15 protein-coding genes and 1 pseudogene (1 of these 16 running past the window's edge) are annotated in these 57,671 nt (G+C 72.0%); 13 read left to right on the top strand and 3 right to left on the bottom strand.

The window, feature by feature from the left end; genetic code table 11:
* On the bottom strand, positions 1-843 hold the 5' portion of the coding sequence (locus ACIQNG_RS20935) for an alpha/beta hydrolase (protein WP_401486795.1). The gene continues 225 nt to the left of window position 1, outside the view; only the first 843 of its 1,068 coding nucleotides appear in the window; its start codon is at positions 841-843; its stop codon lies beyond the left edge, outside the window.
* Positions 844-1,221: 378 nt separating this feature from the next.
* Between ACIQNG_RS20935 and ACIQNG_RS20930 the strand changes: the two genes are divergently transcribed.
* The 5 genes from ACIQNG_RS20930 (at position 1,222) to ACIQNG_RS20910 (ending at position 11,020) form a co-directional block, all read left to right on the top strand.
* Positions 1,222-7,743, top strand: coding sequence for an SDR family NAD(P)-dependent oxidoreductase (locus ACIQNG_RS20930; RefSeq protein ID WP_401486793.1), 6,522 nt, complete (start codon positions 1,222-1,224; stop codon positions 7,741-7,743).
* Positions 7,740-7,943: a DUF5988 family protein gene (locus tag ACIQNG_RS20925; protein WP_401435053.1), complete on the top strand. Its 204-nt coding sequence runs from the start codon at positions 7,740-7,742 to the stop codon at positions 7,941-7,943. The genes ACIQNG_RS20930 and ACIQNG_RS20925 overlap by 4 nt, the downstream gene beginning before the upstream one ends.
* A gap of 121 nt (positions 7,944-8,064) precedes the next feature.
* Positions 8,065-8,934 carry an alpha/beta fold hydrolase gene (locus ACIQNG_RS20920; protein ID WP_401486792.1) on the top strand — a complete coding sequence of 290 codons (870 nt, stop codon included), beginning with the start codon at positions 8,065-8,067 and terminating at the stop codon, positions 8,932-8,934.
* Positions 8,935-9,012: 78 nt separating this feature from the next.
* Complete coding sequence (locus tag ACIQNG_RS20915; RefSeq protein WP_401435057.1) at positions 9,013-9,441, top strand: nuclear transport factor 2 family protein; 429 nt, start codon at positions 9,013-9,015, stop codon at positions 9,439-9,441.
* Positions 9,442-9,760: 319 nt separating this feature from the next.
* Positions 9,761-11,020: a cytochrome P450 gene (locus ACIQNG_RS20910; protein WP_401486789.1), complete on the top strand. Its 1,260-nt coding sequence runs from the start codon at positions 9,761-9,763 to the stop codon at positions 11,018-11,020.
* 16 nt (positions 11,021-11,036) lie between these two features.
* On the opposite strand, the pseudogene ACIQNG_RS20905 reads toward ACIQNG_RS20910, so the two are convergent.
* Positions 11,037-11,609 (bottom strand): annotated as a pseudogene (locus tag ACIQNG_RS20905) (phosphotransferase family protein); the annotation flags it as partial.
* Positions 11,610-12,037: 428 nt separating this feature from the next.
* On the opposite strand from ACIQNG_RS20905, the gene ACIQNG_RS20900 reads away from it, so the two are divergent.
* The 3 genes from ACIQNG_RS20900 to ACIQNG_RS20890 all read left to right on the top strand — a co-directional run bounded on the left by ACIQNG_RS20900 (position 12,038) and on the right by ACIQNG_RS20890 (position 16,413).
* Entirely contained in the window at positions 12,038-12,295 is a 258-nt protein-coding gene (locus ACIQNG_RS20900) for a DUF5988 family protein (RefSeq protein ID WP_401486788.1), read from the top strand.
* A 455-nt stretch (positions 12,296-12,750) separates the two neighbouring features.
* On the top strand, positions 12,751-15,516 hold the full coding sequence (locus tag ACIQNG_RS20895) for a LuxR C-terminal-related transcriptional regulator (RefSeq protein ID WP_401486786.1): 2,766 nt from the start codon (positions 12,751-12,753) through the stop codon (positions 15,514-15,516).
* Between the two features lie 204 nt (positions 15,517-15,720).
* Complete coding sequence (locus ACIQNG_RS20890; protein WP_401486785.1) at positions 15,721-16,413, top strand: haloacid dehalogenase type II; 693 nt, start codon at positions 15,721-15,723, stop codon at positions 16,411-16,413.
* 154 nt (positions 16,414-16,567) lie between these two features.
* Here ACIQNG_RS20890 and ACIQNG_RS20885 read toward each other — a convergent pair whose 3' ends face one another.
* Positions 16,568-17,524 (bottom strand): glutathione S-transferase C-terminal domain-containing protein, encoded by a 957-nt coding sequence (locus tag ACIQNG_RS20885; protein ID WP_401486783.1) that lies wholly within the window; start codon positions 17,522-17,524, stop codon positions 16,568-16,570.
* Positions 17,525-17,786: 262 nt separating this feature from the next.
* Here ACIQNG_RS20885 and ACIQNG_RS20880 point away from each other — a divergent pair, with 262 nt between their 5' ends.
* The 5 genes from ACIQNG_RS20880 to ACIQNG_RS20860 all read left to right on the top strand — a co-directional run.
* The gene (locus tag ACIQNG_RS20880; protein ID WP_401486781.1) at positions 17,787-19,418 is read left to right on the top strand and encodes a carbamoyltransferase C-terminal domain-containing protein; all 1,632 of its coding nucleotides are present in this window, start codon (positions 17,787-17,789) and stop codon (positions 19,416-19,418) included.
* A 195-nt stretch (positions 19,419-19,613) separates the two neighbouring features.
* Positions 19,614-20,624: a TerC family protein gene (locus ACIQNG_RS20875; protein WP_401486779.1), complete on the top strand. Its 1,011-nt coding sequence runs from the start codon at positions 19,614-19,616 to the stop codon at positions 20,622-20,624.
* 582 nt (positions 20,625-21,206) lie between these two features.
* Positions 21,207-21,986 carry a thioesterase II family protein gene (locus ACIQNG_RS20870; RefSeq protein WP_401486778.1) on the top strand — a complete coding sequence of 260 codons (780 nt, stop codon included), beginning with the start codon at positions 21,207-21,209 and terminating at the stop codon, positions 21,984-21,986.
* A gap of 206 nt (positions 21,987-22,192) precedes the next feature.
* A complete protein-coding gene (locus tag ACIQNG_RS20865) occupies positions 22,193-46,390 on the top strand; it encodes an SDR family NAD(P)-dependent oxidoreductase (RefSeq protein WP_401487149.1) in 24,198 nt (8,065 codons plus the stop codon).
* Positions 46,387-57,671 (top strand): type I polyketide synthase (locus ACIQNG_RS20860; protein WP_401486776.1); only part of this gene is annotated, 11,285 nt, incomplete at its 3' end. The genes ACIQNG_RS20865 and ACIQNG_RS20860, both read left to right, overlap by 4 nt.

Genomic DNA, 57,671 nt, shown 5'->3' with positions numbered 1-57,671 from the left:
ACCCGAGCCCTGTCCCTCACCCGAGCCCCGCCCCTCACCGGCGCTCTCTCCCTCACCGGTGTGCGCGGACCGGGCCGGCAGACGGGCGTGGATCCTCTCGACCACATGGTCGAGCGCGCGTTCACTGCCCGGCAGCAGTCCGATCATTGTGAAGAAGCCGTGCATCTGGCCTTCGAAGCGGCGCAGCCCCACCGGAACCCCGGCCTCGCGCAGCCGCTCGGCGTACGCCTCCCCCTCATCGCGGAGGACGTCGTGCTCGGCGGTGATGATCTCGGCGGGGGCCAGGCCGGAGAGGTCCGCGGCACGCAGGGGGGAAGCGGCCGGGGTCCGGCGCACTGAGGCGTCGGGGACGTAGCAGTCCCAGAAGCGGATCATCAGGTCGCGGCTCAGCAGGAGCTGGTTCTCCGGGTCGCGGTAGGACGGGGTCTCCGGATCGCAGTCCATGGCCGGGTAGACCAGGATCTGCAGCGCGAGGGCCGGACCGCCGTCGTCGCGGGCGCGCTGCGCCACCACGGCGGCGAGGTTCCCGCCCGCGCTGTCCCCCGCGACGACAAGCGGCACCGGCCCTCCCGCGATCTCCGTGCGGTGGGCGTCGGCCCAGCGCAGGGCCGCTACGCAGTCGTCGACCGCGGCGGGGTGGGGGTGTTCGGGCGCGAGCCGGTAGCCGGCCAGGACCACGGCACAGCCGCTTCGCCTGGCCAGCGCCCGGCCCAGCGGTTCGACGTCCGCCGGCTCACCCATGATCCAGCCGCCGCCGTGGAAATAGACGATCACGGCCCGCGGATCTTCGTGCGGAATCAGGATCCTGAGCCGCAGACGGCTCCCGGCAGGGCCCGCTTCCATGTCCCGCGTCTGTGCCATCGGAGGGCCGGCGGGCTGCTGCATTTCTTTCCGTAGAAGGACGCTCTGGCGCCTGGCCGCTACGGGAGTACATTCATCCAGGGCCCTTCCCCCGATCCGGGCCATCATTCCAAGAAATTGTGCTGTTGCTTGGTCGAGAGCCATGAACACCTCGCTGTGATCGGCATACGATCTTTCTCTTTGGACGCTAGGAGAGGTTCCGCTTCCGGTCAATGCAACCCCATGCTGATTCGGGCGCATGAATGCCGTACTGAATTCCTGCGGTGTACCAGAAATATGCGCCTCAATAGCGCCGCCATGCGCCTCTTGCATTGATGTTCCGGGCTTCGGTTTCATGTAGGGATAGGGCCGTTCAGCGCGATGGATCCCCGCCGCATCCCGCTGGGCGGTCGGCCTCCGGATCGTATTCGGACCGCCCTCGTCGCTCACATACGTCAAATACCGGGAGAAGTCATGTCGCATTTGGTCAAGGAACACGAATCCGCTCGTTCGGATTCCCTCACGGCGTCCCCCGTGGCCGTGGTCGGCGCGGGTTGCCGACTTCCCGGCGGCGTGGATTCGCTCGATTCGCTATGGCGATTACTGCTCGAAGAGAGGGACACGGTCGGTGAGGTCCCGCCGGACCGGTGGGGGCCCGACGCCGTGGCGGGAGTGACTCCTGATGTGGCCGAGCGGATGCGGTGGGGCTGTTTCCTCGACCGCGGACTGGCTGATTTTGACCCCTCGTTCTTCGGGATAAGTCCGGAGGAAGCCCCCTGGGTCGCACCCGAGTACCGGCTCTTCCTCGAAGTGGTGTGGGAAGCCTGTGAGAACGCAGGGTTCCCCGTGCAGGACCTGCGGGGGACGAGGACCGGCCTGTTCGCCGGTGTGTACGGCGTCGACTACGTGCTGCGCGCGCTGCGCCCGGTGGACGAGATCAACACCTACTACGGTCTGACGGGCGCGCACGGCACCATGGCCGGACGGACCGCGTTCCTCCTCGACCTGCGGGGCCCCGCCCTGGCGGTGGACACGGCCTGCTCCTCCGGCCTGGTGGCGCTGCACCTGGCCTGTCAGAGTCTGCGCACCGGGGAGTGCGATCTCGCGCTGGCCGGCGGGTCCCAGATACTCAGTGCCCCCGAGACCATGCTGACCCAGGTGGGTTGGGGCATGCTCTCGCCGACCGGGCACTGTCACTCCTTCGCGGCGGACGCCGACGGCTTCGTCCGGGGTGAGGGAAGCGGGGTCGTCGTCCTCAAACGGCTCGCCGACGCGGAGGCCGACGGGGACCGGATCCTCGCCGTGCTGCGCGGGTCGGCCGTCAATCAGAACGGCCGCGGGACCCGGCTGACGACCCCCTCGCAGCGAGCCCAGGAGGACGTGTTCCGGCAGGCCCTGCGGCAGGCCGGGGTGGACGCCGCCGATGTGGGCATGGTGGAGGGGCACGGCCCCGGCACCCCGGCCGGCGATCCGGTGGAGTTCGCCTCCACGGCCGCCGTCTACGGACAGGGCCGGGGACGGTGCGCGCTGGGCTCGATCAAGTCGAACATCGGGCACCTGGAGCCGATGTCCGGGGTCGCGGCGCTGCTCAAGGCGATCGTGAGTCTCCGCCACGGCACGGTGCCCGCCTCCTTGCACTTCACCGGGTGGAACCCCCAGATCGAGGCCGCCGGGACGCGGCTCTTCGTACCGACGCGGGCGACCGGATGGCCGGTGGAGGGGAACACCCGGCTGGCCGCCGTCTCCGCGTACGGACTGGGCGGCACCAACGCCCATGTCATCGTGGAGCAGCCACCGACCCCGGCGGACCTCCCGCCCGTTCACGTACCCCCGGGCGAGCCCGCCGAGCAGCGGACGGGAACCACGGCCGGCGACGGATCCCGGCCGTACGTGGTGCCGCTGTCCGCCGGATCCCAGGAGGCCCTGCGGACCGCGGCCGGACGGCTGGCGTCCTGGCTGGACGGCGACGGAGCCCGGGTCCCGCTCTCGGACGTCGGACACACACTGGCCGTACGCCGCTCGCACGCCCCGGCCCGGCTGGCGGCGGTCGCCACCTCGCGCGCCGAACTGACCGCGGCCCTGGCCTCCTGCGCCGCCGGCGATCCGGCACCCGGCGTCCGGACGGGGCAGGCCGCACGCGAGGCGGGCCCAGGGGCGGTGTGGGTGTTTTCCGGCCAGGGCTCGCAGTGGGCCCGTATGGGCCGCGGACTGTGGGGGCACGACGCTGCCTTCACCCGCGCGATCGAGGAACTGGAACCCCTCATCCTCAAGGAGTCCGGACTGCTGGTCTCCGAGGTACTGGCCGCCCCCGAGGTCGTCACCGGCATCGCACAGGTGCAGCCGGTGCTCTACGCGGTACAGGTCGGGCTGGCCGCGATGTGGCGCGGGCTCGGACTGGAACCCGCCGCGGTCATCGGCCACTCCCTCGGCGAGGTCGCGGCAGCCGTCGCCGCCGGGGTGCTCACCGCCGAGGACGGCGCGCGGGTGGTGTGCCGCCGCTCCCGGCTGATGGCCCGTATCTCCGGACGAGGCGCGATGGCCTCCGTGCAACTGGGCCCCGGTGAAACCGAGGCGGAGCTGACCGCGGCGGGCGCGGCGGCCTCGGAGGTGGGTGTGGCGGTCGACGCCTCACCGTCGTCCACCGTCGTCGCCGGAGACACGGAGCAGATCGAGGCGCTGCTGGCACGCTGGGAGACGGCAGGGGTCAGCGCCGCACGAGTGGCCGTCGACGTGGCCGCGCACTCCCCGCAGATCGATGCCATCCTCGGCGACATCCGCACCGCCCTCGCCGACCTGGAGCCCCGACCGGCCACGATCCCCTTCTACAGCACCGTCCACGAATCGCCCCGCACCGAGGTGACCGGCGACGCCGCGTACTGGACAGCCAATCTGCGGCAGCCGGTCCGGTTCGCCGGCGCGGTCGCGGCAGCGGCGGCGGACGGATTCCGCATGTTCGTCGAGATCTCCCCCCACCCCCTGCTGGCCACCCCCCTGCAGCAGAACCTGGAGGCGGCGGGCGCCACCAACCCCCTCGTGCTGCCCACCCTGCTGCGCGAGCGGGACGAACTGCACACGGTCGCCCTGCACTTGGCCGAGGCACACTGCGCGGGATGCCCGGTCGACTGGAGCCGCCTCCACGGCGACGGGGCCCTGGCCGACGTCCCGGCCACCGTGTGGGAACACGGCCAGTACCTGCTGGAACGGCCCGTCGTGCACAGCCCCGGCAGCGAGGGAAGGAGCGGTCACCCCCTGCTGGGCGCCCCGGTGCACGGACTCGACCCGGGAGACGACCGGCACTGGTGGCAGCCGCGCCCCACCGTGGCGACCCTGCCCTGGCTCGCCGACCACCGGGTCGAGGACGTACCGGTCCTGCCCGGGGCGGCGTTCTGCGAGATGGCGTACGCCGCCGCCCGCGACCTATGGGAGGCCGAGCCCACCGAGGTACGCGCCGCCGATGTGGAGCTGCTGCGGCTGCTGCCGGTGGCCACCGAGAGCGAGCTGATCGCCACGGCCGACCCCACCGAGACGGGCGCGGTCCGCTGGGAGCTGGCCGGCCTGGACCCGGAGGGCAACCGCACCCCCTACGCCACCGCACTCCTCCACCACCGGCCCGACGACGACCCCCCGCCCCGCCACGACCCGACCGCACTCGCCTCCGCCCATCCGCGCACCGCCGACGTCACCGCCTTCTACGCCGGTCTGCGCGAACAGCACCGCATCGAACACGGCGACGCCTTCGCCGGACTGACGGCTCTGCGGCTGGCGGCGGAAGGCGCCGAGCCGAGCGCCCTGGCCCGTATCGAACTCAACGACTCGGCCTTCACCAGGGCCCACGGACTGAACTGGCATCCGGCCCTGCTCGACAGCTGTCTGCAGACCCTCGCCGCCCTCTGGGCGGACACCGTGGACCTGGGCGAGGCCCTGTCACTGCCCACCCGCGTCGGTGCGGTGCGGGTACACGCGGACACCTCCCGGGGCACCCACTGCCTGGCCCGCGTCGACACAGCCGACCAGGAACGGTGCGTGGGGCGCCTCTGGCTCCTGGACGACGAGGGCCGGACCCTGGCCGAGGCGTCCGGCGTCGTCTTCAGCAGGGTCGGCGAGATCAGCGCCGACCAGCGGTTCGACGACCGTTTGCTGCGCGTGCACTGGCAGCCGCAGCCCCTGCCCGCCGAGCCGCCCGAGACCCCCGCGCGAGGCCGGTGGCTGCTGCTCACCGAGGACGCCGCGGACCCCCTCACCGAACAACTCGCCGACCTGCTGCGGATCAGCGGCGGCGACTGCACCGTCGCCCCCGTCCCCACCGACGCGGAGAGCATCGACACCGCGACCACCGGGCACATGGCCGATCCGGACCTCGTCGGCGTGGTCGTCATGGCCGGCGACGACACCGGCACCGTACCGGACGCGGCCGGCCTCCACCGCGCCCACGACCGCGTCCGGCGCCTGGCCCTGCTGGTCAAGAACCTCGCCCGGGAGACCGGGTCCGCCCGCCCCCGGCTGTGGGCCGTCACCCGCGGCGCACAGGAGGCCCTCCCCGGCGACCACGTGAATCCGGCCCAGACCGGAGTCCAGGGCCTGATGCGCGTGCTGTCGTACGAGCACAGCGAACTCTGCCCCACCGTCATCGACCTCGACGACGACACCGGCGCCGCCGACCTCGCCGCCGACCTGCTGGCCGGATCCCGCGGCGACGACGAACTCGCCTGGCGGGCCGGAACCCGCTACCGGGCCCGCCTCGGCCTCGCCCCGATGAGGGACGACGAGCGGCACACCGTACCGTGCCACGCCCCGGACGACGGATACGCACTCCACCTGCGCCACCCCGGCGACCTCGACTCCTTCGAACTGGTCGAGCGACCGCGCCGCACACCCGGCCCCGGCGAAGTGGAGATCCGGATCGCGGCGAGCGGACTGAACTTCCTCGACGTACTCGTGGCCATGGGGCTCTACCCCACCGAGTACGGCATCGGCATCGACTGCGCGGGCACCGTCACCGCGCTCGGCGAGGGCGTGGACAGCGCATGGCTGGGCCGCCGGGTGGCGAGCATGGTCGGCGGCGGTGGCGGCCTCGGCTCCTACGCCACCACCAGGGCCGACTGGCTGCTGCCGATACCCGACACGATGAGCCTGGAGGCCGCCGCCGGGATGCCCGCCGCCTACGTCACCGCCTGGTACTCCCTGTGCCACCTGGCGGATCTGCAACCCGGACAGACCGTGCTGATCCATTCCGCGACCGGCGGCGTCGGCCTCAGCGCCCTCCGCATCGCCCAGGCCCGCGGAGCCACGATCCTGGCGACCGCCGGCACCGAGAAGAAGCGCCAGTACCTACGCGAACTCGGTGTCACCACCGTCATGGACTCCCGCTCGCTCGCATTCGCCCAACAGGTCCGCGAGGCCACCGACGGGCGCGGCGTCGACGTCGTGCTCAACTCCCTGACCGGCCGGGCCCTGAGGACCGGCCTGGACCTGGTGGCACCCGAAGGACACTTCATCGAGATCGGCAAGCGGGACATCTACGCGGACACCCGCGTCGGCCTCTACCCCTTCCGCCGCAACATCTCCTTCCACAGCGTCGACTTCGCGCTCCTCGCCGACCTCCACCCCACCCTGGTCGCCCGGCTGCTGCGGGAGATCTCCGCGGCCCTCGACACGGGCGAGATCGACGCCCCGCCGCACACCGCCCACCCCGTGGAACGGGCCACCGAGGTCTTCCGGACCATGGCCAACGCCGAACACATCGGCCGACTCGCCCTCACCTGGCCGGCCCACGGCACCGTCACCGCCGTGCGACCGCCCGCCGACGTACCCGTCGTACGCACCGACGGCAGCTACGTCATCACCGGCGGCCTCGGCGGACTCGGTCTGCTCCTCACCCGCTGGCTCGTCGGTCACGGCGCCGCCTCCATCGTGCTGTGCAGCCGCTCGGAACCCTCCGAGGACACCCGGGAACTCCTGGACGAACTGCGCGAGAGCGGTACCCGGATCGTCACCGTGCTCGGCGACATCGCCGACCCCGGCACAGCGGAACGCATGGTCGCCGAGGCCACCGCCGAGGGCCACCCCCTGCGCGGCGTGGCACACGCGGCGGCCGTCGTCGAGGACGTCACCGTCGCGGAATTCGACCCCCGGATCCTCGACAGGGTGTGGCGCCCCAAGGTGCTCGGCGCCTGGCGGCTGCACGAAGCCACCCGCGACCACGCGGTGGACTGGTGGACCGGGTTCTCCTCCATCGCCTCCCTGTACGGGTCACCGGGCCAGGGCTCCTACGCCGCCGCCAACGCGGCGCTCGACGAATTCTGCGCCTGGCGCCGCGCCCAGGGCCTCAAGGCCACCAGCGTCAACTGGGGACTGTGGGCCCGGTTCGGCAGGGGCGCCGCCCTGGAACAGCGCGGCTACTCCATGATCGACCCGGCCGAGGGCATCCACGCCCTGGAGTCGATCCTGCGGCACGCAAGGCCCCGCACCGGCTACGCGCCCCGGGACATCTCCCGCTGGCTGCAGAACTACCTCACCTCGATGGAGACCACCTTCTTCGCCGACATGACCGACGTTCAGCAGGCCACGAACACCGCGGCCGAACAGGAGATCCTGGTCCAGCTGCGCCAGGCCGACGACCAGAACAGCCGGCTGCGGCTGCTGGAGCGGCACATCGCCGACAACGTCGCCACCATCCTGCGCATCAGCGCCGAGAACGTCAGCCCCGACGACAACCTTGCCTCCCTCGGCCTGGACTCCCTGATGGCCCTCGAACTGCGGACCCGCCTCGAACACAGCCTGACCATCGACATCCCCCGCACCGTCATCTGGACCTCGCCCACCATGGCCGCCCTGGCCGCGCAGATCGAGACCTACCCCGAAGCGCCCTGGGCCGGCCCGATCCCCCACACGGAGTCGTCATGACCGACCACCGCCGCTACCGGCTCATCGGCGGACCACCCGAACTCGCCCGCAACCCCGTCCCCCCGGTCCGCCGGGACCTGACCCGGATGACCATCCCCTGGCGCAACGGCTACGAGCACTACGAACTCGACGAAACGACCACCCGCACCTCGACCCGGCCGGTCTACCGGTGGATCTACAGCACCAAGATCGCCGAGTAGGACACCCGCACCCCCTGCGAGTAGGACACCCGCACCCCCTGCGAGTAGGACACCCGCACCCCAGCGAGTAGGACACCCGCACCCCCACCGCCCACCAAGAGAGACAACGAGGGGAGAGACCATGCCCGACACCCACCACGGATTCACCAGGCTCCCCGCCGGGCGTTTCCACTACCAGCACTGGGCCGGCCCGGACACCGATCGGCCCCCGGCCCTCCTGCTCCACGGCGGCACCGCCAGCACGGAGACCTGGCGGCACATCGCCCCCGCGCTCGCCAGGACCCGCACCGTCTACGCCCTCGATCTGCGCGGACACGGCCTGAGCACCAAACCGGCGCGCGGCATGTACCACCTGTGGCGGGCGGCCGACGATGTCACGGACCTCATCACCGACCTGGGCCTCGAACGCCCCCTGCTCGTCGGTCACTCCTGGGGAGCCGCCATCGCCCTCGTCCTGGCCACCGGCCGCCGCACCCGCGGGCCCGTCCCGCACCTGTCCGCGCTCGTCCTGGAAGAACCCCCGCCGACGATGGCCTCGCCCGCCATGGCCGCCTTCGCCGAAGCCGCCGCGGAACTGGCCGGCGGCCCCGAGGACCGCCTCCGGCACATCATCCGGACCGCCGGCCCCCGACGCTCCGAGGGCTACGTCCACACCCTCACCCACGGGCTGCACCACACCACCCCCACCGCCGTCCGCGGCCTCATCGCCGACGGCGCGGACCAGGGCGATCTCCTCCCGCTCCTCGCGGCCGTCCCCGTCCCCGTACTCCTGCTGCGTTCCGACCCCGCCGTCCGCAGCGAACTGGACACCGCCGCCTGGCGGCAGGCCCGCCACCACCTCCGGCCGGACGGACGCATGACACAGATCGCCGACGCCGACCACGACATCCACCGCACCCACCCCGAGCAGTTCCTCGCCGCGGTCGAGGAGTTCACCCGCACCACGGACGGGACACCGCGCACACCTGCCCGGTCGCGCCTCACGGCGTGACGCGCGGCCACAGAGACCTCGGAGGAGCGACAGACCTCCTCCGCCGACGCACCACCACAGTGAAAGGAGAGCAGCATCATGGATCCGACGGACACAGTGGAGGGCCGGACGGACTTCATCGAGCGGGGGGTGGAGACCACCAAGACCCGCGACGTGGAGGCATACGGAAAGCTGATCGCCGACGACCTCCAGTACGAGGACGTCGCCTCCGGCACGGTCCTTGAGGGCAAGGAAGCCTTCCTCGACTACTACCGGGGATGGCTGCGCACCTTCCCCGACTTCGAGATGACGACCTTCGCCTCCGCCATCACCAGCGAGATGGCGGCCGTGCCGTGGGTCATCACCGCGACGTTCGGCGATCCCCTGCCCGGCCTCTCCCCGGAAGTGCCCCGGGGGAGCCGTGTCACGCTCAAGGGAATCTCCACGGTGGAGTTCGCGAAGGGTGACCTCATCAGCGCGATCAAGGAGTACTACGTCGTCGCCGAGGTGGCGCCCCCCGCGTCGTAGACCGGCAGCGGCCGGCCCCTGCCGCGACGCGAGAGCCGCACAAGAGCGCGATCTGTCCGCTGTCGCCCATGACACCCAGGTGGCACGGGCGACGGCGGACGCCCGCCTTGCTGCGGCTGCCCTCCGGGCGCGGTCGTCGAACGCCCGCGGCGCGAGGGTGACGCACCACTTCCCCGGATGGCCGGCCTTCCCGATGAACCACTTCCTGATGAACCACTTCCCGATCAACCACTTCTCGATCAACCACTTCTCGATGAACCACTTTTCGATGAACCCCCCTTCGGTGAACAACCTTCCGGCGCACTCTTGGAGGACTCGCATGAACCGATCACCGCATCCAGCGCATGCGGACATCCGCCGGATGCCGGACGACGAGAACGTCCTGACGCCGGCCTTCTGGGAACGCCCCCCGGCCGAGCGCGACCAGGTCTTCGCCCGGTTACGAGCCGAAGCGGATCTGGTCTTCTTCCCCTACGCGGTCGCACCCGGGTGGCCCGCGAGTACCGGCTACTGGGCGGTGACCCGGTACGAGGACATCGCGGAAGTCACCCGTAACCCCGATGCCTTCAGCTCCGAACCGACCGTCTACCGCCTGGAGGAAGCGGCCCCTCCCGGCGACCAGGGGTCCATGCTCAACCTGGACGACCCCCGTCACACCCGACTGCGGCGGATCGTCGCCCGCTCCTTCACGCCGCGTATGCTGCGCACGCTCGAACAGGACATCCGGGACATCGCCCGAAGGGTGACCGCCGATCTGGCCGAGCGCGGGGCGTGCGACTTCGCCACCCACGTGGCCGCGGCGATGCCCCCGGACGTCATCTGCGCCATGATGGGCGTTCCGCCGTCGGACCGGGCGATCGCCGTCGAGGTCGCGGAACTGGGCATGGCGATGACCGACCCCAACTGCACTGTCCCCCTTGACACGTTCTCGGCCAAGCTGACCGAGTGCCTCCAGCTCATCGAGGACCTCGTGCACCACCGTCGCGATCACCCCGCCGACGATCTCATCACCGCCCTGGGCCTCGCCAACAGCGACGGCGAGTACCTCACGCACAGCGAGATCGGATCCTTCTTCATGACACTGGTCTCCGCCGGCGTCGAAACGGTCCGTGAATCCCTCTCCAACGCCCTGGTGTTCTTCACCGAGGACCCGGACCAGAGGGAGTTGCTGCGCGCGGACTTCGAGCGATGGCTGGCCCCCGCCGCGGAGGAGATCGTCCGCCATTGCAGCCCGGTGGCGTGGATCCGCCGCAATGTCACACAGGAGCACACACTCGGCTCCCACACCTTCCACCCCGGGGACCGGATCATCCTCTGCTACGCCTCCGGGAACAAGGACGAGACGGTGTTCGAGAACCCCCACCGCTTCGACATCACCCGCCCACCCCATCCCCACCTCGGCTACGGCGGACCGGGCCCCCACTACTGCCTCGGCGCACAACTGGCACGCCGGGAGATCACCACCATGCTCCACGAGCTGTACAGCAGCCTCCCCGGCATCCACGCGACCGAGCCCCCCGTGCGCCGCCAGGTCGGCATCATCAGCAGCATCGCCCATCTGCCGTGCGCGATCGACTGAGCGCTTGATCCGAGCACGGGACCGGGGGCGGCGCCCGCCAGGGGAGCGCAAAGGGGGGCTCCCGGTGCAGGAAGCGCCCTTCATAGGGTGGCGTGGGTCTGCGGATCACTTCGACAGCCGCGGCCCATACGGCCGCGTCGGCGCCCTTGGGAACCACGACGGTGTCGGCGGTCGTCAACGTCGTATATTCCCGGGGCCGCTCAGCGGGGCACACCGTGTGGATCGCCACAAGTTGACGTGCCAGCAGGCGCACACGCGCCTCCACTCCCTTGTCGTCAAGGACCGTCCGGCCCGCCAGATGGGTCATCAGGAGCGACGGATACGCGCACTGCGCGGCGGTCGGATCAACCGCGACCAGTGAAGGAGTCGGCACGCCGGTCCCCGCGAGCAAGGTCAGAGCTGCGGCCTCCCCCCTCAGCCCGTCCTCGGCGTTCTCCATGTGAGACGGGTCGACGTAGCTCCGCAGCACCAGGTCACGGGTGCCTCCGTCCGGTGTGCCGATGACCAGCCGCCGCATCTCGGCGGTGATGCCGCCGCGCAACGCCTCGGCTTTGACGATCCGTTCGCCGGCATCCAGGTGCCGACCCACCCAGGCCAGCGTCGACGGTCGGACGGGGCATTCTTTCCAGCAAGACACACCAGGTCAGACGGCCGCCGGACTGGCGGTGGGCGACCTCACCGGGGACGGCGCCCCCGAACTCGGGGTCACCGGTCACTGCGGGGCCACGTCCTGCACCGGGCCGTTCACCCGGTCCGGCACCCCGGTCGGCAGGAATGTCGTGAACGCCTTGGGAGGCAGCCGCGGGGTCGTCATGGGGGCCCGCTCGCCCCTCTGACGGCCCACCGCCCGGGGGCGTGAGACGGCAGGGCGAGACGGGAGCGCCGCGGTCCGCACAGGGGCCACCCCCTACCGGCGGCGGGCGCGTCACCCTGGCAAGTACGCCGAGTGTAGGGGGAGTCTGAGGGTGCCCTACCGGTTCGCACCGAAGAAGAATCATGGGAGAGGAAAGGAGAACCATGCGCAGAGTCGCCCGTGATCCCTCCATCGATGCGATGGACTCGGTCCACCTCGAAGGCGGACCCGAGGCACTGACCGGGGCGGTCGAGTTGACCGGACTGAAGGAAGTGATCATCACCGAGCGCAAGCTCAAGATCCGCTACGGCAATGGCTACGAGCACTTCGAACCCGTCGACGCCCCGCAGCAGAGCGATATCGGGTCGAACGAGGAGCCGGTACGTTTCCGATGGGTCGGCCGCACGAAGATCGCCGAGTAGGGGGATGTTCCGGGACCGCTCTTGAGTTCCCTCGGGTTCGGTTCCCCCGGATCCCGTCCGATTGAGTCGATTGGGCGGGATCTTGTGCTTTTCGGGGGCATGTTGAGGGTTGACCGGGGTTGCGTCGACCTCGCCTGCCGCACCCGCTTCCGCAATGCCTCCGGCGTACGGATCCCGAGCCTCGACGTGTCAGCTCCGTCGCACACGCTCGATGTAGCCTCCCGCCGCGCCCCGGCGACCATGCCGGAAGATCGTTTGCGCAGCTCAAGCGGGCACTGGGAAGGGCGTGCCATAACCCCACCCTCTCAATGGCTCAAGTCTTGTTGATGCCGGAACGGTACGACAACGACCGTATGGGCATAGAGGGAGGCGTTCTTGACCGCCCGCTCGGCGTCAAGTTACAGTAAAAATTGGGCCAGTTTCGTGTGGCTCAGGTGATGCGAACGGGGGTTCAAATGGAGATCGAGGTTGAGCAGTGCGCCAAACTTCAAAGCCTGAATAGAATGCTGGAGGATTGCATCCTTTCAGGCCGGAAGGTTGCTCTCGTCACAGGGCCGGGCGGCGCAGGGAAAACAACGCTCCTGGCGAAATTATCGGAATGCGCAAAGAACTTCGACGCACTGGTGGTGAATGCATCAGGAGCCCGCTCCGAGAAAGATCATCCACTGGGGTTGCTGGGACAGATGTTCCGCTCCTTCACGCTGAGCACCGAGCGGGAGGCGCAGCTTGAGCGCATCCTCGCCGCGCGGGACGTCGACTTCCAGAACTCCCTCTCCAGTGCCGGCACCGTGGACGAGCTGATCGAGATTCTCCTCGAAGTCGCGGGCGGCCGTCCTATGGTTCTGACCGTGGACGACATTCAGTATGCCGATCCAGACAGCATTCAAGCGCTCTTCATGCTGCTGCGTCGACTTGTGTCGTATCCGGTCGCCGCAGTATTTGCCGAGTGGCGGACCTCCAGTGCTCATCCGCCGCTCGCATTGGCGGAATGCATAAAGCAGCCGTACTTCTACCTCCTGAATCTGGAGCCGCTTTCCCTCGGCAACGTGACCGAATGGATGCGGCAGCAGAATCCGGACGGGGTGGACGTGGAGCAGCTCGCTCCTTCCTTCCTGGCGGCAACCGGGGGCAATCCATTGCTCCTGCAAGCGTTGTTCCAGGACCATTTCCGCCGGCTCGGTGAGCCCGATTCCGAAGCCGTCCAACCGGTTCCCGACGGGGTCGACGCGGCTTCCGGGGCAGACGAGAGTGCCGTGGGCACCCACTTCAAGGTTGCGGTCGAGGTCTGCCTGCACCGCTGGGAACCTCAACTGCGCGCTGTGGCACGGGGCTTGGCTGTCCTCGGCGGTCCGACACCGGCCTCCGTGCTGGCGCGGCTCCTCGGGCTCGAACAACGGGCCGTCGTGGAGGCGTTGAGCGCCCTGACGGAGGCTGGGCTGCTGCGTGCCGGATGGTTCCGTCACCCGGCCTCCCGGGCGGCTGCGCTGAGCGGGCTCGGCGAGCGGGAACTCGCGGCGCTGAACGAGCGGGCCGCCTTGCAACTGCACGTCGACGGTGCCGGGCCGTCGAAGGTCGCTGAACGCCTCGTGGTCGCCGGTGGTGTTCCAGAGCAGTTGTCCGTCGACCTGCTCCGTGACGCGGCCTGGCAAGCGGTAGGAGAGGGAAACCCGACACGCGCCGCCGAGTTCCTCGAAGTCGCCCGACGAGCCTGTAGTGACGCCCAGGAGCGCGCCGAGGTCACGGGGATGCTGGCACGGGTCCTGTGGTTGGTGAAGCCGTCAGCGGTGGCCTCGCTGCTCGTGCCCTTGAACGCCGCCCTTGAGGACGGGAGCCTGGACGATCGCAACACCGTTCTGCTCAGTACGTTCCTCGCTTGGCAGGGCCGGGCTGACAACGCTGCCACGGTGCTCGAACACGTCGACCCGGAGCAGTACGAGTTCCATGTGGCCGGCACTGCCGAGCTGACGCTCGCACGCCAATGGCTCCACTGGGTGTCGCCCCTCACGGGAACAGGCCGTACCGAGGGAATCAATCCCGCGCACGGAGCCGAGGAGGCAGGCGGCTGCCGCTCGTGGAGCGACCTCGTCAAAAGCGCCGAACAGGTCTTGCAATGCTGCAGGATCGCCGACGCTCTGCCGCCCGTCGTGCTGTGTGCGCTGCTCGCTCTGGTCTACGACAACAGGCTGGACGACGCCCAGCGCTGGTGCGAAACACTCAGGACGGAAGCCGAATCCCACCAAGCCGCAGCCTGGGTCGCGGTTCTCGCCGCTGTCCAGGGGCTGTTGGCGGTGCGCAGGGGTGATCTGTTCGACGCCGAGCTGCAATCCCGTGCCGCCCTGACCGCGATGCCGCGGCACAACTGGGGTGCGGTCCTGGGACTGCCGCTCTCCTGCCTCGTCCACGCCGCCACTGCCATCGGCGACCTGGGCGAAGCGCGGACGATCATCAGGCAGGCGCCGCCGGTAGTGCCTCAGAACCTGTTCTGGCTGCACTTCCTGCATGCGCGTGGTCGCTTCTACATCGGGGACAACCGGTCGTACGCGGCGCTGGCCGATCTTCAGACATGCGGTCGGTTTCTCGCAAGCGGCGATCTCGACCTCCCGCACGTCGTCTCGTGGCGTGGCGACCTGGCCGAGGTGTGGTTGCGTCTCAACGACCCGGGCAATGCCAAGGCCGTCCTGGAGAAGCACCTGACGCTGACCGGCATCGACGACAAGCGGGAGCACGGTCGCGCCCTGCGGATTCTGGCCGCGACGGTGGACCTTCCCGACCGTGCTGTGATGCTGAGCGACGCGGTGCAGGCACTACAGGATTCCGGCGACCGGCTGGAGCTGGCCCTGGCGCTCGCCGACACGAGTGACGCCGAGCTTGAGTCCGGCCGATTCGCCGAATCGCGGCTCAAGGCGCAGCAAGCGAAGCAGCTGGCCAAGATCTGCGGTGCCGAGCCCCTCTACTGGAGGCTGCAGAACCACGGTGAGGAGCAGAACGATGTTCTCACCGACAGAAAGGAACATCCCGGGATCGCCTTGCTCAGTGAAGCCGAGCGCAAGGTCGCTATCCTGGCGGCCCAGGGTCGGAGCAACCGCGAGATCAGCCGAACGCTCTTCATCACGGTGAGCACGGTGGAGCAGCATCTCACCAGGGTCTACCGCAAGCTCAGGGTCAACAGTCGTTCCGGTCTGCCGATGGAACTGAGCCTCGTGGGAACGGAGGGTGTCTGACTCCTGACCTTCCATCGCCGGAGCATGGCCTCCCACGTGTCCACGTCGCGCGGCCTGCCGGGAGGCCGTCCCCCCGGCAGCCGGCCGAACACCCCGGCGAGCGTACGGTGGTTGAACGCCGGCTGCCGGAGGTCGACCCGCTCCGGGACCGGGCCGAGGTCGTCACCTGCTGAGCCGGTGACATCCGCACGAACAGGAGAACGCATGGCCGAGATCCACGACGTCGACGTTGTCGTCTTCGACGTCCTCGGAACGCTGGTCGATGAACCCGGCGGGCTTCGAGCGGCACTTCACGAGGCCGTGCCCGCGGCCGACGACGCGTGGGCCGAAGAGCTGCTCACCGTGTGGCAGCGGCATGTGGAGCTTGAGCAGCAACGCATCGCACAAGGGCACCGCGCGTACGCCAACACCGAGGTCATCGACAGAGAGGCGGCTCAACGGGTGGCCGACCACGCCGGACTCGCCGATCCGGCGACCATCGCCCGGCTGGCCACAGCGGGTCAGCGCCTGCCGCCCTGGGGTGACACCGTCGCCAGTCTCGAACGACTCGCACAGCGGCTCCCCGTGGTGGGGCTCTCCAACGCCGGCCGCACCGCCCTTCTGCGACTCAACGCGCATGCCGGGCTGCGCTGGCACCAAGCCCTGTCCAGCGAAGCCGTCCTCGCCTACAAGCCGGCGCCGGAGGTCTACCAACTCGCCATCGACATCGCCGGATGTCCACCCGAGCGCGTGCTCATGGTCGCCGCCCACGCCTGGGACCTCCGCGGAGCGCAGGCGAAGGGCATGCGGACCGCCTACGTCCACCGACCGGTCGGGGATCCACCGACGGGCGCCGATGCCTTCGACCGGCGGTTCAACGGACTGGACGAACTGGTCACCGCACTGACCGCGAGGTAGCCGGTCCGGTCCGGCCTCGGTCGCATCGGCATGACGACGAGTCCCGGTGACGCACTCGTCCACAGGTCCTGGCCATGACTCGGTCACGTCGACGGATGCGCGGTCGGCCCGGCCATCCCGCAGCAAAGGTCGAGAAGTCCTTGCTGTCAGGGCGCTACTGCGGCATCTGGGGCATGTCCTCACGCCCGTGTGCTGTCAGCCACTCGTCCCGGTCGGGTTCCGCCGGGACCGTTCCCGTGGAACTGAGCCACTGGTAGGTGTGGTGGTAGTGGCGCTGGATCTCGGCGAAATCCACGGTGTCCCCGAAGTGGGGGAGCTGGAACAGGTCGCGCGCGTACGCCCAGAGCAGGGGGAAGTCGGTGAGTCGCTGCCGATCGCATCTGAACAGGTCGTGGTAGACGGCATCGAAGCGGACAAGCACCACGAACAGTTGAATGTCCACGTCGGTGATGCGGTCCGGCTCCAGCAGGTAGCGTCGCACGGACGCGACCATCTGCAACCAGTCCAAACGGTTGAACAACTGCTCGTAGGCGTCCTGGTACGCGTCCTCGGTCGTGGCCAGACCGCACCGGTACACGCCGTCCGCGAGGTCGTTGTAGATCAGCTCGCTGAGAGAGTCCACCTCGGCCCGCAGCTCACGCGGGTAGAGCTGGGGCGCGTCCGCGGCGTGGAACTCGGTCCACTCGGTCGCCAGGTCGAGCGGTATCCGCCGGAAGTCGTTGCTGACGATCCGCTGGGACTTGGCGTCGTAGAGAAGAGGGAGCGTCGACCGGCCGCCGTGCCGGGGATCGTTCGCGCGGTATGCCTCGGCGACACCGGTCAGCCCGGTCGCCGGGTCGCGTCCATCGGGGGTCGCGAACACCCAGCCGTCCTCGCCCCAGACCGGGTCCACCACGGACAGGCCGATGGCGTCCTCAAGTCCGAGAAGCCGACGAGTGATGATCACCCGGTGCGACCATGGGCAGGCCGGCGAGGCGATCAGATGGTAGCGCCCGGGCTCCACCGGGAATCCGCTCGACCCGTCCGCGGTGACACGGTGGGTGAAGCGATTCCCCTGGCGCAGGAAGCGGCCCTCGGAACTGATCTCACGGCTGAACATCGACTGTGTCACGCCTGGTGATGTTAGTGAGCGGCATGAGGGTTGTGGAGGCCGAGGAAGCAGAACAGGGGGCTCGGCGGGGAGGGAAGGGGCAGCAAGGGGCAGCAAGGGGCCGGATAGGGGTTGTGGACGACTTCGGCCGCTTCATACGGTGTGCCCGATCCTGATCCGCCAAGGCCGCATCACAGGCCGATCTTCCGCTGTTCAGTTCCGCGCGGCCGACTCGACTCGACCAACAGGACCGTAACCATGATGGGGGCGTACGCCGGTGTGGGTGCTAGGAATCAACTGGAAGCTGCACGACACTGCCGCGGCCCTGGTCGACGGTGAAGGAAAGGTCTGGGCGCTCGCGGAGGAAGAACGCTTCACCCGGGTCAAGCACGCGTGGGACAGCTATCCGCGCAACGCCGCCCGCTTCTGTCTGAGCACCGCCTGTATCGATTGGCGGGACTTGGACGTCGTAGCCATCGGCTGGGATCTGCCGAAGTGGGGTGTCTGGGGAGAGAACGACAAGGAACAGCTCTACCGTTCGCTGTTCGGTCCCGAGGCCGTCGGCCATCCCGACGCGCCCGAGCTGTCGTTCGTCGAACATCACCTGGCGCACGCCTACTCGGCCTTCTACGCCTCGGGATTCAAGCAGGCCGGTGTACTCGTCACCGACGGCGCGGGCGAGCAGGAGTCCATCTCCATCTACAGTGCCGACGCGGGCGGGCTGAAGCTGAAGCGCCGGTGGCCGCGCGGCTACTCGCTCGGCTCCATGTACGAGGCGGCCACCCGGCTGCTCGGCTTCGGCTACCTGGACGCAGGCAAGACCATGGGGCTGGCCCCGTACGGCATGGCGGAGGCGAGCGCGCTGCTGCCGTTCGGCGACGTGGTCGGGGACGAGACGGGCAATCTGCACACCCCGTTCGGACTGGTCCCGGAGAGCACCTACCCGGAGGTCACCGAGGCGTGGCGCAAGCATCTGGCCGCACGCTTCGGCACGGTGACGCACGAAGGGGATCAGCTCCACACCGACCCTGTCGCCGTCCAGATCGCCGCGAGCGTGCAGCGCACGGTCGAGGAGACGATCCGGCACCTGCACGCCGAGACCGTCTCGCTGACCGGGGTGCCGGAGGTCTGCATCTCGGGCGGGGTCGCGCTCAACTGCGTCGCGAACGGCCGGCTGCCGGAGCCGCTGTACGTGCCGCCGTTCCCGCACGACTCCGGGGTGGCGTTGGGCGCGGCCTGGTCGGAGTCGCCGCCGGCGCCCGGGAAACTGCTGGACTCACCGTATCTGGGACGGGCCATCGTGCCCGGCCGGGAGCTTGACGAGCTGCGCGAGGACGGCTTCCTGGTGACCGACTTCGACCCCTCGAAGACGGCCGACCTGCTGACGGCGGGCTCCATCGGCGCCGTCGCGGAAGGGCGCTCCGAGGTCGGTCCGCGGGCGCTGTGCCATCGCTCGATCATGGCGATGCCGCACTCCACGTCCGTGCGCGACACGATCAACCGCATCAAGGGCCGTGAGATGTGGCGGCCCCTGGCGCCCGTGACTCTGCCCGAGTACGCGCGCCGACTGTGGCCGGACCAGGGCCGGCGGGAGCTGTACATGGTGGGCAACACGGTCATCTCCGCGCATGCGCAGGAGGTCATGCCGGCCTCGGCCCACGTGGACGGCACCACCCGTCCGCAGGTGCTGCCGCCGGGACAGGCCCCGGTCGCCGAGTCCCTCCTGACCGAGTTCGCCGCACGGGGGCTTCCGCCCGTCCTGGTGAACACCTCGTTCAACGGGCGCGGCGAGCCCATCGTGGACACGGCGGGCGACGCCGTACGGGCCTTCCGCGCACTGGGCCTGGACTTCCTCGTCCTGGGCGAACACCTGGTACACAGCCCGACCCGGTCCGCACCCGCACAGGCCGAGTGAGGATCCCCTCGTGGCGTAGAGACGGTGGTCGATGTCCTGGAGGCTGCGCTGGGGTGAGGCGTCCCAGCGCATGACTCCACGGCGTCGTGGGTACCCGCGGAGATCGCGAACCCCATGCGCTGCTTTACTCTTACCTTACCAACTCTTGGGCAACACTGTACCGTTGACAGTTCGTGCCACAAGGAGGGAACAGAGTTGGACGCCTCGATCACCGTATGGGTAGTCACAGTTGCCACACTGCTGATACTCATCGCAGCCGACTTCTTCATCGGCGGTCGCAAGCCACACGAAGTCTCGATGAAAGAGGCGGGTACCTGGTCGATCGTCTGGCTCACCCTCGCCGTGCTCTTCGGCGCCGGACTGGCCCTCTGGGGCGACGGACAGGCGTCCAGTGAGTTCTTCGCGGGCTACATCACCGAGAAGTCACTCAGTGTCGACAATCTCTTCGTATTCGTGCTGATCATGGCGAAGTTCTCGGTCCCGTCGATCTATCAGCAGCGCGTGCTGATGATCGGCGTGCTGCTCGCTCTGGTGCTGCGCGCGGTCTTCATCGCCCTGGGCGCCGCCGCGATCAACCAGTTCGCCTGGGTCTTCTACGTCTTCGGCGCCTTCCTCATCTACACCGCCTGGAAGTTCATCCAGGAGGCGCGCGCGGACGAGGACGACGACGACTGGGAGGAAGGCCGGCTGCTCAAGTCCATTCAGCGACGGGTACCTTCCACCGACCAGTGGCACGGCACGAAGATGATCATCCGCGAGAATGGCAAGAAGCTTGCCACGCCGATGCTGATCGTCATGGTGGCGATCGGCATCACGGACCTGCTCTTCGCGGTGGACTCGATCCCGGCGATCTTCGGCCTGACCCAGGACCCGTACATCGTGTTCACGGCGAACGCCTTCGCACTGATGGGCCTGCGGCAGCTGTACTTCCTCATCGTCGGGCTGCTGAAGAAGCTGGTTCACCTGTCGTACGGGCTGTCGGCCATCCTCGGCTTCATCGGCGTGAAGCTGGTCCTGCACGGTCTCCACGAGACGACGAGCCTGCACGTGCCGGAGATCTCCACCCCGGTCTCCCTCGCCGTCATCGGCGGCGTGCTGGCCATCACGACGATCACCAGTGTCATGGCGACGAGGAAGGCAGCCGCGGACACCCCCGGGACCGCCGATCAGCAGGAGCCGGCCGAGAAGGCGGACACCCAAGGCTGAGCCCCAAGGCGATGCCACAGCCGGGATGCGCAGTCGGGATGCCACAGTCGGGGTGATCTTGCAGGTGCGCAGACCCCGAGGGCGTGGCGACGTTCGGTGAGGCCGCGTCGTAGGCGACGAAGCTCCGTTGTGCAGGTGACCTATCCACGTCACCTTCGCGCAACGGAGCTTCGCTGTGTCGCCGGGCCCCGACGCCGCCGTCCACACCCCCTACCGACCGCCACCGCACGCTCCCCGCCCCCTAAACACCCGCTGGAGCGCCCCCGGAACGGGCCCACGCGCCACGATCCGACTCCGACGCATCATCCTCCTCGCCCACGCCCACGCCCACGGCACCCGCCACCCCTCGTTTCGGCGGCAACCCCCGCTCGATCGACGGCCATGACAAACCCGGCTGTGCCGAGAGCTGCGGCCTTCTCCTATTAGGGGCTGCTTAGGGGGAGCGTTAGGGGGTGAAGCTCCTGTCGCGGAGGTACGTTGAACCTTGATCGAAGGAGGCTTTCCTGCTGGTCAGGAGCCGAACGTAACGGGCTGCACGGCAATGACGTACCGGCCGACGCAGGACTAGACGGGGGAGGGTTTGTGCCGACGACCGTGGCGGCGGACTGGGGCAACTGGTTCCGCAGATACGCACCCGCGTCACCGAGCGCGGTCCAACTCCTCTGCCTGCCGCACGCCGGTGGCGCGGCTTCACAATTCCTCTCCCTGGCCCGGGAACTGTCTCCGGCCGTGGATGTCGTCTCCGTCCAGTACCCGGGCCGCCAGGACCGGCGCAAAGAAGCGCCGATAGAGAACGTGCACACCCTGGCCGACCAGCTCTGTGAACTGCTGGCGCCCCGGCCGGATCAGCACGTGGTCATCTTCGGGCACAGCATGGGAGCGGTCGTCGGATTCGAACTGGGGCTGCGCATCCAGCGGTCGGCACCGGGCGCGCTCCTCGGGCTGATCGCGTCCGGCCGCAGAGCGCCGGTGATCCACCGGGACGAAGACGTTCACCGGCGCAGCGACGATGAGATCATCGCGGAGATCCGGACACTGAGCGGTACCGACCCGGGTGTGCTGGCCGATGATGAGCTGCTGCGCATGGTCCTGCCCGCCCTGCGGGCCGACTACCGGGCCGTGGAGACCTACCGCTACAGCGACGGGGACCGGCTGAGTGCCCCCATCGGTGTGCTCGTGGGCGAGAGCGATCCACGCGTGAACCTCGATGAGGCCCGGGCCTGGCAACGACTCACGGATGCCGGCTTCTCGCTGCGGACGTTCCCCGGCGGGCACTTCTACCTGAACGCACATCAGTCTGCCGTGGCATCAGCGGTCGCCGAGCGGCTCGCCGAGTTCCAGGCCCTGCCGCAAAGAGATTGACCGGCCGGCAGTTCCCGAGAGGCATTCGTGCGGTCGGGGGAATGCCGGCTGCGTAGACCCGGACAGGGGGACCACTACTGCCGGTTCTCTCGCGGAGCTTCTCGCGGTGAACGCCCCGGGTGACCGTGCAGGAGTCACTCCGTCGGATTCCAGTATTTCGAGTCCTTCCTCGTTCGTTTCCTTACGTTATGGAAGTGATTTCAGCGATGTTTGAATCGGCGAGCGACGACCGTGGCCGTGCCGGCTGTGAGCCGATCGCCGTGGTCGGCGTGGCCTGTCGGCTCCCGCAGGCCGCCACCCCCGAGGCGTTCTGGCGTCTGCTGGCCGACGGACGCAGTGCCGTCGGCCGCGTGCCGGCGGGACGCTGGTCGGAGGAACCTCCCGAGGAAGCGGCCCGGTGGGGCGCGTTCCTGGACGAGGTCGACCGATTCGACGCGGCCTTCTTCGGTGTCTCGCCACGCGAGGCACGGACCATGGACCCGCAACAGCGGCTGATGCTGGAACTGTGCTGGGAGGCCCTGGAAGACGCCGGCATAGTCCCCGACACCATCCGGGGCCGTCCGGCCAGTGTGTTCGTCGGTGCGATCTGGGACGACTACGCCCGCCTCCTGCACCGCCACGGAATGCGCGCGATCGGCGCCCACAGCATCACCGGCCTGCATCGCAGCGTCCTCGCCAATCGGATCTCCTACTTTCTCGGCCTGAACGGACCGAGCCTCACGGTCGACACCGGACAGTCGTCCTCTCTGGTCGCCGTCCACCTGGCGGCGGAGAGCCTGCGCCGGGGCGAGTCCGAGATCGCACTGGTCGGCGGCGTCAATCTCAACCTCATCCCGGAGAGCGCCGTCACCGCAGCCCGGTTCGGAGGGCTGTCGCCCACCGGCCGCTGCCACACCTTCGACGACCGGGCCGACGGATACGTCCGCGGCGAGGGCGGCGCGATGGTGGTGCTCAAGCCCCTGGACCGGGCGCGCGCCGACGGTGACGTCGTCTACTGCCAGATCCGGGGCAGCGCCGTCAACAACGACGGCGGCGGCGCCAGCCTCACCAGCCCGAGCGCGCGGGCGCAGACCGAGGTGATGCGGGCGGCGTACCGCCGTTCCGGAGTGCCCGCGGAACACCTGGGGTACGTGGAACTCCACGGCACCGGAACCCGCGTAGGGGACCCCGTCGAAGCGGCTGCGGTGAGCGCCGCCCTCTCCTCCGGACGACCGGCGGACAGCCCGCTCCTCGTCGGCTCGGTCAAGACGAACATCGGCCACCTGGAAGGCGCCGCCGGCATCACCGGCCTCGTCAAGGCGGTCCTGTCATTGGCGCACCGCCAGATCCCGCCCAGTCTCAACTTCGCCCGGGCCAACCCCGGCATCCCCCTGGACCAACTGCGTCTGGACGTCGTCCGTGAACTGACCCCCTGGCCCGACGGCACGGACCCGGCCGTCGCCGGTGTCAGCTCGTTCGGCATGGGCGGCACCAACTGCCATGTGGTGCTTGCCGCCGACCCGGTGACGCCCAGGCGCGACACGGCGGCCGGTCGCCGCGACGGCGCAGGCGCGGACAGCGGCCCCCGGCGAACGGTGCCATGGGTGCTCTCGGGCCGCTCCGCCGCCGCCGTCCGCGCCCAGGCGCACCTGTTGCGCACCCACGTCGCGGCTGACCCGGACCTGCGGCCCCTCGACATCGGCCGGACGCTGGCCGCACACCGCAGTACGTTCGAACACCGCGCCGTGGTGATCGGCGAGGACCGGGACACACTGCTGCGCGCCCTCGCCGCGATGGCGGACGGTCCCGCCCAAGCCATCGTCTCGGGCACCGCGAGGCCGGAACGGCGACTGGCCTTCCTGTTCTCCGGACAGGGCTCCCAACGGCTCGGCATGGGCCGGCGGCTGCGCCAGGAACACCCCGCCTTCGCCCGTGCCTGGGACGAGGTGTGCGACCACCTCGACCCCCACCTCGACCGACCGCTCAACGAGATCGTCGCCGGCCCGCACGTCGCCGACCAGCCGGGCGTCCTCTCACGCCTGGACGACACCGAGTACGCCCAACCCGCCCTGTTCGCCTTGGAAGTGGCGCTGTTCCGACTCCTGGAGCGGTGGGGCGTACGGCCGGACTACCTCCTCGGCCACTCCCTGGGCGAACTGGCCGCCGCCCACGTGTCCGGGGTGTTCAGCCTGGCCGACGCCTGTGCGCTGGTCGCGGCGCGCGGGCGGCTGATGCAGCAACTGCCCGCCGGTGGCGCGATGGCAGCCATCCAGGCCGGTGAGGCGGAGGTACGGCAGTCGCTCACGGACCAGTGGCCCAGCGTCGGTGTCGCCGCCGTCAACGGACCCGCCTCCGTGGTCGTCTCAGGGGATGCCGCAGAGGTCGAAGCGGTCCGCGCCACCTGGTCCGACCGCGGGCGCAAGACCCGCCGGATGCGGGTCAGCCACGCGTTCCACTCCGCCCGCATGGACCCCATGCTCGATGAGTTCCGCCGGATCGCGGCCGGGGTCACCTACGGTCCGCCGCGGATCCCGATCGTCTCCAACGTGACCGGTGCCCCCGTCGCCGCCGGGGACCTGTGCGACGCGGACTACTGGGTGCGCCACGCCCGGGAGACGGTGCGGTTCGACGCCGGCGTACGACGGCTCGCCGAGGAAGGCGTCGACAGCTGGCTGGAGTTGGGACCGCACGCCGTCCTCGCACCGCTGGCCGCCGAGATCCTGCTCGACCTGCCGGACCGGGAGGACCGCCCGGTCGCCGCGCTGCACGGCGACCACCCGGAGCAGGACACGCTGCTGCGGGCCCTGGCACGCCTGCACGTCGACGGCGTCGCCGTCGACTGGGCCGCGGTCTCCGCCGACCTGGGCGGGCGGCGGGTGCCGTTGCCCACCTACGCGTTCCAGCGTGAACGCTACTGGTGGGATCCGACGACCGACGCGGGCGGGCAGGAGACGGCACAGCAGGCGGCACCGGTCCAGGCCCTGGGGACGGCTGCCCCGGAGACCGACGCCGACGAGGACGCGCGGCCCACCGTGGACGGCTCTCGTACAGCGCTGGCGGACCGGATCGCGGAACTGCGCGAGGTCGACCGCGACCGGACGATGCTCGACCTGGTCCGCGCCCAGGTGGCGCTGGTGCTGGAGCACGACTCCGTGGACGGCGTCGAGACCGACCGATCGTTCCGGGAGCTGGGCCTCGACTCCATGATGGCCGTCGAGCTGCGTCGGCGGATGAACACCGCGACCGGCCTGCACCTGCCGGCCACCGTCCTCTTCGAGCACCCGACACCCGCGCGGCTGGCCCGCCACCTGTGGCGGGAACTGCTCCCGACAGCGGTCGCGGCGACGGCCTCGCCGGACGCGGCGCCCGCCGACGAGCCGATCGCGATCGTAGGCATCGGCTGCCGCTTCCCGGGCGAGGTCCGATCGGCCGACGACCTGTGGCGGCTGCTCGTCACGGGCACGGACGCCATCTCGGAGTTCCCCGACGACCGCGGCTGGCGGCTGGACGACCTGTTCGACGCGGACCCGGAGCGCAGCGGCCACAGCTACGTCCGCCACGGCGGATTCCTGCACGACGCGGCCCAGTTCGACGCGGCCTTCTTCGGTATCAGCCCCCGCGAGGCCGACGCGATGGACCCGCAGCAGCGGCTCCTGCTGGAGACCTCGTGGGAGGCGCTGGAGCGGGTCGGCATCAACCCCGCCGAACTGCACGGCAGCCCCGCCGGCGTGTTCCTCGGCGCGACCTCCCAGGACTACGGCTACCGCCTGGACGAGTCACCCGCCGGCTACGAGGGCTATGTCCTGACCGGGAGCACCCCCAGCGTCGCGTCCGGCCGGGTGGCGTACACCCTGGGCCTGGAAGGCCCCGCGCTGACCGTCGACACGGCGTGCTCCTCCTCACTGGTCGCGCTGCACCTGGCGCGGCAGGCGCTGCTGCGCGGCGAGTGCTCGATGGCGCTGGCCGGCGGAGTGACCGTGATGGCGACCCCCGGCATGTTCACCGAGTTCAGCAAGCAGCGCGGGCTGGCCCCCGACGGGCGCTGCAAGCCGTTCGCCGAGGCCGCGGACGGCACCGGCTGGAGCGAGGGCGTCGGCGTCCTCGTCGTGGAGCGGCTGTCCGACGCCCACGCCAACGGGCACCAGGTGCTGGCCGTCCTCCGGGGTTCCGCGGTGAACCAGGACGGTGCCAGCAACGGCCTGACCGCGCCGAACGGCGGGGCCCAGCGCCGCGTCATCCGGCAGGCGCTGACCTCGGCCGCACTGGCGGCGGCCGACGTGGACGCGGTCGAGGCGCACGGCACCGGCACCACCCTGGGCGACCCCATCGAGGCCCAGGCCGTCCTCGCCACCTACGGCCAGGACCGCCCGCAGGACCGGCCGGTGCTGCTCGGGTCGCTCAAGTCGAACATCGGGCACACCCAGGCCGCCGCCGGGGTCGCCGGCGTGATCAAGATGGTCATGGCGATGCGGCACGGCACACTGCCACGCACTCTCCACACGGACCGCCCGTCCTCACATGTCGACTGGAACGCCGGCGCGGCAGCGCTGCTGTCCGAGGCGGCCCCCTGGCCGGAGGTGGACCGGCCGCGCCGGGCGGGCGTGTCGTCGTTCGGCATCAGCGGCACCAACGCCCACGTCATCCTGGAGCAAGCGCCACCCGAGCCGCAGCCCACGTCCTCCCCGGGCTCCGACGCCCACGAGCGCGAGGCCCACGAGTCCGACGCGGCCCACGAGCCCGGCGCCCACGAACCCGAGGCTCACAAGCCCGAGGCCCACAAGCCCGAGGCCCATGAGCCAGACGCTCAGAACCCTGATGACTCGAACCCCGCCCCCGCCGTGCTGCCGTGGCCGCTGTCCGCCCGCGACCCGCGCGCGCTGCGCGAGCAGGCCGGGCTGCTGCACGACTGGCTGCGCGAGCACCCCGACGCCTCGCCCGCCGACGTCGCCCACACCCTCGACGCGGGACGGGCCGTGTTCGCCCACCGGGCCGTGGTCATCGGCGCCGGCAGGGACACGTTCCTGACCGGCCTGCGCGCCCTCGCCGACGGCGAGACCGTCCCTCACGTCGTCCGAGGCGTCGGCGCGGACGACCGTAGGACGGTCTTCGTCTTCCCCGGCCAGGGCTCGCAGTGGGCCGGTATGGGCGTCCGGCTGATGGCGGAGTCACCCGTCTTCCGCGGGCACCTGACCGCCTGCGCCGAAGCGCTCCAGCCGTACCTGGAGTTCTCGCCGCTGGCCGTGCTGCACGGCGATCCGGACGCACCGACGATGGAGCGGGCCGACGTCGTCCAGCCGGTGCTCTTCGCCGTGCTGGTGTCGCTGGCCCGGCTCTGGGAGTCGTTCGGCGTCCGGCCGGACGCTGTCATCGGCCACTCCCAGGGCGAGATCGCCGCCGCGCACGTCGCGGGCGCGTTGTCCCTGGACGACGCGGCCCGGATCGTGTCGCTGCGCAGCCAGGCCCTGTCGGTGCTCGCCGGGCGGGGCGGCATGGTCTCCGTGCCGCTGCCGCTGCCCGAGGTGACGGAGCTGATCCGGCGCTGGGACGACCGGGTGGAGGTCGCCGCCGTCAACGGCCCCGCGGCCGTCGTGGTGGCCGGCGACCCGGAGGCCCTGGACGAGTTGCTCGCCGAGTGCGCCGCGCGGGAGGTCTCCGCCCGCCGCATCGCCGTCGACTACGCGTCCCACTCGGCGCACGTGGAGCCGATCCGTGAACGGCTGGCCGCCGCGCTCGACGGCATCGAACCCCGGCGCGGCGAGATCCCGTTCTTCTCCACCGTCACCGGCGCCGAGGTCACCGACACCCGCACCCTGGACGCGGGCTACTGGTTCCGCAACCTCCGGCAGACCGTCCAGTTCGCCGACACCACCGACGAGCTGCTCGCCACCGGCTACCGGAACTTCGTGGAGATCAGCCCCCACCCGGTGCTCACCATCGGTGTCCAGCACGCCGTCGAGCGCCACGGCGACGGTGACGGCGGCACCGCCGCCACCGTGACCGGCACCCTGGTCCGGGACGACGGCGGCATGCGGAACTTCCTGACCTCCCTGGCCGGCGCGCACGTCTCCGGCACACCGGTCCGCTGGGCCACCGCGACGGGCGGCGTCCCGCACCGCCGCATCGAGCTGCCCACCTACCCCTTCCGCAGGCAACGCCACTGGTTGACGCCCCCGGCCACCAAGGCGGACGCCTCCGCCGGCCTGGGCACAACGGCACACCCGCTGCTGACCTCGGCCCTACCGCTGGCCGACACCGGCGGCGTCGCACTGACCGGCGCGCTGTCACTGCGGACCCTGCCGTGGCTGGCGGACCACGCCGTCCTCGGCACCGTACTGCTGCCCGCAACGGCCTTCGTGGAGCTGGCCATCCGGGCCGGCGACCAGGCCGGCTGCCCGGACGTCGAAGAACTGGTCCTACAGGCCCCCCTCGTACTGCCCGCCGCGGGCACCGTCCGGTTCCAGGTGGTCGTCGGCGCCCCGGACGGCGACGGCCGCCGACCGGTCAGCGTGCACACGGCCGGACCCGGCGAGCACCCGCAGTGGACCTGCCACGCCCGCGGCACCCTCGCGCCCGCCACCGAAGGACCACCGCCGGAGCCGATGACGTCGTGGCCGCCGACCGGGGCCCGGGCCGTCGCGGTGGACGACGCCTACGACCGCCTCGCCGAACGGGGCTTCGGCTACGGGCCCGCGTTCCGCGGACTGCGCCGACTCTGGCGGCTCGGCGACGACCTGTTCTGCGACGTCGAACTGGACGGCACGCTGACCCCGGACGCCGCCGCCTACGGTCTGCATCCCGCGCTGCTCGACGCCGCCCTCCATCCGCTGGTGCGGGACGGCGACGGGGTCGCGCTGCCCTTCTCGTGGACCGGCGTACGGCTGCGGGCGAGCGCCGCCACCGCGCTGCGCGTACGACTGCGGCGGCGCCCCGACGGCGGCACCCGACTGACCGCGACCGACCCCGCAGGCGAGCTGGTGGCCGATGTGGACGCGCTCACCATGCGCCCGGTCGACGGCGAACACCTCGCGGCCCCGGCCGCCCAGCACGACCTGTACCTGGTCGACTGGACCACCGTCGCGCCGCCGGACGCCCCCGGGCCGGTCCGCGACTGGGCGGTCGTCGACCCGTCGCCGAGCGGCGCCCACCCCCGGGGCGCCCACACCTATCCGGGACTCGCCGAGTTGGCCGGAGCGGTGGACGGCGGCGCGCCGGTCCCGGCGCTGGTCTGCTACCCCCCCAGGCAGAGCAGCGCCGGGCCGGCAGGGGACCCGGCCGACGTACATGCCGTGGTGGCCGAGACACTCGGCTTCCTCCAGTCGTGGCTGGCCGACGACCGGTTCACGGACGTCCCGCTGGCCGTGATCACCCGCTCGGCCGTCCGCACGGGGCCCGAAGACGCCGCCATCGACCTCGCCGCGGCGGCGGTCTGGGGCCTGCTCCGATCGGCACAGGCGGAGCACCCCGGCCGGTTCCTGCTGATCGACGCCGACGCCGACGCCGACGCCGACGCGGAAGCTGACGCGGGCGCGGGCGCGGGCGCGGACGCCGATACCGATACCGATACCGACGCGGACGCCGGCGCACCGTCGGACACACTGACCGCCGCCATCACCACCGGCGAGACCCAACTGGCCCTGCGCGACGGCGAGATCCGCACGCCCCGACTCGTCCCCCGGCCGCCGGGACCCGCCGACAGCCCGCCCACCCGCTTCGCACCGGGCGGCACGGTCCTGATCACCGGCGGCACCGGCACGCTCGGCCGCCTCCTCGCCCACCACCTGGTCACCCGGCACGGCGTAAACCGACTCCTGCTGACCAGCCGTCAGGGACCCGCCGCACCCGGCGCGGAGAGCCTGCGCGCGGACCTCACCGCCCTCGGCGCCGACGTCACCATCACTGCGTGCGACACCGCCGACCGCGCCGCGCTGGCCGCGCTGCTGGCCGACATCCCGGCCGAGCACCCGCTCACCGGCGTCTTCCACGCCGCCGGACTGCTCGCCGACGCCACGATCGAGACCCTCGACACCGACCGGCTCGCCGCGGTCCTGCGCCCCAAGGCGGACGCCGCCTGGCACCTCCACGACCTGACCCGGCACCAAGACCTGGCCGCCTTCGTCCTCTTCTCCTCGGTGATGGCCACGACCGGCGGCCCCGGGCAGAGCAACTACGCGGCGGCCAACGCCTACCTGGACGCCCTCGCCCACCACCGCCGCGCGCACGGCCTGCCCGCCCTCGCCCTCGGCTGGGGCCCCTGGGCGCAGGCCAGCGGCATGACCGGCCACCTCGGCCGGGCGGACCTGGCCCGGCTGCAACGGGCCGGGCTGCGTCCGCTGCCCACGCAGGAGGCACTCCTCCTCCTGGACGCCGCGCTGGCCGGCCCGGACGCCCACCTCGTACCGGTGAAGATCGACCCGACCCGCCTGCCCGCCACCGGCATGCTCCGCGGCCTCGCCGCCGCGCCCGCCCGACGGATCGCCGCGGCGGCGGACCCGGGGGCGACGGACCAGCCCGGCGGCGACCTGCGGGCGCGGCTGGCGGCGCTGCCCGGCGCCGAACGTGCCACGCTGCTGCTCGACCTGGTCCGCGGCCAGACCGCGATCGTCCTCGGACACCCGTCCCCGACGGACGTCGACACCGGCCTGCCGTTCAAGGAAGCCGGCTTCGACTCCCTCACCTCCGTCGAACTGCGCAACCGCCTCGCCGCGACCACCGGGCTACGGCTGCCGGTCACCCTGCTCTTCGACTACCCCACCCCCGCCGCCATCGCCGACCGGCTGGGCGAGCTACTGCTCCCGGACGACGGCCAGGGGACAGGTCTGCCCGCCCGCGCCGAGGCCCTGGCCGCCCCAGCACCCGCCGAACCGATCGCCATCGTAGGCATCGGCTGCCGCTACCCCGGCGGCGTGAACTCCCCCGACGACCTCTGGCGGATGGTCGCCGACGGCGTCGACGGCGTAGGGCCGTTCCCGGACAACCGCGGCTGGGACTTCGACGACCTCTACGACCCCGACGCGGAGCGCCCCGGCCGCAGCTACGTCCGCCAGGGCGGCTTCCTGCACGACGCCGACGAGTTCGACGCGGAGTTCTTCGGGATCTCGCCGCGTGAGGCGTTGGCGATGGATCCGCAGCAGCGGTTGTTGCTGGAGGTGGCGTGGGAGGCGTTGGAGGATGCGGGCATCGATCCGGGTGGGCTACGGGGCAGTCGTACGGGTGTGTTCGCGGGGCTCATGTACCACGATTACGCGTCCCGGCTGCGTTCGGTTCCGGCGGAGTTGGAGGGGTATCTGACGAACGGCAGCGCGGGCAGCGTGGCGTCGGGGCGGGTCTCGTACACGTTCGGGTTCGAGGGTCCGGCGGTGACGGTGGACACGGCGTGCTCGTCATCGCTGGTCGCGCTGCACATGGCGACGCAGGCCCTGAGGGCGGGGGAGTGCTCGCTCGCGCTGGCGGGCGGGGTGTCGGTGATGTCGACGCCGACGACCTTCGTGGAGTTCAGCAGGCAGCGGGGGTTGTCGGCGGACGGTCGGTGCAGGGCGTTCGGGGCGGGCGCGGACGGGTTCGGGCCTGCTGAGGGTGTGGGTCTGGTGTTGCTGGAGCGGTTGTCGGACGCGGTGGCCAACGGGCATCGGGTGCTGGCGGTGGTGCGTGGTTCGGCGGTCAATCAGGATGGTGCGTCGAATGGTCTGACGGCGCCGAACGGTCCGTCGCAGCAGCGGGTGATTCGGCAGGCGTTGGCGAATGCGGATGTCGCCGCCGCCGACGTGGACGTCGTGGAGGCACACGGTACGGGTACGAAGCTGGGTGACCCGATCGAGGCGCAGGCGCTGCTGGCGACCTACGGGCAGGACCGGCCGGAGGGTCGTCCGCTGTGGCTGGGGTCGGTGAAGTCGAACATCGGTCATACGCAGGCGGCGGCGGGTGTTGCCGGTGTGATCAAGATGGTGATGGCGATGCGGCACGGGCGGCTGCCGGTGACGCTGCACGCGGATGAGCCGTCGCCGCACGTGGACTGGTCCGCGGGTGATGTCCGGCTGCTGACCGAGGCCGTGTCATGGGAGGACAACGGCTATCCGCGTCGGGCGGGGGTCTCGTCGTTCGGGGTGAGTGGTACCAACGCGCACTTGATCCTGGAGGAGGCGCCTTCAGCCGAGTCCGGGCCGGTGGTGGCGGAGTCGGTGGACGGGCCCGTGGCGTGGGTGGTGTCGGGCCGGGGTGAGGAGGGTCTGCGTGCCCAAGCGAGGCGACTGGCCGCGTTCGTCCGGCAGCGGGATGAGGTGGACGTCGCCGCTGTGGCGGCGGAGTTGACCGGCCGGGCCGGGCTGGAGTCGCGGGCAGCGGTGGTGGGCTCCGGTGCGGAACAGCTTCTCGCGGGGCTGGAGGCGGTCGCCGCAGGTGAAGGGGCCGTCGGTGAAGTCGTGCCCGACGCGGGTGTGGTGTTCGTGTTCCCGGGTCAGGGTGGTCAGTTTGTGGGGATGGGGCGTGGGCTGTTGGGTTCGTGGCCGGTGTTCGCGGAGCGGATGGCGGAGTGTGAGGAGGCGTTGGCGCCGTATGTCGAGTGGTCGCTGGGTGAGGTTCTGACCGGCTCGGATGAGGGGTGGCTGGGTCGGGTGGATGTGGTGCAGCCGGTGTTGTGGGCGGTGATGGTGTCGTTGGCTGAGGTGTGGCGGGCGGGGGGTGTGGTGCCGGATGCGGTGGTGGGGCATTCGCAGGGTGAGATCGCTGCTGCTGTGGTGGCGGGTCGGTTGAGTCTGTCGGACGGTGCGCGGGTGGTGGCGTTGCGTTCGCGTGCGTTGCGGGAGTTGGCGGGTCGGGGTGCGATGGCGTCGCTGGCGTTGAGTGAGCAGGATGTGGCCGAGTATCTGCCGCAGGGTGTGACGGTGGCGGCGGTCAATGCCCCGGGGCAGATTGTGGTGAGTGGTCCGCCGGATCAGATCGCTGAGCTGTGTGCCCGGCTGGACGGTATGGGCGTGCGGGCTCGGCGGATCGACGTCGATTACGCCTCCCACCATGCGCAGGTGGAAGCGGTCGAGGAGTTGTTGCGCGAGGAACTGGCCGGGGTCGTAGACCTGGACGGCGAAGGCCCGGTGCTGTGGTCGACGGTGACCGGACGGGAAGCGCGGCCCGGCGAGCTGGGCCCGGGGTACTGGTTCGAGAACCTGCGTCAGCCGGTGCGGTTCGCCGATGTCGTGCAGCGGGTGCAGGAATCGGGTCCCCAGGTGTTCGTGGAGGTCGGTCCCCATCCGGTGCTGTCGTTGGCGCTGGAGCAGACCCTGACCGACGGCCGCGTACTGCACACCCTGCGCCGCGACCAGCAGGACATGACTCAACTGCTGCGCAGCCTCGGCGCGGCATGGGCGGCCGGTCTGCCGGTCACCTGGCCCCGGTTGCTGCCCGCCGCCACACCGGTGACGCTCCCCACCTACGCCTTCCAGCGCCGCCGCTACTGGCTCGATGACCAGCCGGACGTGCCCGCCGCCACCGGCGGTGACGACTGGCAGCAGCGGTTCTGGAACGCCGTCCACCATGGGGACGCCGCCTCACTGAGCCGCATGACCGGCGGCGACGAGCAACTCGTGACCGATGCCCTGCCCATGCTGGAGTCCTGGCGTCGGCACGGCGAAGAGCGGTCCGTGGTGGCCGGATGGCGCTACCGCGTCGGCTGGCAGCCGCTCCCGGCGCGCCCTGCGGTCGGCAGCGATCCCGTCACCGGCGCGTGGGTGGTGCTCTGCGCGGAGGGCGACGCGGAGTCGGAGCGGGTGACCGGTGTCCGCAGCGCCTTGGCCCGGGGTGGCGTGCCCGTCCGAGTGGTGACGGTGCCGCCGGGCGTGCCGGACCGCGACGGGCTGGTGGACCTGCTGACCCGTGACGGTGATCCGGAGTCCGAAGGACCGGTCGGGATCCTGTCGCTGCTGTCAGGGCGCATCGAGCCGACCGGCGTCGCGCGCGAACGGCTGGCGACGCAGCTGGCGGTCACACAGGCGACCGTGGCCCTGCCGTGGCCGGCGCGGCTGTGGTCGGTGACCTTCGGCGCGGTCGGCATCGGCGGCGGCGACGCGCCGCCGGACCCGGCGGGTGCGGCCGTGTGGGGGCTCGGCCGGGTGTTCGGCCTGGAGCACGCCGACCGGTACGGCGGTCTGCTGGACCTGCCCGAGGAATGGAACGACGAGGTAGGCGAGCGGCTGGCCGCGGCCCTGGCGGACGGCGTGGAGGACCAGGTCGCGATCCGCGCGTCGGGCAGCTTTGCGCGACGGCTGCACCGGGCGCCGGACGCCGGCGCGGACGGAGGTAAGGAGGTCGCGACGGCGGACGGAGGTGGGGACGTCGCGACGGCGGACGGAGATGAGGACGCCGCGACCCTGGATGGAGGCGGGGACGTCGCGACGGCGGACGGAGGCCAGGACGCGACCGGCGACGGCTGGCGTCCCGCCGGTACCGTCCTCGTCACCGGCGGCACCGGCGGCCTGGGCCGTCAACTCGCCCGCTGGCTCGCGGAGAACGGCGCCGACCGCCTGATCCTGGTCAGCCGCTCGGGGCCGGACGCCCCCGGCGCCGACGAGCTGGCCGCGGAGCTGACTGCCACCGGCACCCCCACGACGGTCGTCTCCTGCGACGTCACCGACCGGGACGCGCTCGCCGCCCTCCTGGACTCCGTGCCCGCGGAGCACCCCCTCACCGCCGTCGTGCACACGGCGGCCGTCCTCGACGACAACACCCTGGAGAGCCTGACACCGCACCAGCTCGACCGGGTGCTCCAGGTCAAGGCGGGAGCCGCGGACCACCTGCACGAGCTGACCCGGCACCTGCCGCTCAGCGCGTTCGTGCTGTTCTCCTCGATCTCCGGCACCCTCGGCGCCCCCGGCCAAGGCAGCTACGCACCGGCCAACGCATACCTGGACGCGCTGGCCGAGCGGCGCCGCGCCGAGGGGCTCCCGGCGACATCCATCGCCTGGGGCGCCTGGGGCGGCGGTGGCATGGCGGAACACCGCGCGGTCGACGCGCTGCTCAACCGCCACGGCCTGCTCCGCATGCCGTCGGAACGGGCGGCCGACGCCCTCCGCCGGGCCGTGACGGAGGACGAGGGGTGCCTCGTCGTCGCCGACATCGACTGGGACCGGCTGTTCCTGGCGTTCACCGCCTCCCGCGCACGGCCGCTGCTGGAAGGCGTCCCCGAGGCACGGCGGCTGGCGGAGACGCGGCGTCAACGCGCCGCGGAACAGCAGGCGTCGGGCCCGGAACTGGTCCAACGGCTCGCCCCGCTCGGCCGCACGGACCGGGACAAGGCCCTCCTGGACCTCGTACGCCGGGAGACCGCCACCGTCCTCGGGCACGGCTCGCCGACGGCCGTGGACCCCCGACGCGCCTTCAGTGAACTCGGCCTGGACTCGCTCACCGGAGTGGAGATCCGCAACCGCCTCAACGGGCACACCGGCCTGCGGCTTCCACCCGCGGTGGTGTTCGACCGGCCGACGCCGGAGGCACTGGCCCGGCACATCGGCGCCGAGCTGTTCGGCGCCGACGAGGACCGCGGCCCGGCCGTACCCCCGTCGGCGACAGCGACAGCGACAGCGACAGCGGCGATGGCGCAGGAGCCCATCGCGATCGTCGGCATCGGCTGCCGCTACCCGGGCGGGGTGGCCTCCGCGCAGGCACTGTGGGACCTGGTCGCCGCCGGCGGTGACGCCGTGGCGGAGTTCCCCGCCGACCGGGGCTGGGACGTCGCCGGGCTGTACGACCAGGACCCGGACCGCGCCGGCACCACCTACACCAGGAACGGCGGCTTCCTCTACGACGCGGCCTGGTTCGACGCGGGGTTCTTCGGGATCTCGCCCCGTGAGGCGTTGGCGATGGATCCGCAGCAGCGGTTGTTGCTGGAGGTGGCGTGGGAGACGCTGGAGGACGCGGGCATCGACCCCGCCGCGCTGCGCGGCACCCCCACCGGCACCTTCGTCGGCCTGACCCACCAGGACTACGCCCTCCAGGTTCAGCATGTCGCGGAGGAACTGGAGGGATACGTCGCGACCGGCGGCATCGCCAGTGTCGCGTCGGGGCGGGTCTCGTACGCGTTCGGGTTCGAGGGCCCGGCGGTGACGGTGGACACGGCGTGCTCGTCGTCGCTGGTGGCACTGCATCTGGCGGTCCAGGCACTGCGCTCGGGTGAGTGCTCACTCGCGCTGGCCGGTGGCGTGGCGGTGATGTCGACGCCGAGCACCTTCATCGAGTTCAGCAGGCAGCGAGGGCTGTCGGCGGACGGCCGGTGCAAGGCGTTCGCTGCGGACGCGGACGGGTTCGGGCCCGCGGAGGGCGTGGGCCTGCTGCTGGTAGAGCGCCTGTCCGACGCGGTGGCCAACGGCCACCAGGTGCTGGCGGTGGTGCGCGGTTCCGCGGTGAACCAGGACGGTGCGTCCAACGGCCTGACCGCGCCGAACGGCCCCGCCCAGCGGCGGGTCATCCATGCCGCCCTGGCGAACGCCGGACTGTCCGCGGCCGACGTGGATGTCCTTGAGGCGCACGGCACGGGAACGACCTTGGGCGACCCGATCGAGGCGCAGGCGCTGCTGGAGACCTACGGGCGGGACCGGCCCGAGGACCGGCCGCTGTGGCTGGGGTCCGTGAAGTCGAACATCGGTCACACCCAGGCGGCGGCGGGCGTGGCCGGGATCATCAAGATGGTGATGGCCATGCGGCACGAGCAGCTGCCCGAGACGCTGCACGTGGACGAGCCGACGCCCCGGGTGGACTGGTCGAGCGGCGCCGTGCGCCTGCTCACCGAGGCGCGGCCGTGGCCGGCGGACGGACCGACGCGCCGGGCCGGTGTCTCGTCGTTCGGCGTCAGCGGCACGAACGCCCACGTCGTCATCGAAGCGGCACCGGCGGACCCGCGTGGCCCGGTCGACGACGCCGTGAACGCGCCCGACGGACTTGTGCCGTGGGTGCTGTCGGGTCGTGGCGAGGCGGGATTGCGTGCTCAGGCGGGACGGCTGGCGGCCTTCGTACGGGGGTCCGGTGGCGGGGTATCGGCGACCGAGGTGGGTGCGGCGCTGAAGGGCACTCGGGCGGCGCTGGAGAACCGGGCCGTGGTGCTCGGCGGAGATGTTCCGGCGTTGCTGTCGGGCCTCGACGCGCTGGCTGAGGGCCGATCGGATACGGCAGTGGTCACCGGCGCGGAGGCGGGTGCGCCGAGTGGCACGGTGTTCGTGTTCCCGGGTCAGGGTGGTCAGTTTGTGGGGATGGGGCGTGGGCTGTTGGGTTCGTGGCCGGTGTTCGCGGAGCGGATGGCGGAGTGTGAGGAGGCGCTGGCCCCGTATGTCGACTGGTCGCTGGGTGGGGTTCTGACCGGCTCGGATGAGGGGTGGCTGGGTCGGGTGGATGTGGTGCAGCCGGTGTTGTGGGCGGTGATGGTGTCGTTGGCTGAGGTGTGGCGGGCGGCGGGTGTGGTGCCGGATGCGGTGGTGGGGCATTCGCAGGGTGAGATCGCTGCTGCTGTGGTGGCGGGTCGGTTGAGTCTGTCGGACGGTGCGCGGGTGGTGGCGTTGCGTTCGCGTGCGTTGCGGGAGTTGGCGGGTCGGGGCGCGATGGCGTCGCTGGCGTTGAGTGAGCAGGACGTGGCCGAGTATCTGCCGCAGGATGTGACGGTGGCGGCGGTCAACGCCCCGGGGCAGATCGTGGTGAGTGGTCCGCCGGATCAGATCGCTGAGCTGTGTGCCCGGCTGGACGGTATGGGCGTGCGGGCTCGGCGGATCGACGTCGATTACGCCTCCCACCATGCGCAGGTGGAGCAGATCGCCGGGGAGTTGCGGGCCGGGCTGGAGGGGCTGGTGTCGCGGGCCGGAGAGGTGGCGATGTGGTCCACCGTCACCGGCGAACGGGTGGAGGCGGCAGACCTGGACGCCGGGTACTGGTACCGCAATCTGCGTGAGCCGGTGCGGTTCGAGTCGGCGGTGCGTGCGGCGCATGCCCAAGGGCAGGGTCTGTTCATCGAGGTGGGTCCGCACCCCGTGCTGGGGCTGGCGTTGTCCACGGTGCTCGCCGACCAGGACGCCCGCGTCCTGCACACCCTGCGCCGCGACCAGCAGGACGAGACCCAACTGCCGCGCAGCCTGGCCGAGGCGTGGATCGCGGGCGCCCCCGTCGACTGGCAGCACTTCTTCCCCGTAGACACCCCTGCGGCAGCCCTGCCCACCTACGCGTTCCAGCGCCGTCGCTTCTGGCCCGAGGCCCTCCCGCAGACCCGCCCCCGCCCGTCCGGAGAGCCCGGCCACCCGCTGCTGAACACCGAGATCCAACTGGCGGACGGCCAAGGCGCCGTGTTCACCGGCGATCTGTCGCCGCACGCCCACCCCTGGCTGGCCGAGCACGAGGTGAGCGGCCGGACGATCCTGCCCGGCACGGCCCTGCTCGACCTCGCACTGTGGGCCGGTGCCCGGCTCGGCTGTGCTCGGGTCACCGAACTGGTCCTGCGCGCCCCGCTCGTCGTCCACCCGGACGCCGAGGCCCAGCTCCAACTGGCGGTGGGCGCACCGGCCGACAACGGCGACCGCTCGGTGTCGCTGCACTCCCGCCCGTCCGCCGACCCCGACGCGGAGTGGACACTGCACGCGAGCGGCGTCCTCACGCCCGGTACCGGCCCCGCCGCCGACGCCGTCCCGGCACCCTGGCCGCCGCGCGACGCGGACGAACTGGAGGTGGCCGACGCCTACCACCGACTCGCCGCGGACGGGTACCGCTACGGCCCCCGGTTCCAGGCGCTCCGGCGGGTGTGGCGCGTCGGCGACGAAGTCTTCGCCGAGGTCGGGACGCCGGACGGCGGCCCCTCGGGACCGGCCGGGTCCGCCGCCGACCCGATCCTCCTCGACGCCGCCCTGCACCCGGTCGCGATGGGGCTCCTCGACGGCCGGGAACGGGCCGAAGACGCAGCCGTCCGGCTGCCGTTCGTCTGGAACGACGTGCGGCTGCACCAGCCCGTGCAAGGGCTCCTCCGGGTCAGGCTGGCACGCACGGACGCCCAGGCGTTCACCGTCGCGGTGACCGACGACGCCGGGCGACCGGTGCTGTCCGCCGGGCCGGTCGTGCTCCGGCCGCTCCCGCCGAGCGAGGCAGCACCGACGGCGGAGATCCCGGCGAACACCATGTTCCGGGTGGGCTGGCCGGTCCTCTCCACTCCGCCGGCCGCCGCCCGGGACGTGTCGGTCGCCCTCGTCGGCCCCGACCCGCGACAACTCGCCGCCGCGGTGCGCGGCCCCGGGATCGGCAGCAGCCACCACTACGACCTGGCCGCGCTGGCCCAGGCCGTCGACAACGGCACCGCCCGCCCGGAGGTCGTGGTCGTCCCGGTGTTCCCCGAGACCGGGACGGCGGACGAACCGTCGGCCGCGGAGGTCCACCGCACCACCGCCTACGCGCTCGACGTCGTACGCCACTGGCTGGACGACGACGAGCGGTTCGGGCGCGCACGCCTGCTCCTGCTCACCCGCAACGCCATGCGCGTGACCCCCGACGAACCCGACTGCGACCTCGCCGGCGCCGCCGTCTGGGGCCTGATCCGCGCCGCGCAGACCGAGAACCCCGGGCGGATCCTGCTGACCGACGTGGACAGCCTGGCCGCGCTGGGCCGCACCCTGCTCACCCTGCTCCAGGCGGACGAACCCCAGATCGCCGTCCGCGCGGGCCGACTGCACATCCCCCGCCTGGAGCCGACCACACCGACCGTGCAGCCTGACGCCGTCGAACCCACCGACGCGGACACGGACCTGGAGAACCGTCCGGAGCGGGGCACCGCCCTCGTCACCGGCGCGACCGGCGTGCTCGGCGCTGCGGTGGCCCGGCACCTGGTGACCGAGCGGCACATACGCCACCTCCTGCTGGTCAGCCGACGCGGCCCGGACGCACCGGGCGCCGACCGGCTCGTCGCCGAACTGTCCGACCTGGGCGCCACGGTCACCCTCGCGGCCTGCGACATCACCGACCGGGCGGCCCTCGCCGAACTCCTCGCCGCGGTGCCCGCCGACCACCCGCTCACGTCCGTGATCCACACCGCCGGTGTCCTGGACGACGGCATCGTCTCCACCCTCACCGCCGACCGCCTGGCCACTGTCCTGCGCCCCAAAGTGGACGGCGTGCTCGCCCTGCACGAACTGACCCGCGACACGGACCTGAAGGAGTTCGTCCTCTTCTCGTCCGCCGCCGGAGTCCTGGGCACCGCAGGGCAGGCCAACTACGCCGCCGCCAACGCCTTCCTCGACGCGCTGGCCCAGCACCGCGCCGCCGCCGGACTGCCCGGCACGTCCCTCGCCTGGGGCCTGTGGGCCGACCGCAGCGAACTGACCGCCGGGCTCGGCGAGACCGAACTCCAGCGGGTGGCCGGGTACGGCGTCGAGGCCCTCGGCACGGACGAAGGGCTCGCGCTCTTCGACGCCGCCCGCGACCACACGGACGCCCTGCTGGTCACGGCACGGATCAACACCGCTGCGCTGACCACCAGGGCCGAGCAGGGCGAGACACTCCCGGCCCTGGTACGCACCCTCGCCCGCGTCTCCGGCCCCCGCCACCGCACGGCGGCCACCACGGACCACCCCGACCTCTCCGCCGACAGCCTCGCCCGGCTCTCCGCCACGGACCGCGAGCGCGCCCTGGTGGACCTGGTCCGGACCCAGGCCCGTGACGTGCTGCGCCTGCCCTCACTGGAGGACGTCGGCTCGGCCAAGGCGTTCCGCGACATCGGGTTCGACTCGCTCACCGCCCTCGAACTGCGCAACCGGATCAGCGCACGGACCGGGCTCACGCTGCCCGCCACCCTCGTCTTCGACGAGCCCACCCCGGAGGCTGCCGCGCGCTACCTCCTCACCCGCATCTCGGGCGACTCCCCGACACACCCCGAGCCACCGGCCACCGCCCCGTCGACCGCGCCCCCCGCCGCGGCCGAGCCGATCGCGATCGTCGGCATCGGCTGCCGCTTCCCGGGCGGAGTGGCCTCCGCGCAAGGTCTGTGGGACCTGGTCGCCGCGGGCGGCGACGCCGTGGCGGAGTTCCCCGCCGACCGCGGCTGGGACGTCGCCGGGCTCTTCGACCCGGACCCGGACCACACCGGCACCTCCTACGTCGACCGCGGCGCGTTCCTCCACGACGCGAGCCTCTTCGACGCGGAGTTCTTCGGGATCTCGCCGCGTGAGGCGTTGGCGATGGATCCGCAGCAGCGGTTGTTGCTGGAGGTGGCGTGGGAGGCGTTGGAGGACGCGGGCATCGATCCGGGTGGGCTGCGGGGCAGTCGTACGGGTGTGTTCGCGGGGCTCATGTACCACGATTACGCGTCCCGGCTGCGCTCGGTTCCGGCGGAGTTGGAGGGGTATCTGACGAACGGCAGCGCGGGCAGCGTGGCGTCGGGGCGGGTCTCGTACACGTTCGGGTTCGAGGGTCCGGCGGTGACGGTGGACACGGCGTGCTCGTCATCGCTGGTGGCCATGCACATGGCCGCTCAAGCGCTGCGGTCGGGGGAGTGCAGTCTGGCGCTGGCCGGCGGCAGCACCGTCATGTCCACCCCCGTGCCCTTCATCGAGCTGAGCAGGCAGCGGGGGCTGTCGGCGGACGGCCGGTGCAAGGCGTTCGGGGCGGGCGCGGACGGGTTCGGGCCTGCTGAGGGTGTGGGTCTGGTGTTGCTGGAGCGGTTGTCGGACGCGGTGGCCAACGGGCATCGGGTGCTGGCGGTGGTGCGTGGTTCGGCGGTCAATCAGGACGGTGCGTCGAATGGTCTCACCGCTCCCAACGGTCCGTCGCAGCAGCGGGTGATCAGGCAGGCGTTGGCGAATGCGGATGTCGCTGCGGCTGATGTGGATGTGGTGGAGGCGCACGGTACGGGTACGAAGCTGGGTGATCCGATCGAGGCGCAGGCGTTGCTGGCGACGTACGGTCAGGATCGGCCGGAGGGTCGGCCGTTGTGGTTGGGGTCGGTGAAGTCGAACATCGGTCATACGCAGGCGGCGGCGGGGGTTGCCGGTGTGATCAAGATGGTGATGGCGATGCGGCACGGGCGGCTGCCGGTGACGCTGCACGCGGATGAGCCGTCGCCGCATGTGGACTGGTCCGCGGGTGATGTCCGGCTGCTGACCGAGGCCGTGCCGTGGGAGGGCGAAGCGCGTCCGCGCCGGGCCGGGGTGTCGTCGTTCGGGGTGAGTGGTACCAACGCGCACTTGATCCTGGAGGAGGCGCCTTCAGCTGAGTCTGTGCCGGTGGTGGCGGAGTCGGTGGATGGGCCCGTGGCGTGGGTGGTGTCGGGCCGGGGTGACGAGGGCCTGCGTGCCCAGGCGGCGCGACTCGCGAGCTTTGCGCGCGGGCAGCGGGTGGCCGGTGCGGTCCACGGCGACTGGCTCGCGGAGGTGGCAGCCGGGCTGGCCGGCCGTGCGGCCCTCGAACGTCGGGCCGTGATCACGGGCACCGACCTTGAGCCCCTGCTCGCGGGCCTGGACGCGGTGGCCGCCGGTGAGCCGTCGGAGACCGTGGCGCAGGACCGGGCGCTGCCCGACGCGGGTGTGGTGTTCGTGTTCCCGGGTCAGGGTGGTCAGTTTGTGGGGATGGGGCGTGGGCTGTTGGGTTCGTGGCCGGTGTTCGCGGAGCGGATGGCGGAGTGTGAGGAGGCGTTGGCGCCGTATGTCGAGTGGTCGCTGGGTGAGGTTCTGACCGGCTCGGATGAGGGGTGGTTGGGTCGGGTGGATGTGGTGCAGCCGGTGTTGTGGGCGGTGATGGTGTCGTTGGCTGAGGTGTGGCGGGCGGGGGGTGTGGTGCCGGATGCGGTGGTGGGGCATTCGCAGGGTGAGATCGCTGCTGCTGTGGTGGCGGGTCGGTTGAGTCTGTCGGACGGTGCGCGGGTGGTGGCGTTGCGTTCGCGTGCGTTGCGGGAGTTGGCGGGTCGGGGTGCGATGGCGTCGCTGGCGTTGAGTGAGCAGGATGCGGGCGAGTATCTGCCGCAGGGTGTGACGGTGGCGGCGGTCAATGCCCCGGGGCAGATTGTGGTGAGTGGTCCGCCGGATCAGATCGCTGAGCTGTGTGCCCGGCTGGACGGTATGGGCGTGCGGGCTCGGCGGATCGACGTCGATTACGCCTCCCACCATGCGCAGGTGGAAGCGGTCGAGGAGTTGTTGCGCGAGGAACTGGCCGGAGTGAAGCCTCGGGCCGGGCACGTGGCGATGTGGTCCACCGTCACCGGCCGGCCGGTCGGCACCGAAGCGCTGGACGCCGGGTACTGGTACCGCAACCTGCGCGAGCCCGTGCGGTTCGCCGACGCCGTGCGGCGCGTCCAGGAACCAGGCCCCCAGGTGTTCGTGGAGATCAGCCCCCACCCGGTGCTGGCGCTTGCGCTGGAGCAGAGCCTGACCGACGGCCGCGTGCTGCACACCCTGCGCCGCGACCAGCAGGAAAAGACCCAACTGCTGCGCAGCCTCGGCGCGGCATGGGCGGCCGGCCTGCCGGTCACCTGGCCCCGACTGCTGCCCGCCGCCACACCGGTGACGCTCCCCACCTACGCCTTCCAGCGCCGCCGCTTCTGGCTGGAGGAACCCGCCGCGGCCCAGGCGGACATCGCCTCGACCGGCCTGACGCCGACGGACCATCCGCTGCTCACCGCGGTCGCCGTCCTGCCCGGCGACGACGCCCGGCTGTTCACCGCCCGGCTCGCCCTGCACACCCACGGGTGGCTGCGGGACCACATGACGGACGGAACGGTCGTCGTGCCGCCCGCCGCCGTCGTGGAAATGGCCCTGCACGCGGGCCGGACCGTGCAGTGCCCCCGGCTGGCGGACCTCACGATCGACCAACCGCCGGCCTTCCCGGTGGACGAGGCGGTCCAGATCCAACTCGTCGTCGGCGGCCCGGACGACGACGGAGACCGTCGGGTCGACCTCTACTCCCGCCCGGCCGACGACGCGGAGGCCGACTGGCGCAGCCACGCCACCGGCCGACTGGTGCGCCACCCGGTGGGCCGACTGGTGCGCCACCCGGGCGACACCCCGGCACCCGCCTCAGTGCCCTGGCCTCCGGCCGAAGCCGAACCCGTCACCCACGGGGCCGTCCGCCAGGCCCTCACCGAGGCCGGCTACGACGTCGAGAGCACCCTCGCCCGGCTCGGTCAGCTCTGGCGGGCCGGCGACGACCTGCTCGCGGAAGTGAGGCTGCCGGCCGCCGAGGAGATCCACGCCGACCGGTTCACGCTGCACCCCGACCCGCTGCACACGGTGCTGCAAACCATCGCCGCCGTGACGATGGAGGCCACCCCCGCACCGCGGACGGCCACCCGCTGGCGGGACGTCACGGCGTTCCGCGGCATCACCGGCGACGTCCGCGTCCGGATGACCCCGGTCGGCCCCGACACCCTGTCGCTGCACCTCACGGGCACCGACGGCACGCCGGTGGCCACCGTCGGCGAAGTGACCCTGCGCCCCCCGACCGCCGAACAGGCGCGTGCCTGGCGACGCGAAAGGGTACGCCCGCTGCACCGGCTGGTGTGGGAAGGGCTCGGCGTCCCGCCCCAGCCCTCGGCGCCCGGCCGGTACGCCGTGGTGGCCGCGGATGAGGATGACGACACGCTGTTCGCGGCACTGCGCGGCCAGGGTGCCGTTGCCGACCGGTACCCCGACCTCGCCGAGCTGCCAGGACCCGACGCCGCCCCGACCGCCGTACCCCAGACGATCCTGGTCCCCGTCCCGCCCGCCGACCCGTCCTCGCCGGGTGCGGTGCACACGGCGGTGACCCGCGTCTTGCGGACCGTGCAGGCATGGCTCGCGGACGAGCACCTCGCGGCCACCCGCCTGGCTCTGGTGACCCGGTCCGCGGTGGCCACCGACGGCGGCGACGTGGCGGACCTGACCGGCGCCGCCGTCTGGGGCCTGGCCCGCTCGGTGCAGGCCGAGCACCCGGACCGCCTCACGGTGGTGGACCTCGACGAACGCGACGAGTCGCTACGGTCACTGGCCGCCGCCCTCGCCACCGACCAGCCGCAGGCGGCGGTACGAGTCGGCGCGCTGTTCGTCCCCCGACTGCGGCCGATCCAGCGCCGGAGGGCCGACGAAGCGCCGGACACACCGCTGCTGGACCGGCGGGGAACCGTCCTGATCACCGGGGCGACCGGCACCCTCGGCGGTCTGGTGGCCCGCCACCTGGTCCGCGAGCACGGCGCCGGCCGGCTCCTGCTCGTCGGCCGCCGCGGCGCCACGGCACCGGGGATGCCGGAGCTGGTCGCCGAACTGACCAAAGTGGGCGCGCAGGTCACCGTCGAGAGCTGCGACGTCGGCGACCGCGACGCCCTGGCCGCGGTGCTCGACGCGGTCCCGACGGAACACCCCCTCACCGCGGTGGTCCACGCGGCCGGAGCGCTCGACGACGGAACCGTCACGTCCCTGACCGGCGACCAGGTCGCGAGGGTGTTCCGCCCGAAGGCCGACGCCGCACTGCATCTGCACGAACTGACCCGCGACCGGGCCGACCTGCGAGCCTTCGTGCTGTTCTCCTCCGCCGGTTCCACGCTCGGCTCCGCAGGACAGGGCAACTACACGGCCGCCAACGCGTTCCTCGACGCCCTGGCCCACCGGCGCCGGGCGGAGGGGCTGCCCGCGACCTCGGTGGCGTGGGGCATGTGGGAGGAACGCAGCGGGATGACGAGCCACCTGGACGCGACCCACGTACGGCGGATCACCCGCGACGGGGCATCCCCGATGTCCACCGCCGAGGGCCTCGCGCTTCTCGACACCGCCCTCGCGACTGGCCTCCCGGCCACGGTGGCGGGGCCGGAAGCGACCCGTCGGCCCGCCCCGGACCTGCCCCCCGTGCTGTGGGGAGCGAACGGCGCCGCACCGCGACCGGCCGCCGCCGGAGCGGAGCGCAACGCCGTGCCGTTCGCCCAGCGACTGGCCGGTCTGCCGACGCGGGAGCGGGACGAAGCCGTGCTCACCCTCGTCCAGAGCACCGTCGCCGACGTGCTCTCGCACGCCGACGCGGACCGGATCGACCCCGACCGCGCCTTCAAGGAACTGGGCTTCGACTCCCTCACCGCCGTCGAACTCCGCAACCGGCTGACCACCGCCATCGCACGTCGACTGTCACCGTCGCTGGTGTTCGACTTCCCCACCCCACGAGCCCTCGCCACACACCTGCGCGGCGAACTGCTGGGCTCCGCCTCGATCGACCCGGTGCTCGCGAACCTCACCGAACTGCACACCACCCTGTCGTCCCTGGAGGCCGACGACGCGGTACGGGACCGGCTCGTCGCCCGACTGCAAGGGCTGGTGTCCGTGCTGACCGGCTCAGCGGGGCAACGGGACCGCGAGCCGGACTCCGACGACAGCGACATCGAGGCCGCCAGCGCGGACGAAGTGCTCGCGATCCTCGACCAAGAACTCGACGACTCGGCAGCACCATCCGGGCCGCAAGGAGGTAACGCAGGATGACCGAGGACCCCAAGCTCCTTGACTACCTCAAGCGCGCCACGTCGGAACTGCGGCAGACGCGACGGCAGTTGCGCGAGAGCGAGGCCCGCCGACGCGAACCGCTGGCGATCGTCGCCATGAGCTGCCGGTTCCCCGGCGGGGTGGAGTCGCCGGAGGACCTGTGGGACCTCGTGGCGGCGGGCGGGGACGCGATCGCGGACTTCCCGTCGGACCGGGGCTGGGACCTGGGCGCGTTGTACGACCCGGACCCCGACCACTCCGGCACCTCGTACGTGCGCGAGGGCGGATTCCTCCCCGACGCGGGCGAGTTCGACGCCGAACTCTTCGGTATCAGCCCGCGCGAAGCGCTCGGCATGGACCCGCAGCAGCGGCTTCTCCTGGAGACGTCGTGGCAGCTGTTCGAGCGGGCCGCCCTCGACCCGACCGGCCTCGCCGGCAGCCGCGTCGGGGTCTTCGTCGGCCTCAACGGACAGGACTACGCCACCCGGTTCCCCGTCGTGCCGGAGGAGGTGGAGGGCTACCTCGGCACGGGCAACGCGGCGAGTGTGGCGTCGGGCCGAGTGTCGTACGTCTTCGGGTTCGAGGGCCCGGCGGTGACGGTGGACACGGCGTGCTCGTCGTCGCTGGTGGCGCTGCATCTGGCGGCGCAGGCACTGCGTTCGGGTGAGTGCTCGATGGCGCTGGCCGGCGGCGTCACGGTGATGTCGACCCCGGGGCCTTTCGTGGAGTTCAGCCGCCAGCGGGGCCTCGCGGCCGACGGCCGATGCAAGGCGTTCGCGGCGGGCGCGGACGGCACCGGGTGGGGCGAGGGAATCGGCCTGGTGCTGCTGGAACGACTGTCGGACGCGGTGGCCAACGGCCACCAGGTGCTCGCGGTGATGCGCGGTTCGGCGGTCAACCAGGACGGTGCGTCGAATGGTCTGACGGCGCCGAACGGTCCGTCGCAGCAGCGGGTGATCAGGCAGGCGTTGGCGAACGCGGATGTCGCCGCCGCCGACGTGGATGTGGTGGAGGCGCACGGTACGGGCACGAAGCTGGGTGACCCGATCGAGGCGCAGGCGCTGCTGGCGACCTACGGGCAGGACCGGCCGGAGGGTCGTCCGCTGTGGCTGGGGTCGGTGAAGTCGAACATCGGTCATACGCAGGCGGCGGCGGGGGTCGCCGGTGTGATCAAGATGGTGATGGCCATGCGGCACGGGCGGCTGCCGGTGACGCTGCACGTGGACGAGCCGACGCCGGATGTGGACTGGTCTGAGGGTGGTGTCCGGCTGCTGACCGAGTCGGTGCCGTGGACGGTGGACGGACGGGTGCGGCGGGCGGGGGTGTCGTCGTTCGGGGTGAGCGGGACCAACGCCCACGTGGTGCTGGAAGAGGCGCCCGCGGTCGAGTCCGAGCCGCTGGACCCGGCTGTGGTGGAGCCGGTGGAGGGGCCGGTGCCGTGGGTGGTGTCGGGTCGTGGGGGTGCGGGTCTGCGGGGTCAGGCGGCGCGACTGGCCGAGTTTGTGCGGGGCCGGGACGGTATGGATGTCGGGGGTGTGGCCGCGGGGCTGGTGAGCCGGGCGGTGTTGGAGGACCGCGCGGTGGTCGTCGGCGGCGATGTCGAGGGTCTCCTCAAGGGCTTGGATGCGCTGGTGGATGGTGGGTCGGCTGAGGGGTTGGTGGCGGGGTCGCCGGTGGTGGGGAAGACGGCGGTGTTGTTCACGGGTCAGGGTGCGCAGTTCGCCGGTATGGGTGCGGAGTTGTATGAGCGGTATGCCGTGTTCGCGGCTGCGGTGGATGAGGTGTGTGCGGTTGCGGACGGGTTGTTGCCGGAGCCGCTGCTGCCGGTGATCTTCGGTCACGGGGACCGGGGTGACTTGGTGGATCGGACCGTGTTCGCCCAAGTCGGGCTGGTGGCGGTGGAGGTGGGGTTGTGGCGGCTGCTTGAGGATTCCGGCGTGCGGGTGGATGTGCTGGTCGGGCATTCGGTGGGGGAGATCAGTGCGGCTGTGGCGGCGGGGGTGTTGAGTCTGCCGGATGCGGTTCGGCTGGCGTGTGTGCGCGGGAGGTTGATGCAGGGGTTGCCGGAGGGTGGGGTGATGGTGTCTGTCGCTGTTCCGGCCGGTGAGGTCGAGGCGCGTGTGGGTGGGGTGGACGGGGTGTGGGTGGCGGCGGTGAACGCGCCGGAGGCGGTGGTGCTGGCGGGTGAGCGGGACGCGGTGCGCACGGTCGTGGAGGAGTGGGCCGGTGAGGGGGTGCGGACGCGGTGGTTGCCGGTGTCGCACGCGTTCCACACTCCGCTGATGGACCCGGTGCTGGAGGAGTTCGCCGACGCCGTCGCTGACATCGAGTTCAAGGGTGCGGAGATCCCGGTCGTCTCGACGGTGACCGGGGAGTTGGCCGGGCCGGATTTCGGGAGCGCGGGGTATTGGGTGGAGCATGCGCGGCGGCCGGTGCGGTTCGCGGATGCGGTGCGGGCGGCGCGTGAGGTGGGTGTACGGGTGTGGGCCGAGGTCGGTCCGCAACCGGCTCTCTCCGCCGCACTGCCGGACCGCGAGGGCGAGGTGGTCGCGGCGTTCATGCGGCGTGACCGCGATCAGGCCGCCGGTGTGCTGGGCGGTCTGGCCCGCCTCCACGTCCACGGTGTCGAGGTCGACTGGAAGCACTGGGTGCCGCAGCAGGCCGTGGAGGTGCCCACCTACGCCTTCCAGCGGCGTCGCTACTGGCTGGAGCCCTCCGCTGCCGCCGCCGAGGCACACACCGACCCCGCCGCCGCGGAGTTCTGGGCCGCGGTCGAGCGCAACGACCTCGCCGCCCTGGGCATCGAAGAGGACACGCCCCCGGACGCCCTCCTTCCCGCCCTGTCCGCCTGGCGGCGCACCCACCAGGAACGCCGGACCCTCGCCGCCTGGCGCTACCACGTCACCTGGAAGCCCGTACCGGACCCCGCCACCGTGGCCCTCACCGGCACCTGGCTCATCGTCGGCCGCGACACCGTCGCCTCGGCGCCCTTGGCCGCGATGGTCGAGAGCGGCGGGGCCCAGGCACAGATCCTGACTGTCGCGCCCGGGACCGACCGGGAGCGGCTCGCCGACCAACTGCGCGCGGTGTCCACGAACGCCGCGTCCCCCACCGGAGTGTTGTCCGCTCTCGCCCTCCCTGGCGACGAGGGCGACCTACTGGACTACGCGAACGCCCTCTCCGGCTACGAGACCGCACTCGCCGACAACCTGACCCTGCTGCAAGCACTCGGTGATGCCGGGGTGTCCGCGCCGCTGTGGTGCCTCACCAGCGGTGCGGTGGGCAGGGGCGGCGACGACCCGGTGCGCGCCCCCGAGGCCGCCGCCATGTGGGGTCTGGGCCGGGTGGCCGCCCTCGAACACCCCGACCGCTGGGGCGGTCTCGTAGACCTGCCCGCCGATCCGGACGAACAGGCGTACCGGCGCCTCCGCCTCGTACTGACCGGCGTCACCGGCGAGGATCAGGTCGCTGTCCGGGCCACTGGGTTGCTCGCAGCCCGTCTGCGCCACGCCACGGACCCCATCGACGGCGAACGGGCCGAACGGGCCGAACGGGCTGAACGGGCCGAACCGGTCGAGCCGGTCGAGCTGGCCGATCCGGGGCGGTCGCTGCGAGGCACCACGCTGATCACCGGCGGCACCGGCGCCCTCGGTGCCCACGTAGCCCGCTGGCTCGCAGAGCGCGGCGCCGAGCACATCGTCCTGCTCAGCCGCCGCGGCCCGGATGCGCCCGGCGCCGCCGACCTCCGGCGCGACCTCGAAGCACACGGCACCCGGGTCACCATCCGCGCCTGCGACATCAGCCGCCGCGCCGAACTGGCCGACGCGATCGCCGCCCTGCCCGCCGAACATCCCCTGACCACGGTGGTGCACGCCGCCGCCGTGCTGGACGACGCCCCCCTGTCGGCGCTCACACCCGACCGGCTGGCCACGGTGCTGCGGGCCAAGGCGACCGCCGCCCGACACCTGGACGAGCTGACCCGGGACCTGCCGCTGACATCCTTCGTGCTGTTCTCCGCCTTCGGCGGCGTACTCGGCAGCCCCGGGCAGGGCAACTACGCAGCGGCCAACGCCGTCCTGGACGCGCTCGCCGAACAGCGCCGGGCCGCGGGACTGCCCGCGACCTCGATCGCCTGGGGGGCCTGGGCGGGCGACGGCATGGCGGCGCGGACCGAGGCGACCGCGCGCCGACTGCGTCGCTCCGGTGCCCGGCCGATGCCGCCCGCACTCGCGCTCGCCGCCCTCGGCCGGGCGCTGGAGGCCGACGACACCACCGTCGCGGTGGCCGACGTCGACTGGTCCCGCTTCGCGCCCACCTTCACCGCCGCCCGTCCCAGCCCGCTCCTCGAAGACCTGCCCGAAGCCCGCGACGCCCACCCCACGGACGCCGGTGACACGACGGCCGACCTGCCGGAGACGGCGCGGCGGCTGGCCGCGCTGCCCGGAGCCGAACGGCACGCGGCCGTGCTCGACCTCGTCCGCGAGCAGGTGGCCGCGGTCCTGGGGCACTCCGCGTCGACGGGCGTCCAGTCCGAGCGCCCGTTCCGGGACATGGGCTTCGACTCGCTGACCGGCCTCGACCTGCGCAACCGCCTCACCGCGGCCACCGGCCTGACGCTGCCCGCCACGCTGGTCTTCGACCACCCGACCGTCGGTCGGCTGACCGCGCACCTTGACGCCGAACTGGCCGCCGCCACCGGCACACCGCAGCCCCGGCCGGACACCCTTCAGCAGACGCAGACGCAGACGCAGACGCCGGCCGCCGACGAGCCGATCGCCATCGTCTCCGTCGCCTGCCGGCTGCCCGGCGGAGTGCGCTCGCCCGAGGACCTGTGGACGCTGCTGGCGGACGGCGTCGACGCCATGGCCGAGTTCCCCACCGACCGCGGCTGGGACCTCACGCGGCTGTACGACCCCGACCCCGACCGGACCGGCACCTCCTACGTCCGGCACGGCGGGTTCGTCTCCGACGCGGCCCTCTTCGACGCCGCCTTCTTCGGGATCAGCCCGCGTGAGGCGCTGGCGATGGACCCGCAGCAGCGGCTGCTGCTCGAAACGTCGTGGGAGGTGTTCGAGCGCGCCGGGATCGACCCGTCGTCGCTGCGCGGCAGCCCGACCGGGATGTTCGTCGGCACCAACGGGCAGGACTACCCGGCGCTGCTCGCCGACGCGCCGGACGGCGAGGACTTCGCGGCCACCGGCAACGCGGCGAGTGTCCTGTCCGGGCGGGTGTCCTACGCGCTCGGTCTCGAAGGCCCCGCCATGACCGTCGACACCGCCTGCTCCGCCTCCCTGGTCAGCATCCACCTGGCCGCCCAGGCGCTGCGCCGGCAGGAGTGCTCCCTCGCCCTGGCGGGCGGGGTCACCGTGATGAGCACCCCCGCCGCGTTCGTCGGCTTCAGCCGCCAGCGCGGCCTCGCGCCCGACGGCCGCTGCAAGCCCTTCTCCGCCCGTGCCGACGGCACCGCGTGGGGCGAGGGCGTGGCCGTCCTGCTGCTGGAACGGCTTTCCGACGCTCGTCGGAACGGCCACGAGGTCCTCGCCGTGGTGCGCGGTTCGGCGGTGAACCAGGACGGGGCGTCGAACGGTCTGACGGCGCCCAACGGTCCGTCGCAGCAGCGGGTGATCCGGCAGGCCCTGGCCGACTCCGCGCTGAGCGCCACGGACGTCGACGCGGTCGAGGCCCACGGCACCGGCACGGTGCTGGGTGACCCGATCGAGGCGCAGGCCCTCATCGCGGCGTACGGGGACCGACCGGCGGACCGGCCGCTGCGGATCGGCTCGATCAAGTCGAACATCGGGCACACGCAGGCCGCCGCGGGCGCGGCCGGGGTGCTCAAGATGGTGCTCGCCCTACGGCACGGCCTGCTGCCGCGGACCCTGCACGCCGAGGAGGCGTCCCCGCACGTGGACTGGTCGGCGGGCGAGGTGGCGCTGCTGACCGAGGCGGTGTCGTGGGACCGCGACGGCCGCCCGCGCCGGGCCGGCGTCTCGTCGTTCGGGGTGAGCGGCACCAACGCCCACGTCATCGTCGAGGAGGCCCCCGAACGTCCGGCACTCCCGGCGCCGGAGGAGCCGGGACAGCCAGGGCAGCCAGGGCAGCCAGCGGAGACCCTTCCTGGGGAGCCACACCTCGGCAAGGCACACCTCGGCAAGGCACACCCCGGGGAAGCGCACGCGGAAGCGCTGCCGTTCCTGCTGTCCGCCCGCGACAGGGCCTCCGTAGCGGCCCAGGCCGCCCGGCTCCACGAGCACCTGACCGCCCACCCCGACGCGACGCTCCCGGACGTCGTTCACTCGCTGGCCACCTCCCGCGCCGCCCTGGAACACCGAGCCGTGGTACTGGCCCCTGACCGGGACGAGTTGCTCGGCACGCTCGCCGCGATGGCGGACGGCGCCCCCGCCCCCGCGGTGCTGCGCGGCGAGGCCGCCGAGGGCCGGATCGCCGTGCTGTTCCCCGGACAGGGCAGCCAGCACGCCGGTATGGGCCGCGCCCTGTACGCCCGCCACCCCGAGTTCGCCGCCGCCCTGGACGAGGTGTGCGCGGCGTTCGCCCCAGAGCTGGACCGGCCCCTCCTCGACGTCATGCACGCCGAACCGGACACCGCCGAGGCGGAACTCCTCGACCGGACCCGCTACACCCAACCCGCCCTGTTCGCCATCGAAGTGGCGCTCTACCGGCTGCTGGAAGGGTGGGGCCTGCGCCCCCACTACATGCTGGGCCACTCCATCGGCGAACTGGCCGCCGCGCACGTCGCCGGAGTACTCACCCTGCCCGAGGCGGCACGGCTCGTGGCCGCCCGCGGCCGGCTCATGCAGGAACTGCCGGCGGGCGGCGCGATGCTCGCCGTCGCCGCCGCCCCCGAGGACCTGGCGCCACTGCTCCACGGCCGGGAACACCAGGTGGGTGTCGCGGCGGTCAACGGCCCCGCCGCCACCGTGCTGTCCGGCGACGAGGACGCGATCCGGGACATCGCCGAACGGTGCGCCGAACTGGACGTCAAGACCAAGCGGCTACGGGTCAGCCACGCGTTCCACTCAAGCCGGATGGACGGCATGCTCGACGCGTTCGGCGCCGTCGCGCGCGGTCTCGACCTCGCCCTCGCGCAGATCCCGATCGTGTCGAACGTGACCGGCACGGCGCTCACCGCCGACGAGGCCACCTCACCGGAGTACTGGGTGCGGCACGTACGCGAGACCGTCCGCTTCCACGACGGTGTCCGCTGGCTGCGCTCCCGAGGCGTCACCGTCTTCGTCGAACTGGGCCCGGACGGCGTGCTGTCCGCGATGGGCGCCGGATGCCTGGCCGACGAGGCGGCCGAGGTGGCGTTCGTGCCCGCGCTGCGCACCACCTGGCCGGAGCCGCGCGCCATCACGGCCGCGCTCGGCGAACTCCACACCCGCGGTGTCGAGATGGACTGGCCGGCGATCACGAAGGGCTGGGGCGGACGGCGCGTTCCGCTGCCGACCTACCCGTTCCGGCGGCGGCGGTACTGGCCGGACGCCGTCACATCGGCGGTGGCCGGGACCGACCCCTTGGACACCCGCTTCTGGGCGGCGGTGGACCGGCACGACGTCGCGTCGCTCACCGGTGAGCTGGGCGTGGCCGAGACGGCGGGACTGCCCGAGCTGCTGCCGGCGCTGTCCGCGTGGCGCGAGCGCAGGCACACCGAGTCGGCCGTCCAGGACTGGCGGTACCGGGTGACCTGGAGCCCGATCACCGGCCTGCCCAGGCCCCGGCTCACCGGCACTTGGATCGTCGTCGCGCCGTCCGGACCTGAGGCCGCGACGGAGACGGCCGGTGTGCTCGCCGCGCTGAGCCGGGCCGGTGCGCGACCCGACCTGCTCACCGTCGGCCCGGACGACGACACCGACGCGGGCGCGGCACTGCGGGCCCGGCTCGACTCGGCGGCGGAACCCCCGGCCGGAGTCCTGTCCCTGCTCGCGCTGGACCGCCGGCCACACCCCGCCCACCCCGAACTGACCGCGGGCCTGAGCGGAACCGTGCGCCTGGTGCAGGCCCTCACCGAGACCGAAACCGAGACCGAAACCGAGACCGAAACCGAGGCCGAGACCGAGACCGAGGCCGACACCGAGGCCGGGGCCGTGATCGAGGGCGCGACCGAGGCCAAGGCCAAGGCCGGGGCCGTGACCGAGGCCGACACCCGACTGTGGTGTGTGACGCGCGGCGCGGTCGCCGCCGACCGCTCGACGGCCGTCACCGACCCCGTGCAGGCGCAGGTCTGGGGCCTCGGCCGGGTCGCCGCCCTGGAACACCCGCAGCACTGGGGCGGTCTCGCCGACCTGCCCGCCGGTACCGCTGCACCCGCCACACCACCCGCCATTCCCGCCATTCCCACCACTCCCGCCACTCCCGACGACACCGCGTACGACCACCTGTGTGCCGTCCTCACCGCCCGCCCCGGCGGCGAGGACCAGGTCGCCATCCGCGCCAGCGGCGTCCTCGGCCGACGCCTGACCCGCTCGGCCCACCCCGCCACCGGCACCTGGCGCCCCCGCGGCACGGTCCTGATCACCGGCGGCACCGGTGGGATCGGCGCGCACGTGGCCCGCTGGCTGGCCCGCTCCGGCGCGGACCACCTCGTGCTCGTCAGCCGCAGCGGAGCGGACAGCCCCGGCGCGGCCGACCTCCTCGCCGAACTGGGGCCCCGGGTCACCATCGCCGCCTGCGACGTCACCGACCGCCAGGCCGTCACCGAACTCGCCGACCGGATGGCCGCCGAGGGCCGCCCGATCCGCGCCGTGCTGCACGCCGCGGGCATCAGCCGCCACGCGCGGATCACGGACACCACGCCGGAGGAGATCGCCGCCACCGTCGCCGCCAAGGCCACGGGCGCCGCCGTCCTCCACGAAGTGTTCGCGGACGCCGAACTGGACGCGTTCGTACTCTTCTCGTCCATCGCGGGCGTCTGGGGCAGCGGCAGCCAGGCGGCCTACGCGGCGGCCAACGCCTATCTCGACGCCCTCGCCGAGCACCGCCGGGCGCAAGGGCTCCCGGCCACCTCGGTGGCATGGGGCGCCTGGGCGAGCATCGGCATGGCCGCGAGCGACGAGGCGGCCGACCAACTGCGCCGCCACGGAATCACCGTGATGGACCCGGACCGGGCCGTCGTGGCGCTGCGCCAGGCCATCGCCGACGACGAGCCCGCTATCACCGTCGCCGACGTGGACTGGGACCGGTTCGCGCCCCTGTTCACCGGCGCGCGGCCGAGCCCGCTCCTCACCGACCTGCCGGAAGCCACGCGCGGGCGGACAGCCACTCACCCGGACGACGAGCCCGCGCCGGTGGCGAGCGACCTCGCCCGGCGCGTGGCCTCCCTGCCGGAGACCGACGGTACGCAGCTCCTGCTGGACCTCGTACGCGCCGAGGCCGCCGCGGTCCTCGGCCACGCCGACCCCGACGAGGTCGACCCCGGCCGTGCCTTCCGCAGCCTCGGCTTCGACTCCCTCACCTCGATCCAGCTGCGCGACCGCTTGGCCGCCGCCACCGGTACGCCGCTGCCCGCCACCCTCGCGTTCGACCACCCCACCCCCACCGCCCTGGCCGCGCGGCTGCGCGACACCCTGCTGGGGCTGCGGCCGGACCCCTCGCAGACCGGCCCGGCGCGGACCGGCCTCAGCGGCGACAGCGACGGCGATCCGATCGTCATCGTGGGCATGAGCTGCCGGTTCCCCGGCGGGGTGCAGTCGCCGGAGGACCTGTGGGACCTCGTCGTGGCGGGCGGGGACGCGATCGCGGACTTCCCGTCGGACCGCGGCTGGGACTTGGCCGCGCTGTACGACCCGGACCCGGAGCGAAGCGGCACGTCCTACGCGCGCGAGGGCGGATTCCTCTACGACGCGGGCGAGTTCGACGCGGAGTTCTTCGGCATCTCGCCCCGCGAGGCGCTGGCGATGGACCCGCAGCAGCGCCTGCTGCTGGAAGCAGCCTGGGAGGCGCTGGAACGGGCGAACGTCGACCCGGAGTCGCTGCGCACGAGCCCGACCGGAGTGTTCATGGGCACCAGCGGCCAGGACTACGTGTCCCTGCTGGGCGGCGCAGGCGGCGCGGCGGAGGGCCACCTGGCGACGGGGAACGCGGCGAGTGTGGTGTCGGGCCGGCTGGCGTACGTGTTCGGACTCGAAGGCCCGGCGGTCACGGTGGACACGGCGTGCTCGTCGTCCCTGGTGGCGATGCATCTGGCCGCGCAGTCGCTGCGCGCCGGCGAGTGTTCTTTGGCGCTGGCCGGTGGAGCGACGGTGATGTCGACCCCGGGAGCCTTCATCGAGTTCAGCCGTCAGCGGGGTCTTGCACCCGACGGGCGGTGCAAGCCGTTCGCGGCGGGAGCCGATGGTACGGGCTGGGGTGAGGGTGCCGGTGTGCTGTTGCTGGAGCGGTTGTCGGACGCGGTGGCCAACGGGCATCGGGTGCTGGCGGTGGTGCGCGGCTCGGCGGTCAACCAGGACGGTGCGTCCAACGGCCTCACGGCCCCCAACGGTCCCTCGCAGCAGCGGGTGATCAGGCAGGCGTTGGCGAACGCGGATGTCGCCGCCGCCGACGTGGACGTAGTAGAGGCACACGGTACGGGTACGACGCTGGGTGATCCGATCGAGGCGCAGGCGCTGCTGGCGACGTACGGGCAGGACCGGCCGGAGGACCGGCCGCTGTGGCTCGGCTCCGTGAAGTCCAACATCGGTCACGCGCAGGCGGCTGCCGGGGTGGCCGGTGTGATCAAGATGGTGATGGCCATGCGGCACGGGCGGCTGCCCGAGACGTTGCATGTGGACGAGCCGTCGTCGCACGTCGACTGGTCTGCGGGTGAGGTGCGTCTGCTCACCGAGCCGATGCCGTGGCAGGCGAACGGGCACCCCAGGCTGGCCGGGGTGTCCGCCTTCGGAGTCAGCGGCACCAACGCCCACCTGATCCTGGAAGAGGCACCAGTGGTGGAGCCGGCCGTGGTGCAGCCGGTGGAGGGTCCGGTGCCGTGGGTGGTGTCGGGGCGTGGGGGTGCGGGTCTGCGGGGTCAGGCGGCACGCCTCGCCGAGTTCGTGCGGAGCCGGGACGGTGTGGACATCGGGGGTGTGGCCGCGGGGCTGATGAGCCGGGCGGTGCTGGCGGACCGCGCGGTGGTCGTCGGTGGTGACGTGGCGGAACTGCTGGCGGGCTTGGACGCGCTGGTCGATGGCGGGTCGGCTGAGGGGTTGGTGGCGGGGTCGCCGGTGGTGGGGAAGACGGCGGTGTTGTTCACGGGTCAGGGTGCGCAGTTCGCCGGTATGGGTGC

It is taken from the genome of Streptomyces sp. NPDC091377 (genome assembly GCF_044757045.1).
Lineage (GTDB): Bacteria > Actinomycetota > Actinomycetes > Streptomycetales > Streptomycetaceae > Streptomyces.
Note: the sequence above shows the minus strand (reverse complement) of the source record. Positions and strands in the feature narration are given on the sequence as shown.

What these genes read in the sequence shown, in the direction of transcription:
- ACIQNG_RS20930 (WP_401486793.1), top strand. Translation starts at nt 1,222, where the DNA reads ATGGATCCCCGCCGCATCCCGCTGGGCGGTCGGCCTCCGGATCGTATT.
- ACIQNG_RS20925 (WP_401435053.1), top strand. Translation starts at nt 7,740, where the DNA reads ATGACCGACCACCGCCGCTACCGGCTCATCGGCGGACCACCCGAACTC.
- ACIQNG_RS20920 (WP_401486792.1), top strand. Translation starts at nt 8,065, where the DNA reads ATGCCCGACACCCACCACGGATTCACCAGGCTCCCCGCCGGGCGTTTC.
- ACIQNG_RS20915 (WP_401435057.1), top strand. Translation starts at nt 9,013, where the DNA reads ATGGATCCGACGGACACAGTGGAGGGCCGGACGGACTTCATCGAGCGG.
- ACIQNG_RS20910 (WP_401486789.1), top strand. Translation starts at nt 9,761, where the DNA reads ATGAACCGATCACCGCATCCAGCGCATGCGGACATCCGCCGGATGCCG.
- ACIQNG_RS20900 (WP_401486788.1), top strand. Translation starts at nt 12,038, where the DNA reads ATGCGCAGAGTCGCCCGTGATCCCTCCATCGATGCGATGGACTCGGTC.
- ACIQNG_RS20895 (WP_401486786.1), top strand. Translation starts at nt 12,751, where the DNA reads ATGGAGATCGAGGTTGAGCAGTGCGCCAAACTTCAAAGCCTGAATAGA.
- ACIQNG_RS20890 (WP_401486785.1), top strand. Translation starts at nt 15,721, where the DNA reads ATGGCCGAGATCCACGACGTCGACGTTGTCGTCTTCGACGTCCTCGGA.
- ACIQNG_RS20865 (WP_401487149.1), top strand. Translation starts at nt 22,193, where the DNA reads ATGTTTGAATCGGCGAGCGACGACCGTGGCCGTGCCGGCTGTGAGCCG.